This is a genomic window from Nocardia sp. NPDC047654 (assembly GCF_043205035.1).
Lineage (GTDB): Bacteria > Actinomycetota > Actinomycetes > Mycobacteriales > Mycobacteriaceae > Nocardia.
The window spans coordinates 389,942-447,612 of the sequence record NZ_JBIDDF010000003.1 but is presented as its reverse complement, the minus strand read 5'-3'; the positions used below and the strand labels follow the sequence as shown (position 1 = coordinate 447,612).

The window sequence follows — 57,671 nt, the reverse complement described above, 5'->3', positions numbered from 1 at the left end:
GCGCCCACTTGCCCCAGCCGGGTCCGACGATCGAGCGCAGGGCCAGATCCGCGAGCCCCTCGGCCATCAGGCACTGCGGCGTGTTCACCAGGAACAGCGTCTGCTCGGCCTGCCCGGTGGCGACCAACCCGGCCTCCTTGCGGCAGTGCTCCGTGTGGTGCCCCGGGTAGGACTCGTGCGCGATCAGCTGCGGCAGGTGCGCCATGTGCTGCTTCAGGTCGGAATTGATCGCGACCCGGGAGTGGTAGTTGCCCAGGTAGTAGTTGAACCCGGACCACGGCTTGTCCCCGACCACCTCGTAGGTGACGTGCTCGTGGTCGGGCAGCGGGTAGCGGGCGCGGACCAACTCGCGCAGCGCGCCGGAGAACGCCTCGACGCAGACCTGTAGGCGCTCGGGCGGGATCTCATCGGCCTTGCGGTGCGCGGCCACCCGTTCGGCCAGCGGGCCGTCCCCCGCGAGCACCTCGTCCATCTGGCGGTGCGCGTCGCGGTAGTCGTCCACGTCGCCGGGTGCGATATCGACGTCGAAGTAGGCGCTGACCTCCTCGACGAACCCGATGTCGTCCCCGGCGAACTTCCGCCCGGAACACTCCAGCGCGCGCAGGTGCACGTCGAGGAATTCGGCGCGCTGCGGCGCCAGCCCGGCCTCCGGCACCGCGGCACGCAACTCGGCGGCACGACGAGCCAGCTCACGCGGCTGCGGCGCGGGCGCGTTCTGCACCTCGCGGCGCAGTGCGGGGTCGCCGGTATAGGCGTCGACGAACCCTTCCTCCAGCCGGTCGAAGGCGAGGCCGAGCCGCAAGTATTCGGTCACGAGCGGGTGCGCATCCATGCCAGCCGACATTAGCGGTTCACACCTGGGTCATCGAGTCGGTTACCAACGGGTAGTGGTACCCCGCTCATCCCACGATGTTGACGCGGAGCAGAATTCGGCTATGCGGCGACAGCTAGACCGAATCTCACCGGATCCGCACCCGCACTGTGCGTGTTTGCCGAAATGGAGCGTCGGGTAAGTGGCACGAATGAGCGAGCCGAGTCCCTACGTGGAATTCGACCGGAAACAGTGGCGGACCCTGCGTAAATCGACTCCCCTGGTGCTCACCGAGGAAGAACTGATCGGCCTGCGCGGTCTCGGGGAACAGATCGATCTCGAGGAAGTCGCGGAGGTCTATCTTCCGCTCGCTCGTCTCATCCACCTGCAAGTGGCCGCCCGTCAGCGGCTGTTCGCCGCGACCGCGACCTTCCTCGGCGAAACCCATCCCGACCAGCAGGTGCCGTTCGTGATCGGCGTCGCGGGCAGTGTCGCGGTGGGCAAGTCGACCACCGCGCGCGTGTTGCAGGCGCTGCTGGCGCGCTGGGATCACCACCCGCGGGTCGACCTGGTCACCACCGACGGATTTCTCTATCCCACCGCGGAACTCACCCGGCGCGGCATCATGCACCGCAAGGGTTTCCCGGAGAGCTACGACCGCCGCAAGCTGCTGCGATTCGTCACCGAGGTGAAATCCGGTGCGGCCGAAGTCTGCGCACCGGTCTATTCGCACATCTCCTATGACATCGTGTCGGGCAAGCAGCACTGCGTGCGCCAGCCCGACATTCTGATCGTGGAGGGTTTGAACGTGTTGCAGACCGGTCCGCGCCTGATGGTCTCGGATCTGTTCGACTTCTCGATCTACGTCGACGCGCGTATCGAGGACATCGAGAAGTGGTACGTGCAACGGTTTCTCACCCTGCGCAACACCGCTTTCGCCGATCCGAACGCGCATTTCCACCACTACTCCCGATTCACCGACGAACAGGCCACCGCCGCCGCACAGGAGATCTGGAACAACACCAACCGGCCGAATCTGGTGGAGAACATTCTGCCCACCCGTCCGCGCGCCACCCTGGTGCTGCGCAAGGACGCCGATCACAGCATCAACCGGCTGCGGCTACGGAAATTGTGATTCCGCTTACAATTTCCACGCCTCGTCCAGGCGCCGGGCGACATCGATATCGAGGACCGCGGCGATGTGCGGCTTACGGATCTCGGCGGAGATGTAGCGGGCGACGAAACGCTTGATCTCGTGGTCGACGCTGGCGAGGATGCGCAGCAACTGCCCGCGCTTGGTGGCGGCGGCGACATCGACGCGCACGTCGGCCGGCCGCGGTTCGGCGATATCGATCACCACCCGCAGTGGCGCGGCCGTGCGCACCGTCAGGTGCAGGTGCACGGTGCCCTCGACGTGGAAGCGGTGCCGATCGACCGTCAAGTCCAGCAGCAGGTCGACCACGAGCGGGATGATCAGCTCGAACGCGATCGTCTCTTCGCCGTGACGGCGCAGCCGGGACGCGCCGAGCTGAACCTCCGCGGTCACCTTGGCCAGGCGGCCCGGCCCGACGCCGATCGGGCCGAAATCGAAGGCCGTGCCGGTCAACTGTGCGAACGCGCCGGAGATGCGCTCTTCCGAGGCGGCGTACTCCAGGAAGCGCCTACCGAACTCGGCATAGTCGATGAAGTCGCCCGCTTCGTGCCGGACGGCTTCGGCGGGCCGTTGGCCGAACGCGCTCATGAGACCGCACGGTACGCGAGAACGGTGGAGGTGGCGCAGATTCCACCGGGCCGAATTCGACTCAGACGCCGAAACGGCGATGGCGCGCGGCGAAGTCGCGCAGCGCCCGCAGGAAATCCACCCGGCGGAACTCCGGCCAATACGCCTCGGTGAACCATATCTCCGAGTATGCGCTCTGCCACAGCAGGAACCCGGACAGCCGCTGCTCGCCGGAGGTGCGAATGACCAGATCGGGGTCGGGCTGACCGGAGGTGTAGAGGTGCTGGCCGATGGCGTTCACGGTGATCGATTGGACCAGGTCCTCGCCGGTTTCGCCCGCGGCGATCTCCTGGCGGACCAGCGAGCGCACCGCGTCGGTGATCTCCTGCCTGCCGCCGTAGCCGACGGCGACATTGACGTGCACTCCGTCGCGGCCGTCGGTGCGCTCGGCCGCGGTGCGCAGCCGCTTGGCGATCAGCTCGGGGAAGCCGTCGAGCGAGCCGACGATGCGCACGCTCCAGTTCTGTTCCGGCGCCGACAGCTCCTCGACCACGTCGGTGATCACCTCGAACAGCGTCTCCAGTTCGTCGGGGTCGCGCTGCAGGTTCTCGGTGGACAGCAGGTAGACGGTCACCATCTCGATGCCCTCGGCCTCGCACCAGCCGACCAGCTCGGCGATCTTCAGCGCGCCGACCCGGTGGCCGTGACTGACGTCGGTGAAACCGTTCTCCCGCGCCCAGCGGCGATTGCCGTCACACATCACCGCGACGTGCCGGGGATGTTGTTTGCCGGCCAGCTGCCTGGACAGCCGGGCCTCGTAGATGCGATACGGCAGACCCCGCACCTGACTCGGAAGTTCCACGCGGGCAACCCTACGCCTCGGGGGCACGATCACGGCATCGACCGCGATAGGCCGGTAGAGTGGCCGGGAGCGCGCAAGTTACGGTTGCGTAGGTTACTGACGGGTTAGCCGGCTCGTCGATACCAGGTCCGGCGCGCGGCCGCGAACAGACTCGTCCGGCTGCCCCTCGAGGAGGTACTCGTGTCCGAATCGGTCGGCGCCACCCACCCGGCACCGGTCCCGCCGGTCCCCGGCTCGGCGGGCGAAGCCCTCGCCGAGTCGTTGGTCAAGCCGCGCATGCGGGGCTGGATCCATACCTGGGCCGTCGGCGTCGCGGCGATCGCGGCGACCGTGCTGATCGCCACCGCCGCGACGATCTCGGCGACCGCGGGATGGTCGACGCTGGTCTACGGGCTCACCGTGTGCGGGCTGTTCGGCGTCAGCGCCGTCTACCACAGGGTGACCTGGCCGACCGCTCGCGCTCGCATCCGGATGAAGCGAGCCGACCACTCGATGATCTTCCTGTTCATCGCGGGCAGCTACACCCCCTTCGCCCTGCTCGGCCTGCCCGGAGGCACCGGACAGACCCTGCTGGCCGTGGTCTGGGCGGGCGCGCTGGCCGGAGTGGCGCTGAAACTCCTCTGGCCGACCGCGCCCCGCTGGGTGGGCGTTCCGCTGTATCTGCTGCTCGGCTGGGCCATCGTGCCGGTGGCCGGACAGCTGAACAACCAGATCGGCATCGCGCCGTTGATTCTGCTGCTCATCGGTGGCCTTCTCTACAGCGGCGGCGCGATCCTCTACGCCACCAAGTGGCCGAACCCGTGGCCGGACGTCTTCGGCCACCACGAGTTCTTCCACGCGGCCACGGTGCTCGCGGCACTGACCCATTACGCGGCGGTCTGGCTCGTCGTCTTGCGCTGAGCGCATAGAGTCGACGGGGAGGTCGGACGAGGAGGGGCGGATCCCATGATCGCGAAGCTCGTCGTCTGGGCGCTCAAAGCCAGGGGTGGTCTGGCCGCGCTGGTCACCACGGCGAATCTCAGCGGCCTCGCGGTGATCGTCACCCAGCTGTGGCTGAACGGGTTCCTCGGCAGGCTGGGCCCGGATTGGCCGCGGGCGCTGGCCTTCGTCGGCATCTACCCCGCCGTCGGGTTCGTGGCAGGAATCGTGCTGGCGGTGCACGACCGCAAGACGTACTTCGGCTGGCTCGACGCCGCGCGCAAGCCGACCGAGGTGGAGGCGCGGCGCCTGCTGCACCTGCCCGTCGCCATCACCATGCGCGCGCTCGCGCTGTGGATTCCCGGCGTGATCGTGGCGACCGTGATCTTCGCGCAGCTGAGCCCGCACAACGACCCCGGCGTGACGGCGGCGCTGTTCACCATCGGCGCCTTCGAGTCGGCGGCGGTCACCTTCCTGATCGTGGACCGGTTGATCCGCCCGACCATTCCGGTGGTGGCCCGAGTGCTCGGCTGGACCATGCACTGGAGTTCCTCGGTGCTGGTGCGGGTCGTGCTGACCTGGGCCGTGGCGGCGGCGCTTCCGCTGCTCATGCTGATCGTCGTGCTGGCAGACCCGGCGGCGGCCGCATCCGACCGGGTGCGCACCGCCATCTACCTGTCCGGGGTCGGCATCGGCGTCGGCGCGCTGGCCACGGCATTCCTCGCTCGCGCGGTCGCCGCGCCGATGCGCACCCTGCGTCAGGCCCTGGACCGGATCGCCCAGGGTGACTGGGGAGCCCGGGTGCCGATCGGCAGTACCAGCGAGATCGGCAGGTTGGAGCATTCGGTCAACGAGCTGGCGGCGAACCTGCGCGAACGCGAGCGGCTACGGGAGGTGTTCGGCAGGCATGTCGGGACTGAGGTGGCCGAGCGCGCGCTCGCGGGCGGGGCGGACCTCACCGGCGACGTGCGCGAGGTGTCGGCGCTGTTCGTCGACGTGACCGGGTCGGTGGAGCTGTCCACCGGGCTGCCGCCGCAGGAGTTCGTGGCCAAACTCAACCGGCTGCTCGCGATCGTCGTCGCGGCGACCGAGGAGAACAACGGCCTGGTCAACAAGTTCGAGGGCGACGCGGCACTGTGTGTGTTCGGTGCGCCGATCGCGCTGCGGGACAACGCGACCCCGGCCCTGCGGGCGGCGCGGCGCATCCGGGACGAGGTGCTCGCCACCGGCGAACTCGACATCGGGATCGGCGTCGCGCGCGGACCGGTCTTCGCGGGCGACGTCGGCTCCGACACACGGCTCGAGTTCACGGTGATCGGCGACGCGGTCAACGAGGCCGCCCGCCTCACCACGGCGGCCAAAGAGGTGCCGCGGCGGATCCTGGTGAGCCAAGCGGTGATCGAGGCCGGCGCGGAACACGAACGCGCCAAATGGACGTTCTACGACACCATCGTGCTACGCGGCATGAAGGAGCCGACGGTCTGCTGGACCGACATCGACAGCTCCGGCGCGCGGTCCGAGTCCACGAACACCCGCACCGATCAGCCCGAGCTGCCGCCGGACACCAATCCCGTCATCGAAATCCACACCACCGCACCCGAGCCCGAGGGCGCCAAGACACCGGACACCGAACTCGACGCCCCACCTCGTCGCTAGGCACTCACTTCCTCGAAGCGGGAAGTCATCGATCGCCTTATTGCCGCTAGTTCCGCTGGAGCGCCGCGCGGAGCTGGTCCGGAGTGGAGACCGGGAGGTCGCACACGGAGCCTCGGCAGACGTAGGCGGCGGCCGCGTCACGGACCAAGGGCCGGTCGGCGAGGAGCGGCACGGCGTTCGGCGCGGCGGCGAGGACGACCGAGCCACCCGGGGCGGCCGAACGAGCCGCGGCGAGCAATTCGGTGGGCTGGGCAGCTGGTTCGGCGGTCGCGATGGCGACCTGCAAGGGACCGCGCAGGGCCGCCTCGGCGACGGCGAGCCAGTGGCCTGCCGAACGGGGCGCGCGCGCCAGCACGATCGCACCGCGCTCGAGGGTGCGGTCAGCGAGTTCGCGGTAGCGGACGGCTCGTTCAGGGTCGCTCGTGGCCGCGGCGGTGAGCAGCGCTTCGGCCAGCGCGGAGGCGCCCGCGGGAGTGGCGCCGTCGACCGGGTCACGCGGGCGGGCGACGAGGGTTTCGGCGTCGTCGGCGGTGTCGAACCAGCTGCCCGGCTGGTCCGGGTCGGCGAAGTGCTCGATCGCGAGGTCCAGCAAGCGCTGGGCGTCTTCCAGCCAGCCGAGTTCACCGGTGGCCTGGTGCAGCGCGAGCAGGCCGGTGACCAGCCAGGCGTGATCCTCCAGGATGCCGGGCGCGGCGCCGGCGACGCCGCCGAGCGAGGCGCGCCGCAGCCGCCCGTCCACCACGTGCTCGGCCAGCAGGAAGCGCGCGCACCGGACAGCGGCGGCGGTCCATTCCGGCTCGTCCAGGGCGGACGCGGCCTCGGCGAGCGCGGTGATCGCCATTCCGTTCCACGCGGTGACCACTTTGTCGTCCCGGTCCGGCTGTGGGCGGCGGTCGCGGGCCGCGATCAACGCCGCTCGCACGCGTTCCACCCGCGCGGCGTCCTCCGCCGTCGCGGGCTCGACGTACCTGGTCGGCACCGAGGTGCCCTGTTCGAAGTTCCCGGCGGTGGTGACGCCGAAGAATCCGGCCGCCCATGCCCCGTCGATCGGCCCGAGTTCGCCGGCCAGCTCGGCGGGCGTCCACACGTACGTCGCGCCCTCGACGCCCGGCTCGCCGGGCTCCAGGTGGGTGTCGGCGTCCAGCGCGGAGGCGAAGCCGCCCTGTGCGGTCCCCAGGTCGTCCAGCAGGAACCGTACGATCTCCCGGGTCACTCGTCGCGACAACGATTCCGGAGGCGCCGGGGTGCTGCGCCGGGCCAGGTGCGCGTAGGCGCGCAGCAGCTGCGCGTTGTCGTAGAGCATCTTCTCGAAATGCGGCACGACCCATCGGGCGTCCACCGAATACCGTGCGAATCCGCCGCGCAGCTGGTCGTAGATGCCGCCGCGTGCCATCGCCTCGGCGGTGCGGGCCACCACCTCGATCACCGCGCCGTCACCGGTCCGCTCCCAGTGCCGCAGCAGTCCCTCCAGCAGCGCCGACGGCGGGAATTTCGGAGCGCCGCCGAACCCGCCGTGCTCGGCGTCCTCGTCGCGCAGCACGGCGGCGACGGCGTGGGCGAGCAACTCCGGGGTGATCGTCAGGTCCGTGTCGGGCAGTCCCGCCGTCTGGTCGCGCAGGGCCGCCGCCACCTGCGCGGAGGCCTGGTTCACCTCGTCTCGCCGGGTGCGCCAGGTCTCGGTGATCGCGGTGAGCAACTGGGTGAACGACGGCATGCCGCCGCGCGGAAGCTTCGGGTAGTAGGTGCCGCAGTAGAACGGTTCGCCGTCGGGGGTGAGGAAGCAGGTCATCGGCCAGCCGCCCTGACCTGTCATCGCGACCGTGGCGTTCATGTACACCGCGTCCAGATCGGGCCGCTCCTCCCGGTCGACCTTCACGCAGACGAAGTTCTCGTTCATCTGCTCGGCGGTGGCCGTGTCCTCGAACGACTCGTGCGCCATCACGTGGCACCAGTGACAGGACGCGTACCCCACCGAGAGCAGGACGGGCACGTCCCGCTCGCGCGCTTCGGCCAGTGCCTCGGCATCCCATTCCCGCCAGTGCACCGGGTTGTCCGCATGCTGGCGCAGGTACGGGGACGTCGCCTCTCCGAGCCGGTTCATGGCTCCACCGTACGGCGCATCCCGGCGCCGCGCGGGCGGCACGGCACGACTCGTGGTCCTGACATCCACCGCGAACGACTACGTCACCGCTGAGGCAGCCGGGGCGCTCTCGCCGCCGCGGTACGAACCCCACCTGACGGCCTACTGGGCGGAGAGGGCCGCGGGACAGGACTCGCCGTGCTGGAGCTCGAGGGCTTGTGGTGGGCGACTCCGGCGCGCAGGCAACGGTTACTTCCGTGTTCACTGGATGGTCGGGGCTCGAGCCCCCTCCGGATCGATGCGATTCCGGTAGCTCAATCGGTAGAGCGGTCCACGGCGGGATCCTCGGATCCGTCGGCTCGATTCGCTCGGGCCGGTATTTCGTCACCTGGAGATCTCGGGCGTCCAATGTGCCGTGCGGGAGCGGCTGAATTCGGTTCGGCCGCTCCCGCACGAGAAATGCGAATGTCGGTTATCGATAGAATATTCCGGCTCGGAGTCATATCCATTCACGCAGTGGGAACGGGTACCGGTGTCCTTTGGAGAATTCACGGCAACCGGATGGAGTGCGCAAGCCCCCTGCCGCGACGGATGGGCGCGTTCCCGCCGACTAGGCGGTTCGGGCAAGTACTTCTCGACCCACGTACGCCAACAACCGACGGTGCGCCGGTTCGTCGTCGGCGACCGCGACTTCGGGCCCGAAAACGCCGGGCCCGCGGAATGTATCGATGCCTCCCATGGCTTGCATGGTGGCGAGCAGTTCGCCACATAGCTCGTCGTCGGCGAGATCCGGCCGATCGATGGCCACCGCGATATCGACGCCGTGCACGAGGAGCTCGGTGAGATGCACCAGTGCCGCCGCGGGACCGGGCAGTTCCCCGAGCGAGATGGCCACCGTGCCGTCCAGCGCGTCGAGCCGGTGCCAGGCGGCGCGGTCCACCTCGGCCGCCGCGGCGTACGCGCCCTGCGGATCACCGCCGAGCCAGTCGGATTCGTGCTCGGCGCCCGCGTCCGTGCCGCTCAGCGCTGCCGCGAAGATGTGCATGCCGCCCACGGTGTGGTTGAGCACGGCGCGGACATCCCACTCCCGGCACGGCGTCGGCGCTGCCAGACCCGCTCCTCCCACGGCGGCGACGATCGCTCCGGTCGCATCCAGTGCACGGTCGATCTGTCCGATCACGTTGTCCATGAGCATCCTTCGGTCGAGCGGTTTGGCTGAATTGGTAACACAGGACGCCGACAAGTGCGCGGTAATGCGAACACCACCTTGCGCCGGGATAGTTGCCGGGGGTGTGCTTGTCGGGACCGCGAACAATCCGGCTACGATCTCGTCCGGTTCGCTCGAGCGAAGTCGCGGTGCGTTTCCGGTACGCGGGAAACGGCTACTTCGGGTTCGACTTCTGCTGGATACATTTCGGTCGCTCGACACAGCGAGCAGGCCGTCGCCGCCTTTTCTCGGGCACCCCCGAACAAATCGAATGCGACAATCGGCGGCCGCACCGACGCGGTTTCCCGGGCGATCCCGTTCCCCGAGGCGGGCCGCGACGCCGACTGGCCCTTTCGAACAGCAGAGAGCCGAGACCCCGGCCGGTCCCGGCCCCGCCGCCGTCGGTCTATCCGGACACCGGATAGTTGGCCCGGATGACACCGTGCGGGTCCCGGGCGCGCTTGATCTCGCGCAGCCGGGTGAGCGTCTCGGAATCGAAAGCGGCCGAGGCGGTTTCGCCGGGAGTGAGGAAGGTGTACGGCTTGCTGCCGCTGATCTGCCCGCTCACCGCGTCGACGAGGGCGGTGCGCCGCGCGGTCACCGCGTCGACGAGGTGCGGCAGCCCGAGGCCGAGACAGTAGAGCAGGTACGGCTCCGCGATCGGGCCGCGCGCGCCCCGGTCCGGCCGGGCGGTGGCCAGGGCGCCGCCCAGATGCCGGATCTGCACGTTCGCCAGCGGCGCGACCGGCTCATCGATCAGGGTCTCGACCAGGGCGTCGCCGAGATCGGTGAGCTGCTCGGCACGCGACAGCGACGGGCTCGGGTCCGTCGGTTCGCCGGTCACCGCGCCGATATCGGCGGGCCCGAAAACTCCGCGCCGGTCGAGAATCGGGTTCCCGATGGCGTCGAGCCGCGCGAGCAACGCACGCCCGCGATCCGGATCGCCGAGGTACACCGTGTCCAAGCCGACCATGGGCGGTGCGTCCGGGATCTGCAAGCGCTGGAACCACACGCTCAGGTCCTCGGGCGCGGCGGCGGTGATCTCCTGGAAGACGTCGAAGACCTCGCGGATCCGCGCTTCGGGCCACAGCGTGCGGCCGCCGAACAACTCCGGCGCGGGAAACAGGTCGAACTCGAGCGCCGTCACCACGGCGAAGTCGCCACCGCCCCCGCGCAGCGCCCAGCACAGGTCCGGATCGTCCTCGGTCGTGATCCGCCGCCGAGCGCCGTCGGCGTCCACCACCTCGAACGCGCGCACGGCGTCACTGGCCCAGCCGTACTTGCGGCCGAACCAGCCCATACCACCACCGAGGGTGTAGCCGGTGACGCCGACTACCGGATTGCTGCCCGCCAGGCCGGTCAAGCCGTGCCTGGCAGCGGCGGCCTGCACCCGGCCCCACGCCGCCCCGGCGCCGACACGCGCCACCCGCCGCTGGGCATCGATCTCGATGTCGTCCAACTGTCCGGTGCGCACCAGGATCGCGTCGGGCACTCCGCCGGACGCACCGTGACCGGTCGGCTGGGTCACCACCGGCGCGCCGACGCGGGCGGCGTACCGGACCACGGTCGCGATGTCGCCCGCGTCGCCGGCCCGCACCACGGCGGCCACCGGCTGGGTGACCGTCGTCGTCCACGGCCTGGCCGCGGTCTGGAAACCCTCGTCACCGGCCACAAGCACGCGGCCGGGCAGCGCGGCGCGCAGTTCGTCGAATGTCAATGCTCGTCCTGACTCTCAGCGTTCGGAAGCAGACGCGAGCGACGAATGCGTGAGCCGGCCCTCCGGACGGGACGGGCCGTGGTTCGTGCCGCGACTACCTCATCGACGAAAGAGAGTGCGGAAAAGTGACAAAGAGCGGATCGGCGGGCTCAGCGGCCGGTCAACTCGATTCGGCGCGCCCTTCCGGACCCGCGCCTTCGGTCCCGTCGGCACGACGGGTGATGCCGTGCTCGGTCCCCTCGTCGGCCTCCTGGTCCGGTTCGGGGTGCTCGGGCTCGAACGTCGCGGGCAGGCCCTTGATGTGCCGGTTCATCGAGCGGATCAGCAAGAAGGTCCCCGCGAGCAGAAGCAGGACGATGACCAGACCCAGCGGCGACGCCTTACCGAACTCGGGGCCGGTCGGCGTCCCGGGCGTCTGGGCGAGCAGGACCAGCGTCACGACCGCTCGTCCTCGATGCCCGCGAACAGGTCGGTCTCCGGCAGCTCGGTGCTCACCCGGGTCTTGGCCAGCTCGAACTCCTCGGTCGGCCACAACCGCTGCTGCATCTCCAGCGGAACGGCGAAGAACGCGCCGTTCGGGTCGATCTGCGTCGCGTGCGCGCGCAAGGCGTCGTCGCGCTGCGGGAAGTACTTGGCGCACTCGATCTGGGTGGTGATCCGGGCGAACATGTCACCGCGCTCCGCGGCGTACTTACGCATCCGGTCCAGCCATTCCTGCATCGGGAACGGTTCACCGAGACGCTCGTACTCCGCGGCGAAGGCTTCCATCCGCCGCATGCTGAAGCCGTGGTCGTAGTACAGCTTGAGCGGCGTCCACGGCTCCCCCGCCTCGGGGAAGCGCTCGGGATCCCCGGCCGCCTCGAACGCCGCCATCGATACCTCGTGGCAGCGGATGTGATCGGGGTGCGGGTAGCCGCCGGTCTCGTCGTACGTGGTCATCACGTGCGGCTTGAACTCGCGCACCACGCGCACCAGGGCCTCGGTGGCCTCCTCCAGCGGAACCAGCGCGAAACTGCCTTCGGGCAGCGGCGGCATCGGGTCACCCTCGGGCAGCCCCGAGTCGACGAATCCGAGCCAGTGCTGGCGCACGCCGAGCGCGCGCGCCGCGGCGGCCATCTCCTCGCGGCGGATCTCGTGGATCCGCTCCAGGACGCCGGGGGTGTCCATAGCCGGGTTCAGGATGCTTCCGCGCTCTCCGCCGGTCAGCGTCACGACGAGGACGTCGTGTCCTTCGTCTGCGTAGCGGGCGGTCGTCGCGGCACCCTTGCTGGATTCGTCGTCTGGGTGGGCGTGCACCGCCATGAGGCGAAGGCCACTCACGTCTCGTTCTCCGTCGCTCTCGGTCGCGGGTGTCGGGGCTTCGTTACCTATAGTTCCATTCGACCCACATTTGTTCCGACGTACCCCCCGGGAGCGACCACCATGAGCCAGCCCGCGCCGGAGCCCGGCGGTGACGCGAAGGCCGCGGCGGCGTCACCGGGCCTGCCTCCCGCCGACCGGTACGGCACCCGGCCCCCCGAATCGCGCCGCTGGATCGTGCCGGTGCTCGGTGTACTGGTGGTGCTCGCCGGACTCGGCGTGGCCTATCTCGGTTACCAGAAGTACGGGCCGGAGGACATCGAGGCCGAACAGCTCGGCTATGTGGTCGTCGACGACTCGACCATGACCATCCGGCTCAAGGTCACCCGTGCCGACCCGGAGCGGCCGGTGGTGTGTTTCGTCCGCGCGATGGCGCGCGACGGCTCCGAACTCGGCCGACGCGAAGTGCTGGTCGAACCGTCGAGCAGCGGGACGGTGGAGCTGACCACCGTCGTGCGCTCGTCCGCGCGGCCCGCCTCGGGCAGTGTGTACGCGTGCAGCGATCGGGTACCCGGCTACCTGCGAGCTGGCTGATTTCCGCGCATACACCGGCGACCTGCCTACGAAATCAACTCCGACCTGCACATTTGTGAATCATGCTAAAATGGCGTGATACACGGTTCCGGGGCTCGGAGCCGTGTTTGCTGCATTGGCGGCCAGCGCTGACGGTTCGGGCTTGCGAGCTTGCCCGCGACCAGGGCCTGTCGGGGTTCGATGAACTTCCCAGGATCGCTCTAGCCGTCGACTGGTGCATGCCCGCCTCCGGGTGGGTACACGCCAGTGCTCAGGGAATCCCGGCCTGCCGGGAACAACTACTAGGGAGTGATCGAGATGACTGAGACGCAAGTGACCTGGCTGACCCCGGAGTCGCACGACAGGCTCAAGAGCGAACTCGACGCGCTCATCGCCAACCGTCCGGTCATCGCCGCCGAGATCAACGAACGCCGGGAAGAGGGCGACCTCAAGGAGAACGGCGGGTACCACGCCGCCCGCGAGGAGCAGGGTCAGCAGGAGGCGCGCATTCGCCAGCTTCAGGAACTGCTGAACAATGCCAAGGTCGGCGTCGCACCGACCAAGTCCGGCGTCGCGCTTCCCGGGTCGGTCGTCAAGGTCTACTACGACGGCGACGAGACGGATACCGAAACCTTCCTGATCGCCACCCGCGAGGAGGGTCTCAGCGATTCGAAGCTGGAGACCTACTCGCCGAACTCCCCGCTCGGTGGCGCGCTCATCGACGCAAAGGTGGGCGAGACCAGGGAATACACGCTGCCCAATGGCAACACGATGAAGGTCACCCTGATCAGCGCCGAGCCCTACCACAGCTGATGCACTCGGCCGTGGCCCCGCGCCCGGCCGACACCCCCGCGGACACGAGCGGCCGCGCCCGATCATCGGGTGCGGCCGCTTCCTCATATCCGTGAACCTAGCTCAATGCCTGCTCGATGTCCGCGAGCAGGTCGCTGACATCCTCGATACCGACCGAGAGCCGCACCAGATCGGCGGGCACCTCCAGCTCGGACCCCTCGGTGGAGGCGTGCGTCATCGCGGCCGGATGCTCGATCAACGACTCGATGCCGCCGAGTGACTCGGCGAGGGTGAACACCTCGGTCCGCGAGCAGAATTTGCGCGCGGCCTCCACGTCGCCGTGCAATCGCACCGAGATCATCCCGCCGAACCGGCGCATCTGCTTGCCCGCGACGGCGTGGCCCGGGTGCTCCGGCAGACCGGGGTAGATCACCTGCGAGATCGACGGATGCCGGGACAGGAACTCGGCAACGGTTTCGGCGTTGTCGCAGTGCCGGTCCATCCGCAGCGCGAGGGTCTTGATACCGCGCAGTGTGAGGAAAGCGTCGAACGGGCCGGGGACGGCGCCCGCGCCGTTCTGCAGGAACGCGAACGCCGCGTCGAGTTCCGGATCGTCGGTGATCAGCGCGCCGCCGATGACGTCGGAGTGGCCGCCGAGGTACTTGGTGGTGGAGTGCACCACGATGTCGGCGCCGAGCAGCAGGGGCTGCTGGAGATAGGGGGTCGCGAAGGTGTTGTCGACGACCAGCTTCGCGCCCGCCGCGTGCGCGACCTCGGCCAGTGCCGGGATGTCGCCGATGCTCAGCAGCGGGTTGGTCGGGGTCTCGATCCACACCAGCTTGGTGTTCGGGCGGATCGCGGCACGCATCTCGTCGACGTTGAACACGTGCGCGGGCGAATGCTCGATCCCCCACTGGCTGAAGACCTTGTCGATCAGCCGGAAGGTGCCGCCGTAGGCGTCGTCGGGGATCACGATGTGATCGCCCGGACGCAGCGTGGCGCGCAGCGCGCAGTCGGTCGCGGCCATGCCGGAGGCGAACGCCCGGCCGTAGCGGCCCGATTCCAGCGCGGCGAGGTTCGCCTCCAGCACGGAGCGCGTCGGGTTGCCGGTGCGGGCGTACTCGAAACCGCCGCGCAGACCGCCCACGCCGTCCTGGGCGAACGTCGAACTCGCGTAGATGGGCACATTCACCGCGCCGGTCTGCGGATCGGGTTCATACCCGGCGTGCACGGCCCGTGTGGAGAATCCCAGCTCGCTCATGAGGGTCAGCCTAATCGGGGCGATCCCTGGGCTACTTCCAGGTGTGCGCATATCTCGGCCGTGCCCGCAGGAGAATCGGGCAAATCTCCACAATGGCGTCGACGCAGCGGGATCCCGCCCCGCCGGTCCGGTCGATTTCCGCGACTGACGGAGTTGCGTCGGAAATCTTTCGACCGAGAGCAGGGGACGTGAGTTCGGTCTCACCGGACCGGCCCCCATTTAGGCTGACTTTATGGTCACTGTGGAAGAACTGTTCGCTACCGACGCACTGCTGTCCGAGGACGAGCGCGAGATCCGGGACACCGTCGCGGCCTTCGCGGCCCGGCGGCTGCGACCGCACATCGCGGACTGGTTCGAGGCGGGCACCTTCCCTGCCCGCGAGCTGGCCCCGGAGCTGGGCGAGCTGGGACTACTCGGCATGCATCTGGAGGGATACGGCTGCGCGGGCATGTCGGCGACCACCTACGGCCTGGCCTGCCAGGAGCTGGAGGCGGTCGACTCGGGTATCCGCAGCATGGTCTCCGTCCAGGGTTCGCTGGCGATGACCGCGATCCACCAATTCGGCTCGGAGGAACAGAAGCAGCAGTGGCTGCCGGAACTGGCCGCGGGCCGGACGATCGGCTGCTTCGGGCTCACCGAACCCGACTTCGGCTCGAACCCGGGCGGCATGCGCACCCGGGCGAAGCGTGACGGCGCGGACTGGGTGTTGAACGGTGCGAAGATGTGGATCACCAACGGCTCGGTGAGCGACGTCGCGGTGGTCTGGGCGCAGACCGAGGACGAGGGCAAGCAGGTGATCCGCGGGTTCCTGGTGCCCGCGGGGACGCCCGGGTTCACGGCGCGGGAGATGCACCGGAAATTGTCGCTGCGCGCGTCGGTCACCGCGGAACTGGACTTCGACGACGTGCGCCTGCCCGCCGACGCGGTGCTGCCGGGATCCCGAGGGCTGTCCTCGCCGCTGGCCTGCCTGAGCGAGGCGCGCTTCGGCATCGTCTTCGGCGCGCTCGGCGCGGCACGCGAGTGCCTGGCGTCCACCATCGAGTACGCCAGGACCCGCGAGGTGTTCGACAAGCCGCTGGCCGCCTACCAGCTCACCCAGGCCAAGCTGGCCGACATGGCGCTGGAGTTCGGCAAGGGGCAGCTGCTCGCGCTGCACATCGGACGGCTGAAGGACCGCGGCGTGGTGACACCGGAGCAGGTGAGCGCGGGCAAGCTGAACAGCACGCGCGAGGCCATCGCCATCGCCCGGGAATGCCGCACCATCCTCGGCGCCAACGGCATCACGCTCGACTACCCCGTGCTCCGCCATGCGAACAATCTGGAGTCGGTGCTCACCTACGAGGGCACCGCCGAGGTGCATCAGCTGGTGCTCGGCCGGGCGCTGACCGACGCGAATGCCTTCCGCTGACAAGCGGTTTCGGATGAATATTTGCTGAATCGCGTTTGAACAACGGCGCTGCCGAGAGATGAGTTCGGAACCGAAGAAAACTGAAAAATTGCTGATCTAGCGGAAATCGTCCTCGTCGGGGAAGTCGAAGTATTCGCGTGCCGGCGGGTGGGCGCCGCCGGACCTCGTCCCATCGCCCCGGTGCTGTCCCCGAGTTCGCGCACCGTGCTGGTGCCGTTGCCGCCCCGGACCGTCCTGCCACGGCACGCCCTCCCCGCGGTCGACCCGCCGGTCCCACTGCCATTCCGCACCGGGGTCCGGCCGGTCTTCCCACTGCTGCCCCCGCGCCGCCTGCTGATCCATCCACAGCTGCTCACGAGCCGCGTCCGAGCGGCCGCGCTGGTAAGCCGCGGCATGTCCGCGAACCGCGGGCATCTCCTCCTCCAGTTCACTGAGCCAGTTCTCCCAGCGTTGCTGCATCGGGCGGACCATCCCGCCGCCGAGGCCGACCACCAGGATGCCGCCGATGGTGGCGAGCACCGTGATGAGGATCGGCAGCGTGACCGAGGTGGCCACGCCGATCTGGTTCAGCGCCGCCACGATGCCGATACCCCACACGAACACCGCCGCGATCCGGCCGAGCATCGCGCCGTAGGACAGACCGCCGAGCAGGCTGCCGACCATCTCGCGCGTCGCGTGGGCGACCGCGCCCGCGACGACCAGGATGACGATCGCGACGCCCGCCTTGGGCAGCCAGGCGACGATGCCGTCGATCGTGTCGCTCACCGGATTGGACCCGAAGACCCCGAAGCCCAGTTGCAGCGCGAGCAGCAGGATCGCGTAGTACGCCAGTTTCGCCAGCAGATCGCGGGCGTCGTAGCGACTGCGCGACAGCAACTGCCGGATCCCGCCGCGCTCGGCGAGGCGATCGAAACCGACCCGCTCCAGCACCTTCCCCACGATCGTGGCGACCGCTTTCGCGGCCAGCCAGCCGATGAGCAGGATGAGCAGGAACCCGGCGAGTTGCGGCACGAACCTCGCCACGGAACTCCACGCGTCGGACAATCCCTGCTGGTAATCGATAGCCGAACTGGAGGTGCGCATTACCTGCCCTTCGCTATCCGTCGACAACATGACGTTTGCCACGATGGCATATTGCCCGGTTATACCTCTGGACTCCGCTCGGCAACGCGATTCGCGAATAAGTTGCCAAAATCTGATGGACGAGACACGACACCGAAATAGGCCCCTCCGGGCCGAACGGCCGTCCAGCGGGCGATCCGGCGCGGGCTCGGTCCCGTCATGTGATCCGGACGCGGATTACGGTCCGGGAGAACCGAATTGGTCCTGCGCGCGCCTCGAACGGCCACTACTGTCGGTGCATGTCGTCGATCCGCGCCGCCGAGGTCCTCGCGGCACTGTCGCTGACCACCGATCTCGCCACCGGGATGCCGTTGGAAAAGGGGCTGGCCACCTGCCTGATAGCCACCCACCTCGCCGAGCGGATCGGGCTGCCGGACGCCGAGCGTCGCGCCGTCTTCCTCGCCGCGCTGCTGGCCGCCCTCGGGTGTACCGGCCGCGCCTCGGAGAACGCGGAGTCCTATGCCGACGACATCGCCTTCCAGCGCGCGTCCCATGTGCTCGATCCCGGTGATTCCACCGTCTTCACCGCGCAGCTGCGCCGATTCGGCAACTGGTCGCCCGCCGCCCAATCCGCGCTGCGCAATCGTTTCGTCGCGCAGGTGCGGGCCGGTGCCCCGCGGGCCCTGCGCTCGTCGAGCGAGATGGTTCGGGCGCTCGGAGCGCGACTGGGCCTGCCGGATGCCGCCGTTCGCGCGCTGACCGAGGTGGAGGAACGCTGGGACGGACTCGGTGCGCCGGACCGGCTGCGCGGGGAGGCCATCTCGCTCGCCGGACGGATCCTGCACGTGGCCGAACAGGCAGTGCTCGCGCTGGAGGGGGTCGGCGAGGAACCCGCGGCCGTCCTGCCGGTGGGGGTCGGCTTCCCGCGCGAAGAAATCGAGCATCGGGCGGATGGGTCCGGGCACGACCCGGCGCGTCCCGCGCTGAGCGCCGTGGCGAGCCGGCAGGGTGTCGTCCTCGGCGAGTTGCGGCGACGGGCCGGTGGCCACCTCGACCCCGACCTGGTCGCCGTCTGTGACGCCGATGCACTCCGCGCGGTGCTCGACGTCCCAGACCTGCTCGCCGCCGTCCTCGCCGCGGAACCGGGAGCGCAGGCCACGCTTCCGTCCGCCGAACTCGACCGGCCCGGCCTCGCGCTGGCCATGGTCGTCGACCTGAAAGGCCGTTACCTGCTGGGGCATTCGGCGCACGTGGCCGACCTGGCCGATGCCGCGGCCGGCCGGATGGGCGTGCCCGCCGAGGACCGGGCGGCACTGCGCGCCGCCGCCCTGCTGCACGAGCTGGGCCGGGCCGCGGTGTCCAGCACGGTATGGGACCGCGGCGGCCCGCTCGGACCGCGGGACTGGAAACGCGTACGGCTGCGCGGTTATTGGACCGAACGCATCCTGCGCCGCTGCCCCGGGCTGGCGGGTCTGGCCGAGCTCGCCGCAGGACACCACGAGCGGCTCGACCCCAGCGGCTATCCCCCGGGGCAGCGGGAGGCTTCGCCGGGGGCCCGATTACTCGCGGCCGCGAACATTTTCGCGGCCTGCACCGAAGCGCGACCCTATCGTCCGGCCGCTCGTCCCGAGGAAGCCGCGGCCCACCTCGGGGCCGAAGTCGCCGCGGGCCGCCTCGACGGTGACGCCTGCACCGCCGTGATCGCCGCCGCCGCGGACCGCCCCGGCCCCGGCGGCCACGGCCTCTCCACCACCGAGATCGACGTCCTGCGCCTGTCGGCTCGCGGCCGCTGCGGCCGGGAGATCGCCGCCGAACTGCTCCTTCCCGAACGCACCGTCACCCACCACCTCACCGAATTGCGCGCCAAGACCGGCCACAGCACCCGGGCGGGCGCCGCCGTCTTCGCCATGTCCCACCATCTCTTGCCCGGCTGACCCGGCTCGCCCCGCCGAAAAGCGTTCGCGCACAATGCCCGAAACGCGAGCGGACGCGAGGCCGGCCTCACACGAGTCACAGGCGGGATGGGTAGAGGATTGTTACCTCTTGTCATTCAGGTGCCATATGGGTGTCACCGTCAGGCCAAGGGAAATGCGGATGATAGTGGGGGACCAGGGCATTGGGGCGATGCCTCCACCGCCACACCATCGGAGGTGCGAAGATGCACACGTTGACGATCGACCCTCGCACACGGTGGTCGGTTCCGAATGCACTGGGAGCCTGCCATGTTCGTGCGTGACCATCTGCCCCGGCGCTCCCACGGCGTCGCGCGCCGGTTACCGGATCAGCGCGAACTGGTGGCCGCCTTCGGCGGTCATCCGAGTGATCCGGTGGACGACCACCCCCTGCTCGGCTGGGCCGCGACGCTCGCCGCGCTGCACCGCAGGCGCCATTGCGATCCGCTGGCCGCAGCGGGAATAGATTGCCGCCGAGCGGAATTGGTCGCCACCATCGACACGTGGGTGATCGACCAGCTGCCCAGGAAGCGGTCGACCGATCATCTGCGCGCCGAATCCGTCGGCGCCACGGTCGACCGCATGGCCGCCGCGCACGTCCACGCCAGCCACCTGTTGCACACCGCCGAGAAGGTGTCCGACGCGCGGGTGCACGCCGCCTGGTACCGGCTGGCCCTGCTGGCCGACGAATGGACCGACCTGATCACCGGCGGCGTGCGCGAAACGGTGCGCGGCAGGAGGCCGGCGTAGGCCGGACAGCCAGAAGGCGCCCTACTCGCCGCGCCGCGCTGTGTGGTACGGCGAGTCGGCGCCGAAGCGTCGTTGTCCGCGGCGGTCGGTGTCCGCCTACTTGCCCAGGCTGCCCGTGCTGAGGAAGCCGAGCAGGTCGTGGCGGGTGATCACGCCGACGGGCTTGCCCTCCTCGACGACCATGAGCGCGTCGGTGTCCGAGAGCGCCTTCGTCGCGGCGGAGATGGGCTCGCCCGAACCGATCAGCGGGAACGAGGGGCTCATGTGCTGGGCCACCGAATCGGTCAGGTGCGCCCGGCCCTCGAAGACCGCCGACAGCAGATCGCGTTCGGACACGCTGCCCGCGACCTCGCCCGCCATGACCGGCGGCTCGGCGCCGACCACGGGCATCTGGGACACGCCGTACTCGCGCAGGATCTCGATCGCGTCGCGCAGCGTTTCCGACGGGTGGGTGTGCACCAGGTCCGGCAGCGCGCCGGACTTGCCCCGCAGCACGTCACCCACGAGTGGTTCGGCGGTGCCGTCCAGCCGCTCGCGGAGGAAGCCGTAGGAGCTCATCCACTCGTCGTTGAAGATCTTCGACAGGTAGCCGCGACCGCCGTCCGGCAGCAGCACCACGACCACCGCGTCCGGATCGCGTCGAGCCACCTCGACGGCCGCGACGACCGCCATGCCGCAGGAACCGCCGACCAGCAGCCCCTCCTCGCGGGCCAGCCTGCGAGTCATGTCGAAGGAGTCCCCGTCGGAGACCGCGATGATCTCGTCCGGCACGGCGGGGTCGTAGGCCGACGGCCAGAAGTCCTCGCCGACGCCCTCGACGAGGTAGGGCCGCCCGGTGCCGCCGGAGTAGACCGAGCCCTCCGGGTCGGCGCCGATGATCTGGACCTTCCCGCCGGAGACCTCCTTCAGGTATCGGCCGGTGCCGGTGATGGTGCCGCCGGTGCCGACACCCGCGACGAAGTGGGTGACCTTGCCGTCGGTGTCGCGCCAGATCTCCGGGCCGGTGGTCTCGTAGTGGCTGGCCGGACCGCCGGGGTTGGAGTACTGGTCGGGCTTCCACGCGCCGTCGATCTCGCGGACCAGGCGGTCGGAGACGCTGTAGTAGCTGTTCGGGTGGTCCGGCGGCACCGCGGTCGGGCAGACCACGACCTCGGCGCCGTACGCGCGCAGCACGTTGCGCTTGTCCTCGCTCACCTTGTCGGGGCAGACGAACACGCAGTTGTAGCCACGCTGCTGCGCGACCAGGGCGAGGCCGACGCCGGTGTTGCCGGAGGTGGGCTCGACGATGGTGCCGCCCGGCCGCAGCTTCCCGGACTGCTCGGCGGCGTCGATCATCTTCACCGCGATCCGGTCTTTCGAACTGCCGCCCGGGTTCAGGTATTCGATCTTGGCCGCGACCAGCCCCGCGTTCGGTCCGACGACCGAGTTCAACCGGACCAGCGGCGTGTTGCCGATGAGATCCACGACATGATCCGCGATGCGCATGGCCCCCATAGTTGCAGACGCACTAACTGTGAGTTCGCGCACGCCGCGCGCAGCGGCCTCGGAGTGCGCGCGAACCGGCGCCCGCAGCCTTAGGATCGCTGCCATGAGGCAGCCGAACATCGCCCGCGCCGCAACGCTTCTGGCCGGATCGGCGCTGGCTCTAATGGTCGGGTCCGGCGCGCAGGCGGAGGCGGCGACCGTCGAATTCCCGCAGGTGCCGACGCTCGCGCGCGGCGGTCTGTGCTGGACCAGCATCCGCACCTGGGCCGACACCGGTCCCGAATGGCCGGGGCGCGCCATCCTCAATGTCCGCGCGCTCCCCGTGAACGGTATCGGGCCCGGTATCTACCCGCTGGCGCCGCTGTGCGAGGTCCGCACCACCGTCGCGTGGCGCAATGTGACCACCGGGGCGACGGGCAGCTACGACAACGTCGTGGTCACCGGCATCTACGGCAGCATCCAGTACGCGTTGTTCCAGGACACCGGCCCCGGCCTCGTCGAGGTCACCGTCTCCACCGACGCGGCGAGCATCCCCGCTCGCGGCAGCTTCGTCGTACCGGGCTGATCCTCGTTTTCGTAAAATTCCCGGCGTGAGCGCACCTCAGTTCCGCTGGCGCACCGCGGCGATGACCGGGGCCGCGGCCGTGCTCGCCGGCTCCGGTGCGGGAACGGCGTGGTGGGCGACCTATCGCCTGCTCATGGCGCAGGCGGGCGTCGCGCGCGGCATGATCGGCCGGGACACCTCCAAGCCGCCGGAAGCCGACGGCATCTATACCGCGGGTTGCGCGGAGCCCGAGCCGTGGCGGGCGGGTAAGCACGCCGACCTGCATCTGATGATCTTCGGCGACTCCACCGCGGCGGGACTCGGCTGCACGGTGGCCGACGAGGTGCCTGGCGTTCGCCTGGCCCGCGGACTCGCCGAGGCGACCGGGCGGCGGATCCGCCTGAGCACCAAAGCGATCTCCGGGGCCACCTCCAAGGGCTTGGCCGGTCAGGTGGACGCGATGTTCGTCGCGGGCCCGCCGCCGGATGCCGCGGTCATCCTCGTCGGCGCCAACGACGTGACCAAGAAGCACTCGATCCGGGCCTCCGCGCGCAGACTCGCCGCGGCGGTCGCCCGGTTGCGCCGCGCCGACGCGGTGGTGGTGGTCGGCACCTGCCCGAACTTGGGCATCGTGACCGCCATCCCGCAGCCGCTGCGCACCGTCGTGCAGAACTGGAGCACGCGACTGGCCAAGGCGCAGCACGTGGCGGCGACGGTGGCGGGCGGGCGCCCGGTGCGGATGGGCTACCTGCTCGCTCCCGAGTTCCGCGCCGCGCCCGAGCTCCTGTTCGCCGCCGACGGATTCCACCCGTCGGCCGCGGGGTACGAACTGGCCGCGGCGAAATTGCTGCCTGTGCTGCTGGACGCACTGGGCGGGACACCCGCTTCCGGTACTCGGCGACGGGACGTAGATTCGGTAAGAACCCACGAGTAACAAACGGGTTCGCCAGAACCGTCCGACCCAAGGAGTCCTCATGCCCGAGGCCGTCATCGTTTCGACCGCACGCTCCCCGATCGGCCGTGCCCGCAAGGGTTCGCTGGTCGACCTGCGGCCCGACGATCTGACCACGCAGATTGTGCGGGCAGCGCTCGACAAGGTGCCTGCCCTGGACCCCGCCCAGATCGACGACCTGATCCTGGGCTGCGGCTCGCCGGGCGGTGAGCAGGGCTTCAACATCGCCCGCGTCGTCGCCGTGCAGCTCGGCTACGACTTCGTGCCCGGCACCACGGTGCACCGCTACTGCGCTTCATCGCTGCAGTCCACCCGGATGGCGTTCCACGCGATCAAGGCGGGCGAGGGCGACGTGTTCATCTCCGCCGGTGTGGAGACCGTGTCGCGGTATGTGAACGGTTCCTCCGACAGCTGGCCGAACACGCAGAACCCGCTGTTCGCCGAAGCTCAGGCGCGCACCGCGAAGACCGCGGAGGGCGGCGCGGGCATCTGGCACGATCCGCGCGAGGACGGCCTGATCCCCGACGTCTACATCGCGATGGGGCAGACCGCGGAGAACGTCGCGACCTCCACCGGCATCACCCGCGAGGACCAGGACCGCTGGGGCGTGCGCTCGCAGAACCGCGCCGAGGAGGCCATCAAGAACGGCTTCTTCGAGCGGGAGATCACGCCGGTGACGCTGCCGGACGGAACCGTGGTCAGCAAGGACGACGGCCCGCGCGCGGGCGTCACCTACGAGGCGGTCTCCGCGCTGAAGCCGGTGTTCCGTCCGGACGGAACCATCACCGCGGGCAACTGCTGCCCGCTCAACGACGGCGCCGCCGCGCTGGTCGTCATGAGCGACACCAAGGCCAAAGAGCTGGGCCTGACGCCGCTGGCGCGGATCGTGTCCACCGGCGTGTCGGGTCTGTCGCCGGAGATCATGGGCCTGGGCCCGATCGAGGCCTGTAAGCGCGCGCTGGCGCTGGCGGGCAAGACCATCGACGACATCGACCTGGTCGAGATCAACGAGGCGTTCGCGGTGCAGGTGCTCGGCTCGGCCCGGGAGCTGAAGATCGACGAGGACAAGCTGAACGTCTCCGGCGGCGCGATCGCGCTGGGCCACCCGTTCGGCATGACCGGCGCCCGGATCACCACCACGCTGATCAACAACCTGCAGACCCACGACAAGCAGTTCGGTCTGGAGACCATGTGCGTCGGCGGCGGTCAGGGCATGGCGATGGTCATCGAGCGCCTGAGCTGACCCGGATACGAGAAGGGCGGTCACCGGAACTCCGGTGACCGCCCTTCTGCTGGATGGCTAGTCGTTCTGGAAGTAGCTCAGCAGTCGCAGGATCTCGACGTACAGCCAGACCAGGGTGACGGTGAGGCCGAGGGCCACGCCCCAGGCCGCCCGCTCCGGAGCCTGCGCGCGGATCAGCTGATCGGCGGCGTCGAAGTCGAGCAGGAAGCTGAACGCGGCGATGGCGATGACCACCAGGCTGAACACGATGGCCAGCGGGCCGCCGTCGCGCAGGCCGAGGCCGCCGTCGATGAAGAAGCTCGCGACCAGGTTGCCCAGCATCAGCACCAGGATGCCGATCATGGCGCCGACGATGATCCTGGTGAAGCGCGGCGTCACCCGGATGGCGCCGGTCTTGTAGACCACCAGCATGCCCGCGAAGACACCGAACGTGCCGAGCACCGCCTGACCGATCAACGCGCTACCGCCGACCCCGCCGAACTCGACATTGGTGAACATGAACGACAGCGCACCGAGGAACAGGCCCTCGGCGACGGCGTAGGACAACACGAGCACCGGGTTGTCCATCTTGTTCGCGAAAGTCGCCACCAGCACCAGCACCAGGCCGACCAGGCCGCCGACGATCACGAACAACGGCGCGAGCGAGGTGTTCGCGTTGGTGAATCCGTAGGAGACGATGGCGGACAGGGCCAGCACCGCGAGGGTGATGCCCGTCTTCGTCACCACGTCGTCGATGGTCATCGACCGGGTGGTGGCAGGAGCCTGCTGATAGGGCTGCGGTTGCTCGCCGTACTGCTGCGGATACCGGCCGTACTGGTTGCCGAACTGTCCCGCGGAGGTCACGCCCGAACCGAAGCTGGCGTATCCACCGCCCTCCTGCCTGGGCAGGTTCCTGAAAACCGGATTGCTCGTGGTACGCATGTGAACGGCGTCCCTTTCTGGAGTCGTTGCCGCTGTTCATCGAGTTCGTTCACTCGATATCCAACTGCCCTGTCCAACGTTTGTCATCCGGCGCGAGTTCCCGGAGAGTCCCGCCGAGACGGACAATTCGGACTCTACCGCTGCCGCGAGTCGTGCAGGCCACGCACCGAGCGAGTCACGGTGAACTTCCGGTTGCGGCCGACCACTTCGGTCCGGCCCACCATCCGTTCGACCACGGCCCGGTAGTTCAGATGCGAGTTGTACACCGTCCACAGCTCCCCGCCCGGGCGCAGCACCCGCCCGGTCTCGGCGAACATCTTGATCGCCGATCCGGTGTGCACGGCCGCGCCGACATGGAACGGCGGATTGCACAGCACGAGGTCGGCGCTGTTGTCCGCGGCGGAGGACATGGCGTCGTCACGCACGGCGCATACCCGGTCGGCGACGCCGTTCGCCTCGGCGGTCGCCCGCGCCGAGGCGACGGCGGCCGCGGATTGATCCGTGGCGGTCACTTTGATGCCCGGCCGCGCCGTGGCCAGCGCGACGGCCAGGATGCCGGTGCCGCAGCCGAGATCGATGGCGTCGCGGGCGTCCGGCTTCATCAGTTTCAGGTGCTCGAGCAGGAATCTGGTGCCGATGTCCAAGCGCGCCCCGGAGAAGGCCGCGCCGTGCGCGACCACATCGAGACCGAGTTCGTCCAGCCGATCGCGCACCGGAAACGGCCTATCCGCCACGGGTTTGGGTCCGGCCACCAGCAGCGTTCGCGACTTCTGCCTGCCACGGCTGGCGCGCACCTCGGAGAATGATTGCGCCAGAACGTCGTTCATCGACTTGGTCAGATACTTGTCCCGCCCGCCCGCGAACACCTCGACCGCCGGATCCGCGTAACGCGCGATGGCGTCGGCGACCTCGGCCAGCCCGGCCAGCACCCGGGGCAGGCGAAGCAGCACCACCCGGGCATCACGCAGCAACCCGGGGCCGAGCGGGTGCGCCGTGTAGCGATCCGACAGACCCGCCGCGCGGGCGTTGTTGGCAAGGGCGAGTTCACCGGTGAGCAGATCCTGATGCACCCGGACGTCGCGCAGATCGTGCCCCGCGATGGCGCCGAGAGTCAGCGCACCGTAGGCGTCGCCGATAACGGCTACCTTCCCGCTATCCACAGTCGCCAGGGCGTCGGCCGCGACGTCGAGGATCAGCCGATCGGCGGCGTCCACGGCGTAGAGGTTCAGTGCCTCCACGTCCGGATACCGCCGCAGCCGGCTCAGTACGTCCTCGACATCTCGCACGCCTCAAGTGTGCTAGATCGTTGCCGAACGGTCGCGCCCACCCCGCCCAATCGTTCTCGCCGCCTTCTCCGCAGCGCGGCTCGCGCACTGAACCGCTGCGGGACAAGCGGTTCGGCGGACACTGCGCTCCCGATCGCCGCCACGCCGTGGCCGACCACAGGCGAATCAGCCGCAACGCCCTCCGGTTACGCCATCCGGCGCGTTTCGCTGAGTAACATCGGGCCATGCGCAACAGGATGGTGCTCATGGTCGCGGTCGCGACGGCACTGCTCGCGGGCTGCGGTGACGGCGACTCGCACCCGGGCCTCCCGGTCGCCTCCAGCACCGCGACGCCTGCCGCGGTCGCGCAGGCCCCTGTGCCGGGGGACACCGCACCGAAGCAGGGCAAGCCCTCCGGCGACGCCGCACTCACGGTGACCGACATTCGCCTGGGGCGCCAGCCCGGCTTCGATCGCGTGGTCTACGACCTCGGCGGGGTCGGTACGCCCGGCTGGCTCGTCCGGTACACCGACCGTGCCGTGCAGGACGGCAGCGGCAATCCGGTGGAGGTGGCGGGCCGGTCGATCCTGGAAGTGCGCATTCTCGGGTCGGCCTACCCGTTCGACAGCGGCGTGACGCCGTACGAGGGCCCCGACCCCGCCGTGAACGCGGAGGTCCCCGGCATCGCGGGCGTTTACCGGACGACCGTGTTCGAGGGCGTGACCCAGTCGTTCATCGGCATACAGGCCGACCGGCCGCCGTTCACCGTCACCGCGCTCTCCAACCCGACCCGGCTCGTCGTGGACATCGCGCACTCCTAGATACGGGTACCACCAACGGGTATACGAGCAGGAGTAGACTGGGCGCTCGTGGTCGAACGCCGCATACTCGACGCCACCGGGCCTGCCCGGCTGCTGGGGATGCTCGCGCTGCTCGCCGGGGTGGTCGTTATGCATTCGGCGGTCTTCGGGTCCTCGGGCCACGTCCACGCCGCCGGTGCTCACGCCGCGGCAGCGCTCACTTCCGGAGCATCGGCCGACGGCCCCGGACGGGATACCGCGATCCATGCCACCTCCGGTCACGAGGTAGCCCGGTCGAGCCATGCGACATCCGACAGCCGCGAACCGGCGACCACTCCTCCACGCACCTCCCCTCACGACGCGACCCGCCCGCACCACACGACACCCGACAGCCGCGAACAGGCCACCACAGGCGCTCCTGCATGGGCTGGAAACGCGCGAGGCATCGCGGCCAGCACAGACACCGCGCCAGGGATCGTGACCACACGAGCCATCGGCGCGGCGACGCTCCCGCACTGCGCGGGCGGCGGGTGCGACGGCACGCACAGCGCGCTGCACAGCTGCGTGTTCATCCTGACCGGCCTGATCGCGCTGGCCGCGTTGGTGCTGCTCTACCGGATGGCTGTCGATCGTCCCGGCGGCGGCGCGGCGCGGCCGCGGCACTGGCGGGCGCGGCGGGAACGACCGCCGCCATGGACGGTGCTCACCTTGGCCGAACTGGCGATTCTGCGGATCTGACAGGTCCGCCGCGGCCGTGTGTCCGAACCACGGTCGCGGCGTTGTCCACTCCGTCCCGCAGACTTCGCACCTCGCAAGGAGCAACCCATGTCCATCACTCGCACCCGCTCGATCCTCGCCCTCGCCGCGATCGCAGCGGTGAGCCTCGCCGGATGCGGCGACGCCGACACCGGGCACACCACCGAGCACGGCACCTCGGCAACCATCTCGGCCGTCACGAGTGCACCCGCACGCGCGGAGTACGACGACGCCGACGTGATGTTTCTGCAGATGATGTATCCGCATCACGCCCAAGCCGTGGAGATGGCACGGCTGGTGCCGAGCCACACCGACAACCCGCAGTTGCGGACGCTCGCCACGCAGGTCGAGCAAGCTCAAGCGCCGGAGATGCAGCAGATCACCGCCCTCCTGCAAAGCTTCGGCAAGCCGGCTCCCACCGCGAACGAAGGGCACGGCGGCCACGGGATGCCCGGCATGATGTCCGCCGAGCAGATGACCGCGCTGCAGGCGGCCTCCGGTCCGGACTTCGACCGCCAGTGGCTGACCATGATGATCGAGCACCACGCGGGCGCGATCACCATGTCCGAAACGGAACTGGCCGAAGGCCGCAATGCCGACGCGAAGGCGCTCGCCGAGGCGATCATCGCCGCTCAGCGGACCGAGATCGAGCAGATGCGCACCATGCTCGGCCAGCGCTGAACCCCACCCCGCGCCGATATCGGTTGGCCATCGATATCGGCGCGGACGGGCGTGTCTCGTCCACGCGACGTACGGTCGGAATGTCCGGCGCTCCTGCTGTCCCGGCCGGACTTTCGAGGGGAGTGAGGGGACCGACCATGCGACGACTCGAACGCGCGGGCCTGCTGGCCGCCGCCGTGGCCACCACGGCAGGCGTGCTGCTCATCGGCGCCTGCGCACAGCAAGTTTCCGGCACGGCGGAGGTCAACCGGACCGACCTGGCCGCGTACGCCTCGGAGGTCACTTCCTCCTCGGCCGCCGCCTCCTCGTCCAAAGCCGCGGCCGTCGAACGCGCGACCGGATCGGCGTGCGACGCCTTCCTGGCCGCGAACGGCAGCTCGGTACGGGCATTCAACGATTACATCGATGCCAGCAACGCCAAAGGCCGCGGCGATCCCGATACGAACAGCAAAGCCGACACCGCGGTGTCGACGCTGCGCAACAACGCGCGCTCGGTCGATCAGAACGTGACCAGAGAGGTGCCGTCCGGGGTCGCCGACCCGCTGCGCGCCTACCGCGACGACACGAACGCCCTGGCCGACACGTTGGCCCGTCGCGCCGACACCGACACTCTGAACGCGGTGATCGACCGGTTCAACGCCACCAAGAACACCGCGCTGACCGCCTGTCAGGGGCACGGCACCCGCTGACGGGCAGCGGTTCCGGCCGACACCGGACTCAGCGCCCGGTCAGCGCGCCGACCGGAGCCCCCGTCCGCGCGCGGGCCACCATGCGAGCAACCTGGTCCGGACGTCGAGGTCGTAGCGAGCGGCGCGCATCCGGAGTTCACCCGGCGGGCGGTGACGCGGAGGACCATGCTGGACGAGGTTGCGGCACACGCCACCGGATGGCCCGAGCGGCGTCCGAAGCCGGTGCGGACGCCTTCTCATCGGTGAGGAATCCCGCCGCGCGGCTATAGCATCTGGCGCGTTACTGCCACGCGGAACGGGACGAAGATATGACCAGCGGTATCCGGAATCCTCGTCCACCCGCTCGGAACAGCCGTCGCCGCAGATCAGCCGACTCCGCCACGCCGACGTTCGCCGCGCTGCTGGCCGCCGCCGCCGAGCACAATCCCGACGGCGTCGCGGTTCTGGATGGCGACACCACGATCACCTACCGCGACCTCGACGCCCGCTCGTCGCAGCTGGCCCGCACGTTGATCGCCGCGGGCGCGGGCCCCGAAACAGCTGTGGCGGTGGCGCTTTCGCGATCCATCGAATCGGTGCTCGCGGTGTGGGCGATCGCCAAGACCGGCGCCGCCTTCGTCCCGATCGATCCGGCGCTTCCGTTGTCGCGCATCACGTTCCAAGTGACCGACAGCGGCGCCGCGCTGGGACTGACCCGAACCGGGCTCGCGACGACGCTGCCCACCGAGGTGCACTGGCTCGCGCTGGACGACGCGGAAGTGATCGCGCGGGTAGCGGCGAACCCCGCGAACCCGATCGCGTACTTCGAACGGACGGCGCGAGTTCGAGCCACCCACGCGGCCTACCTGATCTACACCTCGGGATCTACCGGACGCCCGAAAGGCGTCGCCGTCACCCATGCCGGGCTCGCCCCGCTGTGCACCGAATTGGCCGCGCGGCACGGGCTGGACAAAGACTCGCGGGTGCTGCACTTCGCGTCACCGAGCTTCGACGCCTCGATTCTGGAGTTGCTGCTCGCGATCTGCTCCGCGGCGACTCTCGTGATCGCCCCGCCCGGCCTCTACGGCGGCACCGCCTTGGTGGAACTGCTCGCGCGGCACGCGATCACCCATGCCTTCCTCACCCCGTCCGCGCTGGCCACGATCGAGCCGGCCGGACTGCCGGCCCTGCGGTCGGTCCTGGTCGGCGGTGAGCCCTGTCCCCCGATGTTGCCGCAGCATTGGGCCACCGACGGCCGCCTGTTCCACAATGCGTACGGCCCTACCGAATCCACCATCGTGGCGACACTCAGCCCGGCGCTGTCGCCGGACACACCGGTCACCATCGGATCGGCCGTGCCGGGCACGCGCTGCCAGGTGCTCGATCACCGGCTGCGGCCGGTCGGCATCGGCGTCGTCGGCGAGCTGTACGTGGCCGGACCCGGCGTGGCGCGGGGATATCACGGACGCCCCGATCTGACCGCGCAACGGTTCCTCGCCGATCCGTTCGGACCGCCCGGTTCCCGGATGTACCGCACCGGCGATCTGGTCCGGCGCACCACCACCGGTGATCTGGACTATTTCGGTAGGGCCGACGACCAGGTCAAAGTCCGTGGCTTCCGCATCGAACTCGGCGAGATCGACGCGATCCTGTCGACGCAGCCCGGCGTCCGGCTGGCGGTGACCGTCGACCGCAAGACCGCCGTAGGCGACACCACGCTCGCCGCGTTCGTCCAGCCCGAACCGGGACACGCGCCGGACCCCACCGCTCTGGCCGACGCGCTCGCCGCGCTGCTGCCGAAGTACATGGTGCCCAACACGATCACCGTCGTCGAGCGGATCCCACGCACTCCCACGGGCAAGGCCGATCGGCCCGCACTGCGCCTGCGCGGCCTCGACGAGGCGGACTATCGGCCCGCCGCCGACCTCGGCGAGGAAACGGTCGCCGAGGTCCTCGCCCGCGTGCTGGGCCGGGAGCGGTTCGGCGCCGACGCCGATTTCTTCGCGGCGGGCGGAAATTCGCTGCTGGCGACGCAGGTCGCCGCGCGGTTGAGCGAAATCTGGCGGCTGCGCATTCCGCCGCGACTGGTGTTCGACCATCCCACCGTCGCGGGCTTGTCGAAGGCGATCCGCTCACAGCAATTCGATTCCGCGCGCCCGGTTCTGCGTGCGCGAACCAGGCCGGAACGCATCCCTCTGTCCCCCGCCCAGCTGCGTTTCTGGCTGCGCAACCAGTTCGACACGACGTCCTCGGTGGACAACATCGGCTTCGCGCTGCGGCTGTCGGAGCTGGACGTGCCCGCCTTGCGCGCGGCGTTCGCCGATACGGTCGAACGGCACGAGTCGTTGCGTACCAAATACCCCGCCGACGAGGCCGGACCGCGGCAGTTGATCCTCGACACCGAACGGGTGGTCGAGGATTTCGCGGTCGAGGAACTGTCCGACAACGCGGTGCCCGGCCGGGTACGCGCGATCCTGCGGCACGGGTTCGACGTAGCGGCCGAAGTGCCGCTGCGTGTCCGGCTGCTGCGCACCCCCACCGAGTACGTGCTGGTCTGCGCCTTGCACCACATCTGCGCCGACGGGTCCTCGCTGGCGCCGCTGGCCCGCGACGTGGCCCTGGCCTACGCCGCACGGAGCGCGGGCGCCGCTCCGGCCTGGCAGCCACCGGACGTCCAGTACGCCGACTACGCCCTGTGGCAACGGGATCTGCTCGGTTCCCGCGACGACCCGGATTCGCCGCTGTCGCGGCAACTGGCGTACTGGACCGGCGAGCTGGCAGGCCTGCCCGACGAACTCGACCTGCCCGCCGACCGGCCGCGCCCGCCGGTGGCCACGCTGCGCGGCTCGGCCACCCAGCGGTCGGTGCCCGCGACCCTGCACCGCGACCTGCTCACCGTCGCGCGCGCACACCGGGCGACGCTGTTCATGGTGATGCGCTCGGCGCTCGCCGTGCTGCTGTCCCGCCTGTCCGGCAGCACCGACATCGCGATCGGCGTGCCGATGACGAACCGGGCCGAGCCCGCGCTCGCCGACGTCGTCGGCATGTTCGTCAACACCACCGTCTCCCGGACCGGGATCGAGCCCGCGGAGAGTTTCACCGCCCTGCTGCGGCGCACCAGGGAGCGGGATCTGGTCAACTTCGCGCACTCCGAGGTGCCCTTCGAGCACGTGGTCGACGCGGTCGATCCGACCCGATCGCCCGGGCGTCACCCGCTCTACCAGGTCGGCTTCGCGTTCCAGAATTTCACGCAGGCCACCCTCGAGCTGTCGGGGCCCAGCGTGTCGTTCCTCGATGTGGACGCCGACACGGCGAAGACCGACCTGCACATCGGTGTGGTCGACACCCGCGACGCCGACGGCGAGCCGGGCGAGATCATCATCCGATTCGGTTACAGCACCGACCTGTTCGACGAACACACCGTGCAACGTTTCCTCGACGGTTACATCCGCATCCTGCTCCAGGTCGCGGCCGACCCCGGTGCCGTCGTCGGTGACATCGACATCATGGACCCGGTCGAGCACAAGCGCATCCGTTCCTGGGGCGCCGGAGCCGAGCACGAGGTCCCGGCCGAGCCGCTCACCGCCGCGACGGCGCGGCAGGCCGCGGCGACCCCGGACGCGATCGCCGTGGTCTGTGGAACCGAGACCCTCACCTACGCGCGACTGCGCGAGCGGACCGCCCGCCTGGCACGCTGGCTGATCGAACGTGGCGTGGGTCCGGAGACCGTCGTGGCGGTGGCGATGCGGCGGTCGATCCAACAGGTGGTCGCGCTGAACGCGATCGTGGAGGCGGGCGCGGCCTGGGTGCCGATCGATCCGGGCCATCCCGCCGAACGCATCCGCTACGTGCTCGAATCGGCGGCGCCGCGATGCGTGCTCACCACCGCCGCCGACGGCTTCACGGCCGCCGAGGCGTACGACATCGACACCTTGGACCTCGACCGCTTCGGTCCGCAGCCCGTGGCCGACGCCGAGCGCCGAGCGCCATGGCGCGCCGATCAGCCCGCCTACCTCATCTACACCTCCGGCTCGACCGGCCGACCCAAAGGCGTGGTGGTCGGCCATCGGGCGATCGCGCACCAACTCGCCTGGATGCAGGCCGAATACGACGTCGACGCCACCGACGTCTATCTGCACAAGACCCCCGCCACCTTCGACGTGTCCCTGTGGGGCTACTTCCTGCCGCTGCGCGCGGGCGCGCGGCTGGTCCTGGCCGGGCCGGACGAGCATCGCGATCCGGCGGCGCTGGTCCGGCTGATCGCCGAGCACCGCGTGACGCTCACCGATTTCGTTCCCGCGATGCTCACCGTTTTCGCCCAGCACGCGACCGAGGACGAACTGTCCTCGCTGCGCGCCGTCTTCGTCATCGGTGAAGCGCTGCCTCCGGAGACCGCACGGGCTTTCGCAGGTGTGGCCCGGGCCGACTTGCACAACCTGTACGGACCGACCGAGGCGGCGGTGAGCATCACCCGGCATGCCGTCTCGGCTGCCGACCGCACCGCTCCCGGCGTCTCCATCGGTGTGCCGGAATGGAATTCGCGATGCCACGTCCTGGACGACCGTTTGCGGCCGGTTCCGGTGGGCGTGGCGGGGGAACTCTACCTGGGTGGAGTTCAGCTGGCCCGCGGCTACCACGGCGCGCCCGGGCTGACCGCGGGCCGGTTCGTCGCCGATCCGCTGCACCCCGGCGAGCGGATGTACCGGACCGGCGACCTGGTGCGGTGGAACCGCGGCGGCACCCTGGACTATCTGGGCCGCACCGACTTCCAGGTCAAGGTCCGCGGCCATCGCATCGAACTCGGCGAGATCGAAGCGGCCTTGCTGGCCGATCCGGCGGTCGGCCGGGCCGCGGTGGCGGTCAAATGCTCCGATGCCGGAGATCGGCTGGTCGGCTATGTGGTGGCCGCGCCGGGGGCCATGGTCGATCCGGATGCGGTGCGTCACTCGGTGGCCCGGGTGCTGCCCGGTTACATGGTGCCGTCGGCGGTGCTGGCGCTGGACACGTTCCCGGTGAACACCAGCGGGAAACTCGACCGCGCCGCGCTGCCTCAGCCGGTGTTCACCGCCCGCGCCGGCGCGCGCCCCGGCACCCCGCTGGAGCGCACGATCGCGGAGGTCTTCGCCGATGTGCTCGCCGTGTCCCCGATCGGGGTGGGCGACGACTTCTTCGAACTCGGCGGGTCGTCACTGCTCGCGTTCACCTTGCACCAGCGGCTGTCGGACCGGCTGCGGCGCGACGTGCCCATGTCGGCGATTCTCGCGGCACCGACCGTCGGCGGCCTGGCGGCGCGGCTGACCGGCGAGTGCGCGCCCGCCGCGCCGACGCCGGAACGCGACGCCGTCCTCGAGCCGGAAATCGGCATCGGGGGCTGCGCACCCGCGCACAGCGGGCCGCCGCAGGAGGTCCTGCTCACCGGCGCGACCGGTTTTCTCGGCGCGCACCTGCTGCAAGAACTGCTGGATCGCACCGAGGCGCGCGTGTGGTGCGTGGTCCGCGCCGACGACGCCGAAGAGGGCATCGACCGGATCCTGAGTGCGCTGAACCACTACCGGCTCTCCGGGACGACCGCGGCGGAGCGGATCGTCGTCGTCGCGGGCGATCTCACCGCACCGCGCCTCGGCTTGGATCCTGCCGACTACGACTGCCTGGCCGACAGTATCGACGCGATCTACCACAACGGCGCGCGCGTCAATCACGTCGATCCCTACGCCCGGCTACGGCAGGCCAACGTGGAGGGCACCCGGGAGTTGTTGCGGCTGGCGACCACTCGCCGGGTGAAACCGTTCCATCTGATCTCCACGATGGGCGCGGCCGTCGGCGCCGCACCGGAATCTCCGGTGGTCGCCGAGGGCGTCCGCTTGCGTGCCGACCAAGTGCCCGGGAACGGCTATCTGGCGTCCAAATGGGTTGCCGAGGAACTGGTCCGCCAGGCGGGTGAGCGCGGGCTGCCGATCGCCATCTACCGGCCGGGCACCATCTGCGGCTGCCCGGAGGTCGGGGTGAACAGCCCGGACGATTCGCTGTGGAACATGGTCCGCGCCGCCGTGATGCTCGGTATGGCGCCCGACGTGGGCGACGCCACCGTCTCGCTGGTTCCGGTGAGCTATGTGGCGGGCGCGGTGGTGGAGATTTCGGCCCGCCCGCGCCCGGAAACCGTATTTCACCTGGTCAATCGGGCCCCCGTCGCGGTCGGCGACATTCTCGCCAGTCTGCGCGCCCACGGGCTGCCGGTGGCGACGATGCCGGAGGACGCCGTGCGCGCGGGTCTGGTCAGGGAAGCGCGCCGCCGGGACGCGCTCGGCGACGATTCGCTGGTGCGCGCGGCGCTGCTGAGTCACGATTTCGCCGAACTCGCCGGTCACCTCGACTGGGCCGACGAGCACACCCGCGCGGCGCTGGCGGGCACCGGCGTGGACTGCCCGAAGGTGGACCGCACGGTGGTGGACACCTTCGTCCGCGAGTTCATCGCGTCCGGTTTCCTGCCCCGGGATTGAGGAAGCTCAGTACCCCGGCGGGACGGTGGCCCGCTCGGCGGGCTGTTCGGTGTGCTCGCGGGCCCGCGCTCGTGCGCGCACCTGCTCCAGCACGATCAGGCCCACCCCGATCACCAGGAAGACGGCCGCGATGATCGCGGCTACGGTCGATAGCTGGGCGAACCCCCAGCCCGCCAGTACCGCGGCGGCTATCGCGACCGCCGCCGCGACCAGCAGCAACCCGTATCCCGGCCAGTTCCTGGTGTCGGCCATCGTCGCTCCGGGCGCGGGCGCTGGGTCGCGCGCGATGTCCGGAGCGTTATCGATCGGAGGGATCTCCCATGGCCCGTCGTCCGCTGTCACCGGTGTTTCCTCCCGCCGCGATACCGGCCGTTTCTTCCGGTACCTGATGCGAAGAGGATGCCCGCATCATCTTCACCGAAACCGCGCCCCCGGCTTCAGTTGTAGGTCTTGGTGACTCCGTCGAGCAGGTGCTCGAGCGTGTCGTAGGTCGGGGTGGCGACGACGTCCAGCAGGTCCGCGGCCACCGGAGCGTTGCGTTCGGCGGCGACCTTCGCGAACTGGGCGCCGTCGTTGGTGCGGAAGCCGTGCTCGGCGGCCAGCCGCTGCAACTCCGGGTCGGTGGACAACAGGCGACCGAGCCGGTCACCCGTCTCGCCGAACGGCACCAGCGTGTGCCGGGACAGCACCGTCGGGGAGGGGTACACCAGCGTCATCTCGGGTTTGATCTGGCCGCGCACCAACGCCTCGACGTACTGCGCCTCGTAGATCCACGCCATCGGCGTCGGGCCCATCCCCGTGGCGAGGTAGTTGTTGAACGGGCCCTCGGTGGTGTTCTCGGTGTAGCCCTGACCCACGAACAGCCGCGACACCGCGGGCAGGACGGCCTGCTCGGCGGTCTGTCCCTGCACGATCGTGTTGTTGTTCGCGGCATAGCTCGCCGCGGCCAGATACATGGCGGCGGAATTCGAGCTACGCGGGTCGGTGGTGGAGATCAAGATGTTCTTGCGCACCGGGTAGGCGGTGTTGTCGGGCAGCTCGTCCCAGCGCGTGCCGTTGCGAACGAGCTCGAGGTAGCGGCGCAGGTCCAGCGTCGGCACCGGGCCTGGGCGCACCGCGCCCGCCCGGGTGAGCAGATCGGTGATCGGCGCGAACGTCGCGACGGCCATCGGCGAGGAGAACGGCGTGTACTTGGCGGTCATATTGCGCTGCCGCTGGATTCGCTCGGCCGCCTGCTCACTGGATGGGAAGGCGAAGTCGAATTTCGCGAGATCGATGGACGTGGCGATCTGGCGCGACCCGGCGGGCTCGACCTCCACGCGCACGCCGCGCCGCGCCAGCGCGTCGATCACCTTCGGGTCCTGGAAGAACGGCATCTTCTCCGACCCGACCACGCCGCGCACAACCGTGAGCGGCGCGACGGGAGCCGGAGCGGCCGCGGGCGCTTCGGGACCGGGTTGCCGCACGGCGAGAACGACGGCGATCACCGTCAGGATGACGACGGCGCCCACCGCATAGGGTGCGAAACGCTTCTTCGACGACCACAAGTCACGCAGCTGCGACAGTTTCCCCGCAGGGCTCGCGGCGGGCTCGGGCGCCTTGTCCATCGGGACCGTAGCGGGTTGGACTTCCGCTTCGGGAGACTTCTCCAACTCCCGTCGCACCACGCGCTCGATCAGGATCGGAACGAATTGCCGCACCGGATGGCCCGCGAACTTCTGCCGGGCCGCGCCCACGGTGCTCTCGATATGCTCGGGAGAATAGGTCTCGGTGTAGTTTTCGACCAGCCGCTCCGTCATCTGACGGATCGCCTGTTCCTCGCGGACGGTATCGACAACCACCACAGTCTCCTCGGCGTCGGGGGTAACGCGGCAGCGTCTCCGGCCTGCACCGCGCCGGCCAACACTAGCCCCATCACGCGACCGCCGACATCCGCGCAGACTTCCCTCCGGTGAACGATTTCGGCTGCGCCGGTGCGCATCTCACGACGATGCGCGGGTCCGTCTGCCCAGCTCACAGGCTCGCGATCGACCCGGGCAGAGCGCACGCGGCCGCACCGTGCCACCGCGGGCGGCGCCGAACCCGCCATGGAGAATTCAATGGGCAATCCCCGACCCGCCACCACACGTTGTATTCCCGTTTTCCCGCCGCCGCGCGGACGGGACGTGCCCATCGACGCCACACTCGTGCCCCACCCCGCACGGGCGCCCTCGTCAGCGGCAGAAAGTTACTTCCGGGTAGCGCGAACCAAGTAGTTGACGATATCGTCAGTATAAAGCCGTCGAAAGGAACCCTATGTCTCGCGTCGCCGTGGTCACCGGTGCGTCGTCCGGAATCGGAAAGGCCACGGCCGCCGCTCTGGCCGGGCGGGGATATCGCGTGATCGGAACCAGCCGCAACCCCGACACCATCGGCTCCGAGGCCATTGTGCCCGGCGTCGAGTACCGGGCGCTCGACCTCACCGACCCGTCGTCGATCGCTGCCTTCGCCGCCGGTCTGGACCAGGTCGACGTACTGGTGAACAACGCGGGCGAAAGCCAGGCGGGCCCACTCGCAGAACTACCCACCGACGCCGTCGAACGGCTGTTCCAGCTGAATGTGCTCGGACCTGTCACCCTGACCGGTGCGGTGCTGCCCGGCATGCGGGAACGCCGGTACGGCCGCGTCGTCATGGTCGGATCGATGCTCGCCAGCTTCCCGATGCCCTACCGCTCGTCCTACGTCGCCACCAAGGCGGCACTGCGCGGCTTCGCGGTGGCCGCCCGCTTCGAGGAATCCCCCTTCGGCGTCTGGATCACCGCCGTCGAGCCCGGCCAGATCGACACCGGCCTGCGCGAGCGCCGCACCAAGTACCTCGCCGAAAATTCCCCCCACACCGCCGATTTCACGACTTTCATGGCGAAACTGGACGACAAGCAGGGCAAGGGCATCACCCCGGAGAAGGTCGCCACCACGATCGTCAAGGCAATCGAAGCCGACCGCCCCCAACCCCTCTACGCCATAGGCAGCAACGCCCCCGCCCTCTTCACTCTCCGCCGCCTCCTCCCCCGCACGGTCATGGAACGCATCATCGCCCGCGCCCACGGCCTTTCACGCTGAGCACCCGATGGCGCTGTACGCGGAGATCCGAAAGACAGCGGAAGACCAGCGACAGGTCCGCTACGCCTACACCACCGTGTCGGGAGTCGAGCGAACCCTTCTCCTCGACAAGGTCGCCGAGACGATACGCCCCGAGATCGGCACCGAGGACATATTGTTCCGCGCGGTCGCACGCAAGATCGCCTCGGCGTGGTTGAACGACAAGAGCGCACCGGATCGTTTACTCGTGCAGTCGTAGCCCGCGCCGAAGCGCATCGGTCGGCTAGTACTGGTTGCGAGCCGACCGAGGCCGCGCCGTCGCGAACTCGAGGTGGTCGCAGTGCCCCCAGTCGGACTCGAACCGACACTGGGCGGATTTTAAGTCCGCTGCCTCTGCCAATTGGGCTATAGGGGCGTCCGGGACAGCGTACCGAGTCGTACGGCTGTACCGGAATTCCGAGTGTTCCTCGGGGTGGCGGGGCGTCGGCCGTGGGCGGATGCCGGAAGGCGCGGTCGGGTGACCGGCGCCGGTGGCGGTTGTTTCGAGCCCGGGGCGGCAGGCGTCCCAGAGAACTAGATCGGTCTGAGCGGGCTGGTGTTAACGTTCGCCGGTCGGCTCGGCGTGTCGGGCGTCAGCGCCGGGGCGGCACCGGGATTCGGGCGAGGTCGGTGGCGATGTGGATCTCGCCGGTGAAGTACTTCGCCGCTTCGGCCAGGTGCTCGTCGAGGTCGCGGTAGCGCTGGGAGAAGTGGGTGAGGACCAGGGTGCGGACGCCCGCGTCGGCGGCGGCCCGCGCGGCTTGGCCGGCGGTGAGATGGCCGTATTCGACGGCGAGGTGTTCGTCGGCGTCCAGGAAGGTGGCTTCGATGACGAGCATGTCGGCGTCGGCCGCGAGTTCGCCGACACCGGCGCACAGCCGGGTGTCCATCACGAAGGCGAAGCTCTGACCGGCTCGGGGCTCGCTGATCTCCGCCAGAGTGATGGTGCGACCGTCGAACTCGACTTCGCCGCGCTGTTGCAGTTCGGCGATGATCGGCCCGCGCAACCCCAAGGCGCGCAACCGATCCGGCAGGATGCGCCTGCCGGGCGGCTCGCTGAGCCGATAGCCGAAGGTGTCCACCGGATGCGAGAGCCGTACCGCCGTCACCGTGAACGGCGCCCCCGGCAAGTCCACGGCGCCGGGGCCTGCGATCGGGCGCGGTCGCAGTTCGGCGCGGTGATAGTAGGACGTCGCGTTGACCAAGCGGTCGTAGTACACGGCGCCCGACGCCGGGAAGCAGACGTCGACCGGATGCGGCACCCGATCGAGGTTGATCCGCTGCACCACTCCGGCCAGCCCGAGGCTGTGGTCGCCGTGGAAATGGGTGATGGCGATCCGGGTGATCCCGGTGACGGACACACCGGCGTAGGTCATCTGCCGCTGCGTCCCCTCACCGGGGTCGAACAGGATCGCCTCGTCGTCCCACCGGAGCAGGTACCCGTTGTGGTTTCGCTGTTTCGTCGGCACCTGACTCGCGGTTCCGAGAACAACCAACTCACGCTGCGACACCGCGTCAGGCTATCCGCCGGCCTCCGGCACGCCGAACACGGCCGCGCTACCGGGTGGCCGCGGCCTTCCGGACCAGGGAGTGGCGCCGGGAGTAGGCGAAGTAGACGACGAAGCCGATCAGCATCCACACCAGGAACCGCAGCCAGGTCTCCACCGACAGGTTCAGCATCAGCCACAGGCACGACAGCACCGCCAGGATGGGGATCAGCGGCACCAGCGGCACCCGGAATCCGCGCGGCAGGTCCGGACGCGTGCGTCGCAGGATGAGCACGCCGATCGACACCAGCACGAACGCGAACAGCGTCCCGATGTTGACCATCTCCTCCAGCGTGCCGAAATCCACGAACCCGGCCAGTAGCGCGCACGCCACGCCGACGATGACGGTGACCCGCACCGGCGTGCCGTTGGTGCCGGTGTGCGCGAGCCTGCGCGGCATCAGTCCGTCGCGGGCCATCGCGAACAGCACCCGGGTCTGTCCGAGGTACATCACCATGACCACCGTGGTGAGACCGGCGAGGGCGCCGATCGAGATGATGTTCTTCGCCCAGGTCACCCCGTGGATGGCGAACGCCGTCGCCAGCGTCGCGTCGCCGCCGGACAGTTCGGTGTAGGGCACCATGCCGGTGAGCACGAGCGACACCGCGACGTACAGGACGGTGACGATCAGCAGCGAGCCGAAGATGCCGCGCGGCACCGCCTTCTGCGGGTTGCGGGTCTCCTCCGCCGTCGTGGCGACCACGTCGAAGCCGATGAACGCGAAGAACACCAGGCTGGCCGCGGCGAGCAGGCCGTACCAGCCGAAGTTGCTGTCCCCGGCGCCGGTCATATAGGAGAACAGCGACTGCCGCAGGCCCTCGCCCCGCTCACCGGGCTGCGACGGCGGAATATAGGGCGAGAGGTTCGAGGACTTGAAATAGGTGAAGCCGACGACCAGCACCAGCGCGATCACACCGAGCTTGATGGCGACCGCCACCGCCGACACCCGCGAGGACACCTTGGTGCCGGTCGCGAGCAGCACGCCGAGCACGGCGATCAGCAGCACCGCGCCCCAGTCGAAGGTCACCGGGCCGAGGTGCGCGATCGGCGAGATGTCCCCGAGCACCTCGCCGAGGTACTGCGACCAGCCCTTGGCCACCACCGCCGCGGCGAGGGCGAACTCCAGGATCAGGTCCCAGCCGATGATCCAGGCGACGAGCTCGCCGAAGGTGGCGTAGGAGTAGGTGTAGGCGCTGCCCGCCACCGGCACGGTGGACGCGAACTCGGCGTAGCACAGCGCGGTCAGCCCGCAGGCGATCGCGGCGAACACGAAGGCCAGCGAGACCGACGGTCCGGCGACGTTGCCCGCGGTCCGCGCGGTGAGAGTGAAGATGCCCGCCCCGACCACGACGGCCACGCCGAAGACGGTGAGGTCCCAGGCGGTCAGGTCCTTGCGGAGTTTCGAGTCGGGTTCGTCGGTGTCGCGGATCGACTGTTCGATGGATTTGGTGCGGAACAAACCGCCCCACCGAGACGAGACATCACCCGCCGGATCGGCTTGTGGCCCGGGGTTAGTCACGCGTTCTCCTTAGATCGTGCTGCTGTGCTTGGTGTTCTGTACCCATCCGGCGAGGTGATGCACGCCGACCAGGAATTTGCTGAACCATGGTGCGATGGCGGCGACGATCAGCCCCCGCACAAACCATGACCGTCCCGGCGGTACCGGAAATCGGCGAACTCGTGACCTGGGTCATAGAACCGAGCCAAACTACCCGACATCGACATTCCGAGACCAACCGAGCCGTGGCATTGCCGCTTCAACCATCCTTCGAAGATCGCAGCTCGGACAGCGTTGTGGAGGATTCGTATGTTCTGTTCACGCCCCTGGGGCAACCGGGTCGCGGCAGGTGGTTTGCCCGCCGCACCACCGGGCACCCCGCAATCGACAGGCAAACCCGCAACGGCCTACCCCCAGAAAGCGTTGAGCTGATGGTCCACGTGGAAATCACCGTGCCGACGACACCGGAACAGGTCTTCGACGTCCTCGCCGACGGATGGCTGTTCTGCGCCTGGGTGGTCGGCGCCACGCACATCCGCGACGTCGACGGCGAATGGCCGGGCGTCGGCTCCCAACTGCACTACAGCGCGGGCGTATGGCCGTTCACCGTGAACGACACCACGCAGGTCGTGTCGGTGGATCCGCCGCACATGCTCGAACTCGAGGCCAAACTCTCGCCGCTCGGCGCCGCGTGGATTCGTCTGGAACTCGTGGAGACCGCACCCGGCGAGACCCAGATCCGGATGTACGAGCACGCCGAGCGAGGGCTGGGCAACCTGGTGCCCAACATTGTGCAAGAACTGCTCCTGGTGCCGCGGAACAAGGAATCGCTGTCCCGGCTCGCCGATATCGCGGTCGGCAAAGCCCGTCTCGCGGGCCGCACGCAAGCTCGCCCGGGAGCGGAGACACACGCCGAGGCACGGCTCGACGGCCACGTGCCGCAGAACTGACCGGCCCGGTCAGGCGATCGACAGGGCGATGCCGTCGAGGATGTCGTGCTCGCTGACGACCAGCTCGGCGATGCCCGCGCGCCGGGACAGTTCCTCCGCGAGCACCTCGGTGATGACCGCGCCGCCGCCGATCACGTCGACCCGGCCGGGGTGCATCGGCCCCAGCGCGGCGCGCTGATCGTGGTCCATGGCGATCAGCCGGTCGCAGACCCGGCGGACCTGGTCCATGGTCAATCGGGTGAGATGCACCCGCTCCGAGTCGTATTCGGGAAGATCGAGCGCGACCGCGGCCAAGGTGGTCATCGTGCCCGCCACGCCGACCCAGGTGTGCGCGCCCTCCACGGGGACGTGCGTGAACGCTTCGGTCAACCGCTCGGTGGCGAAGGAGCGGGCTGCGGCGATCTCTTCGGCGGTGGGCGGGTTGCCCGCGAGGCAGCGCTCGGTGATCCGGACGCAGCCGATGTCGGCGGAGAACGCCGAGCGCACCCCCGCGCTGTCCCCGAACACCAGCTCGGTCGATCCGCCGCCCAGATCCACCACGACGAAGGGACCCGAGGCGCTGGACAGTTCGCCGATCGCGCCCGCGAACGACAGGCGTGCCTCCTCGTCGCCGGTGATCACCTCGGCTTCCGCACCCGCGACCACGGTGCCGAGTTCGGCCCTGGCCATCGCGAAGAAGTCCTCGCGGTTGGCGGCGTCTCTGGTGGCGGAGGTGGCCACCATCCGCACCCGGCCGACGCCCGCCTCACGCATCAGCGCGGCGTAGTCGGCCAGGGCAGCGCGGGTGCGTTCGATCGCCTCGGGCGCCAGCGAACCGGTCGCGTCGACCCCTTGGCCCAGGCGGACGATGCGCATCTCGCGGTGGACGTCGGCCAGGCGCCCGTCACCGAGCACGTCGGCGATCAGCAGCCGGATGGAGTTCGTGCCGCAATCCACGGCGGCTACGCGGTCACTCATCACTATGCTCCAGTCTCTCGCGGGCCGGTCGGGCGCGGCGCGGGCCAGTCGGCCGGAACGGCGGTGCCACGCAGGCCGTGCTCGGCGGCCAGCGCCACCGCCTCGTCGCCGAGCGGATTCACCCCCGGCCCCTTGGCCAGTGCGTGCGCGATCAGGACGTGCAGGCACTTGACCCGCTCGGGCATCCCGCCGCCGGTGAAATCCGTACCGAGCGATTCGATTTCGTCCCGTTCGGCCAGATAGCTCTCGTGTGCGGCGCGATAGGCGGCGGACAGCTCCGCGTCGGCGGCCAGCCGCTCGGTCATCTCGCGCATCACACCGGCGGATTCCTGCCTGCTCGCCTCCGCGGTGAGCCGGGGATCGGTCAGATAGTAGAGCGTCGGGAAGGGGGTGCCGTCGGGCAACCGGGGCGCGGTCTTCACCACGGCCGGGATCCCGTCCGGGGTGCGATAGGCGATGGCGAGCACGCCGCGCGGCGCACGGCCGAGCTGCTCGGCGATGATCGCGAGATCCTGGTCGTTCGGGGCGGTCACCTAAATCCTTCCGGTGCTTGCGTTGCGGCGGGCGGCGCCGGAGCGGCCGCGGGCGTCGGCTGTGGCTCGGCGATGCTGCGCCACAGTTCGGTGTACCAGGGATCGGGTTCCCTGGCTCTGGTGGGCGCCGGGGGCGGGGCGGGCGCCTCGATGCCGGGCACCTGCACGATGTACGGCGTCTCGCCGGGCAGCACCAGGCGAAGGCGGTCGCGCGCCTCGGTCCGGATGTAGGCCGGATCCTGTTGCTGCGCACGGCGATCCCGCAGCCGGGCCAGATCCGCCTCGAGTTCCTCGCGCTGCTGCGCGAGCTGCGCGGCCTCCGCGCGCTGGGTGAAGTACGTGCGCATCGGCACGGCGAGGGTGAGCGCGAGCCCGCACACCACCATCGCGAGGATCACCGCCTTGCCGGTGGAGAGCCCCAGGAACGTGTGGTCGTGCCTGCCGACGGCCGAACCCCGCGCGCTCTTGCGCGGGTTCGGCTTCTCCGCGGTCTCCGATCGCCTGCGGCCACGCTTGGCCGCGGCATCGGCCGGGCGCGATCCGTCGGCACGCGACGTGCGGCGGTCCCCACGTCCGGCCGGACTGGTCCCACGCGCACGTCGCTCCGTCATCTCACGCCTCGGTCTCTGCTTCGCGGCACTCCCGGGGCCCTGGATGGTCACGCACCGCTACCTCCTCAGGGCCCGTCGCTCGTATCGCAGATCAGCCTTCGAACGCGAAGCGAGGAAACGCCACGTCGCCGGCGTAACGAGCCGAATCGCCGAGCGCGTCCTCGATGCGCAGCAGCTGGTTGTACTTGGCGACCCGCTCGCTGCGAGCAGGGGCGCCGGTCTTGATCTGGCCGCTGCCCACCGCGACGGCGAGGTCGGCGATGGTGGTGTCCTCGGTCTCGCCGGACCGGTGCGACATCATCGTCTTGTAGCCGTTGCGGTGCGCCAGCTCCACCGCGTCCAGGGTCTCGGTGAGCGTGCCGATCTGGTTGACCTTCACCAGCAGCGCGTTGGCGGCGCCCTTGGCGATGCCCTCTTCCAGGCGCTCCGGGTTGGTGACGAACAGGTCGTCGCCGACGAGCTGGATCTTCTCGCCGATCTGGTCGGTCAGGGTCACCCAGCCGTCCCAGTCGTCCTCCGACAGCGGGTCCTCGATGGACACCAGCGGGTAGGCGCCGATCAGGTCGGCGTAGAACTGGGCCATCTCCTCGGCCGAGCGCACGACGCCCTCGAACTTGTAGCCGCTGCCGGTGCTGTAGAACTCGGTGGCCGCGACGTCCAGCGCGAGTGCCACGTCGCTGCCCAGCTTCAGGCCGGTCTTGGCGATGGCCTCGCTGATCAGGTCGAGCGCGGCCTTGGTGCCCGCGACGTCGGGTGCGAAACCGCCTTCGTCACCGAGGCCGGTGGACAGGCCCTTGGCCTTCAGCACCGACTTCAGCGCGTGGTAGACCTCCGCGCCCCAGCGCAGCGACTCCTTGAAGGTGGGCGCGCCGATCGGGGCGACCATGAATTCCTGCACGTCGACGCCGGTGTCGGCGTGCGCGCCGCCGTTGAGGATGTTCATCATCGGGACGGGCAGCACGTGCGCGTTCGGACCGCCGAGGTAGCGGAACAGCTCAAGCCCCGAGGACTCGGCGGCGGCGCGGGCCACGGCCAGCGACACACCGAGCAGGGCGTTTGCGCCGAGCCGGGACTTGTCCTGGGTGCCGTCCAGGTCCAGCAGCACCTGATCGACGGTGCGCTGCTCCACGGCATCCAGGCCGATGACGGCGGGCGCGATCTCGTCGAGCACACCATCGACCGCCTTGCGCACGCCCTTGCCGCCGTAGCGTTCGCCACCGTCGCGCAGTTCGACGGCCTCGTGCTCGCCGGTGGACGCGCCGGAGGGCACGGCCGCCCGGGTCAGGGTGCCGTCGTCGAGAGCGATCTCGACCTCGACGGTGGGGTTACCGCGGGAATCCAGGATCTCGCGAGCTCCGACCTGTTCGATGATGGCCACGAAAACGACACTCCTTCGGCTGCTGACACGGTTGGTCTCACGGGATGGGCCGTGCGTTGCGAGCCTATCGTCCCGGCAGCGAGGCGGGTAACCGGCACTCCGGGGACCGGGGGATCACACCCGGCGGCCGACGCTGTAGCTCGCGGCTCGATCGCGCACCGTCAGCAGGTAGCTGTGCGACTGGTTGTAGGTGAGCAACGCGCGCTGCCAACCGTGCTCGGAGGTGAGATCACCGCCGCTGTCGCACAGGTACCTGGCGGCGGTGAGCGCGGCATCGTCGATGTTCTGCGGATCCGCGGTCGCGTCCCCGTTGGCGTCGACGCCCCAGCGCTTCCAGGTCTCCGGGATGAACTGCAGCGGGCCGACGGCGCGGTCGTGCACCGGATCGCCGTCGAGTGCGCCGCGATCGGTGTCCTCGACCAGCGCGACGCCGGGTGAGCCGTCCAGCGGGATGCCGATGATCGGCGGGCGGATCGAGCCGTCATCGCCGAGCCGCGCACCGCGATGGGTGCCGTGCCCGCTCTCCACGCTCGCGATGCCGGCCAGTGTCGTCCACGCGATGCCGCAGTCGGGGCGGGCCCTGGTCATCACGGCCGCCGCGTAGCCGTACGCCTCCAGGGCGACCGGCGGGATGCCGAGCCGCCCGGCCTGCTCGCCTGCCCAGCCGCGCAACTGGACGGCCGTGCGGCCGGGAGCGTCCAGGTCGATCACGGGCAGCGGCACCCCGGGTCCGGGCGGAATGCCTTCCGGGATCGGGGTGCGGTCGATCCCGCAACCGACGAGCCCGAGAATCACCACGACGGCGGCCGAGACGCCGGTCTTTCGCAACACCCCTTCCATGATCCAGATGACGGCTCGTGCGCGCGGCAAGCCGGTGACGGAGTCCACGGCGTGTCGGCCGTGCGCATGACCCCGCGGCGGTTCAGACGAGCAACTCGTTGGTCGCGTTGTGCGTCGGCGCGGCGAGAACGGTTCCGGTGTGACCCGATTCGGCGATCCGCCCCTGATCGAGGACCAGCAGGCCGGGACAGTATTCGGCGACCAAGGCCATGTCGTGGGTGATGATCAGCAGGGCGGTGTCGCGTTCGGCCCGGATCCGGTCCAGCAGCGCCATGATCGCGGATGCCGTGGTGTGGTCCAGTGCCGAGGTGATCTCGTCACACAGGAGCACGGCGGGTTCGGCGGCGAGGGCGCGCGCCAGGGCCACGCGCTGGCGTTGTCCGCCGGACAGCTCGTGCGGGTAGCGGGCGGCGAGGTCGGCGGACAGTTCGACCGCGGCGAGCAGTTCGGTGATCCGCAGCGCGAGGTCCCGGCGCGCGACGCGCCCGATCCGCCGCAGCGGACGGCCGAGCGTCTGCGCCACGGTGCGGCGCGGGTTGAGCGCGGAGCGAGGGTTCTGGGTGACCAACTGAATGCCGCCCGCGCCGTATCGGATTCGCCTGTTCGCACCCACGACGATCGGGTTCCCACGCAACTCCAGTGATCCGGTCGCCGAACGGTGCAACCCCGCGATGACGCGCGCCAGAGTGGTCTTGCCCGCGCCCGACGCGCCGACCACCGCGAGCGCCGAACCCGCTTCGAGCGCGAAATCGATGTCGGCGAGCACCTGGTGTCCGTCGATCGAGGCGTTGATCCCCTCGGCGCGCAGCGCGAGGTCCGGCGGTCGATCGTCCGTCGCGACGACAACGGAGGACGGGTGACCGTTGCTGGTCGAGCCGCCGGGCCGCAACCATCCACCGTCGGGCACCGGCGCGAGCTCGGCCCGGCCGCCGACCGCCATGGCGTCGACCGGATCAGCGGACGTGGCGGTCGGCGGGCCCAGTGCGGACCCGGTCACCACACCGGATGTTCTCGCTGCTGTAGCGGTTGCCCGAACCGGAGGCGCGGATACCTGAGGCACCACACCGAGTTCGACGATGTCGTCGGCGATCGAGTGCACGAGTGCGGTGTCGTGACCGGACAGCAGGATCGCCGTCGACCGCTCACGGGCGAGCGCCGCGAGTTGTCCGGCGATGTCGGTGCGCAGCGCGCCGTGCAGCCCGGCGAGCGGCTCGTCGAGCACCAGCACGCCGGTGCGGCGGATCAGCGCCCTGGCGAGGGCGACGCGGCGCTGCTGGCCGCCGGAGAGTTCACCGGGACGGCGGCGCAGGTAGTCCGGCGACAGGCCGACCAGTGCCAGCGTGTCGGTCAGGGTGGACTCGGGCGCGTCCGGAGCGACCTCGCGCAGCAGGGCGCGCACGCGCAGCAGCGGATTCAGCGCCGAACCCGGGTCCTGCCCGACGAAGGCGATGTGCCGACGCCGAAACCTGTGCAGGGCGGAACGATCGAGCGTCAGCACGTCATGTCCGGCGACCGACGCCGATCCCGTCGCGCGCGCCTGAGCGGATGGCAACTGCCCGAGCAGGGCGCGCATCACCGTCGTCTTACCCGACCCGGACGGGCCGGTCAGCGCCGTCACCGTGCCCGCCGGTATCCGGAAACTCGCGGGACCCGCCAATTCCCGGCCGTTCGGTCCCAGCACGGTCAGACAGTCGACCGAGACGAGATCGGTCGCCGTACCCTCCGCCTCCACCGCAGCCGCCGGGCAACCGCGTTTCGTCACGTTCATTCCCGCTCCCCTCGCCCGAACGCCGAGACCGCCAGGTTCACGCTCACCGCGACGATCGCGATGGCGAGGCTCGGGGCCAGCACGGCCCACGGATTGAGCAGCATGCCGGAGGTGTTCTCGCGCACCATGACCGCCCAGTTGGTCGCGCCGAGCGTCGTGGGCAGTTGCAGGAAGGACGCCGTGCTCACGAGATAGACCCCAGCCACGAAACGCAGCCCGAGCTGGGTCGTCGACACTTCGCGCAGATTCGGGATCACTTCCCGGAACACCAGGTGCGTCAGCGGCTCACCGGCGGCCCGGGCGCTCTCGACATATCCGGATGCCGCGACCCCGGCGGCGGCGGCGGTGAAGATCCGCGCGCAATAGGGGACGCCGAACAGCAGCGCCAGAACGATCAGGCCCCAGGTGCCGGCGTCGGGCCACGAGGTGAGCACGAGCAGGATCCCCAGCACCGCGGGCAGCAGAATGAACAGGTCGGTGCCCAGTTCGATCCACTCGCCGATCCGCGGGCGCAGTGCCGCGACCGCGCCGAGGACACACGACACCCCGGTCACCGTCACCGCGATGATCGCGGCCACCAGCAGCAATCCCCAACCGCCGTACAGCAGTTGGCTGAGCACGTCGCGGCCCAGCCGGTCGGTGCCCAGCGGCGCGCCCGCGCCGGGATCGCCGAACGGGATGCCGATCGCTTGCTCCGCCGGGTGCGGCGCCAGCGTCGGGCCCAGCACCGCCAGCAGGGTGACCAGCAGCGCGGGCGCTACCGTCAGCCGGCCGAGCCGTCGACGCGCCGCACTCGCGCCCTCGGAGGAGGGCTTCATCGCCGCCCCCGCAACGACCAGCTGCGGATGCCGTCGGCGGCGGCCAGCATGATCATGATGATCACCCCGGACAGCGCGACCACCGCGGCGACCACCGAGGTGTCCCGATCGGCCACCGAGCCGGCCAGGACCGCACCGAGACCGGGGTAGTTGAAGACGGTCTCCACCACCAGTGCCCCGCCGAGCAGCATCCCCACCGTGGTGGCGAAGCTGGCGACGATGGTCGGCAGCGCGAACGGCAGCACGTGCCGAACCAGCACCGTCCGGCTCGAAATCCCGTCCAGCACCGCGCTTTCCACATGGGGCGCCAGCGCGGCGTCGGCCAGGGCGGCACGCACCACCCTGGTGTTCCAGCCGGCCTGAGGCAGTGCGAGCGCAAGCACCGGCAGCACCAGCATCTCGGGGCCGGCGGGCATCCCGGAACGGCCGGTGATGGTGACCGCGGGCAGCCACCCGAGCGCCAGCGCGAACACCAGGATCAGCAGCGTGGAGATCACGAACTCGGGAACCGCCACGGCGGTGGTCGTCGTCGGCTGCAACACGCGCGCGGCCACGCCGCCCGGACGCGTCGCCCACCACGCGCCGAGCGCGAGCGACGCGAGCACGGTCACCGCGAGGGCGAGCCCACCGAGCAGCAGCGTCGGCGGGAACTTGTCGACGAGCAGGTCGTTGACCGGCCGTCCGCGCGCGGTTCGCCCGAAATCACCGGTCGTGACGCCCGATATCCAGTGCCAGAACCGCACCGTCAGGGGGCGGTCCAGTCCGAGTTCGTGTTCTTTGGCCGCGATCTGCTCCGGCGTGGCCTCCCGGCCGAGGACGGCGCGGGCGGTGTTGCCCGGCAGTAGGTCCACGGCGACGAAGACGCAGGCCAGCAGCGTCACCAGCAGGATGACGCGCCGGAGCAGGAGTCGCGCGAAGGAGATCACCCGGCCAGCCAAGCCCTTTCCAATTGGACGCGGGCGAAGCCGCCGAGCGTCGGCAGGTCGCGCACCCGCGACGCGGCGATGTCGATACCGTCGGCCATGCCCCAGACCAGGTATCCGCCGCGCTCGTACTGGATGCGCTGTAGTTCCTTGGCGGCCAGCTGATATTCCTCGTCGCTGTGCGCGCCGAGCGCTTTCGCCGTGGCCGCGTCGAACGCCGCGTCCTTGAAGGCGGTCTCGTTGCGATTCGATCCGCCCGCCAGCAATTTGCTCGCGAAGAAGAGCGTGGAATCGTTCGTGCCCCAGGAGATCGTGTACAGCGGCGCCTTCAGCCAGGTCTGGTCGTAGAAGGCGTTCGGCTCCTGGGTGACCACGTCCAGCCGCACACCGATCTCGGCGAGCTGGGTGGCGATCACCTTCGCCGACTCGACCTCACCGGGCGCCTCGGCCTTGGTGACGAACGGATAGCCACGCCCGGTGTCGAAATTCGCCTCGCGCAGCAGCGCCTTCGCGCGGTCCATGTCGCGGGTGCGCTGGGCGAGGGAGGTGTCGTAGAGCGGGTCACCGGTGCCGAGGACGTCGTTGGCCACTGTTCCGTATCCGGAGTGCACCTGGTTGACCAGAGCTGCGCGGTCGACGCCGAGCCGCAGGGCGGCGCGCACCCGCGGGTCGGCGAACGGCCCGTCGGAGGTGCGCATGGCGACGCCGACCACCGTGTCGTTCGAGCGGCGCACGACTGTCAGGTCACCGCGGCCCTCGGCGGTGCGTCCCGCGATGGCGCCGACGTTCGATGCGAGGTCGATCTGCCCGCCGAGCACCGCGTTGCCCAGCGCGGTCACGCTTTCGAACATGGTGACCTCGATGGCGTCCAACGGCGGCGGACCACCGTGCCACTGCTCGTTGCGCACCAGTCGGGCGTTGCCGCCCTGATAGGACTCCAACCGGAACGGTCCGCTGCCGACCGCCTTGGTGAAATCGGTGCTGTCCTTCTTCATCGTGAAGGTCATCAACCGGACCAGCAGCGGCAGTTGGTTGTTCGGCTCGGGCACCGTGAGGATCACACGGTTCGGCCCGTCGGCGGTGATGTCCTCCACGGCCACCGGCATTTTCGAGGCGCCGCCGACCGTGCGCAGCCTGCGCAGCGACCACACGACATCCTCGGACGTCACCGGTGATCCGTCGTGGAAGATCGCGTTCTCGGCGAGGGTGAAACTCCAGCGCCGCCGATCGGCGTCCGGCTCCCAGCGAGTGGCCAAGCGCGGCACGACATTCGGGTTACCGCCCGGCACGGTGAGGGCGTCGTACACCAGGGAGGCGATCAGGAAGTCGCTGTCGTTGCTGAGGTTGGCGTGTGGGTCGCGTTCGATGCGAGCCGCGGTGCCGAGCGCGCCCACCCGCAGCGTGCCGCCGCGCCGCGCGGGGCCGGACGAGTCCGCGCCGTCGGAACAGGCGGCTACCAGCAACACCGCCCCCGCCCCGAGACTCGACCGCAGCAGTTGCCGTCGATTCAAAACCATTGCGCTGCCCTCATTCCTGAACCGAACCCACCTCGGTACCGCCCACCCAGTGTATTGATCAGGACAGGCTACCCTAATGGATTGCGCGACTCGCCGGTTCCGGCACCGAAACGGCAGCGCAAGGGCGTACCGCCCGCAAACTCCCGAATCGAGCGCGAGCGCACCCGCCGACCACCGGCCCGGGCCGAAGCGTGGTTATGCGATCCGGCTATTTTTCGCCGACTCGCTTAGGTAAGCCTTGCTTCACTAAGACGGAAGGGATACCTTCGCATACAGAACGTGACCCCTGCTTTTCGAACCGATGCGAAGAAGGGACTCTTGGTGAAAAGCGTTCTCTCCGAACGTAAGACGCTTCACCCACAAGACCTCGAACGACGTGAGATGTCCGTGGAGGCGGGCCGGGCGGTGCGGGAGCTCGCCAGAGCGATATCCGCCACACTCGATCACGCGCTCACCGATCCGGCCACCGCCGCGCGCACCCTCACGGACCCGGCGATCATCGAACGGATCGATGCGGGCGCCGCGGAACTCCCGACCGAGGTGCGCGATGCCATGCGCCCGCCGGCCACCGCGGCAGGCGCCGCGATTGTAGGACGTCTTCCGCTGGCGGACAACGAGTTCGGGCCCACTCCGCCGAGCTGGCGCGAGGCGGCGAGCTGGAGCGGCGATCCGGTGCGCCGCGCGCGTTCGTTCGAGCTCGACCTGGTCATGCTCTTGCTCGCGCGCAGTACGGGTGAGCCGTTCGGCTGGCAGGGGCAGCAGGGCGGACGGTTGGTCAACAACATCGTTCCCGCGGCCGGTCACGAATACGAACAGTCCGGCGCCAGTAGCGAAGTACTACTGAGCCCGCACACCGAGGACGCCTTCCACCCGCAACGCGCCCACATACTGATGCTCGGTTGCCTGCGCAACCCGGACCTGGTGGGCACCACCGTGTCGTCGGTGCGCCGGATCGAACTCACCACCGAGCAGCGCGCATTGCTCAGCACTCCCGCCCTGCCGATCCTGCCCGACGTCTCCTACGGCGACGGACACGAAACATACTCTGCCGCAGCCATTCCGACGCTGTGGAGCGCTGCCGGGCCCGACCGGCAGACACTGCGCTACGACCCCGCATACACTCCGCTCGCCGAGGCGGACGCCGAATTCCGCACAGCCTACGAACAACTCGCCGCCGAACTCGAACGTGTCTGCGTGACCGCCACGCTGTCCCCCGGTGAGTTGTTGTTGGTGGACAACGACGTCGCCGTGCACGGCCGGGTACCGTTCACCGCGCGATACGACGGCACCGACCGATGGCTCAAGCGAGTGAACATCCGGCTTCCGGAACGACAGCGGCGGGCCGAGGAAGCCGACGAGAATGGCTACGGGCAACAAATCGTGGCCCCGTTCCGGACGGCGGACACCCCGCCGGTCGCGAACGGCACTCATGAGCGGGATGCAGTACGACATGATCGAGGACCCCTTGAGCACGCGTGACCGAAGCACACCTTTGCGGGTGTTGAGCCGCAGCGACCTCGCCGACGTGCCGATCACACCGGCCGCGGTGGTGCGCGCGGTGGAGGAGGCGTATCTCGCCTTCGCGGCGGGCGATTCGGACAACCCGCGCAAACTCAGCGTCGCGAACCCGGACGGCTGGTCGGTCGCCTACGCCATGCTCGGCCGGGACGGCCGCAGGCGCGTGGTGGCGATGAAGACCTCCTACAAGTTCGACCCCGGCCACGATCGCAGCACCAAGCGGTACTACACGACCATCACGCTCTACGACGACAGCACCGGTGCGCCGATCGCGATGATGGACTGCGCACGGGTCGGCGCGTTGCGCACGCCCGCGGTGTCGGCGCTGCTGGTGCGCGAGACGATCCGGCGCGGCGCGGAGAGCGTGCTGCTGATCGGTACCGGCACCCAGGGCCGCAACGCCCTGCCCCATCTGCTCGCCGCCAACCCCCAACTGCGCAAACTGATGGTCTACGGCACCCACCCGGAGGGGCTGGAAGCCGTGCACCGCGGGCTCGCCGAGCACCATCCGCACGCCCTGCTCGAGACCGTGACCGATCCCCGCGCCGCGGCGGCCACGGCCGATGTCGTTCTGGCCACCGCGGGCCCGGCCACCGAGGTGGCGCTCGAATCCGAGGATCTGGCACCCGGTTCGGTGGCGGTGCTGGTCGGCTACGGACTCGCGCCATCGACGCTGGCGGATGCCGATCGCGTGATCGCGACCAGCGCCGAGCAGATGGCGCTGACCGGCACCGACATGGCAGGGCCGGACGGCACGCTGCGCGCGGTGGACGCCGAGCTGCCGCAGATCCTGAATCGCCGTGCGGTGGCCCGACGCTCGGACGACGAACGCCTCTTCGTCTACAACAGCGGACTGGTGCTGACCGACATCGCGGTGGCCCACGCGCTGGCCGAGCGGGCGATCGCGGAGGGCCGGGGTACGGAGGTGCCGCTGTGGGACTAGCGCACGGAGGTACGCGGTGGGACTAGAACAGTCGAGTATCGCCGTGGAGCCGGGGGCCGACGCGAACGCGCACGAGTCGATCAGCGCGTCACCGATGCCCGCGCATCTGGACCCGTGGGAGCGCCGCCTGCTCGCCGATCCGAACCTGCTCGGTGACCTGTCTTTCGCGATGGGCGGCCCGTTCCATGTGATGTATCCGGCACGGGTCGGCCACAACATCCGGGCCTTCCGCGCCGCTTTCACCCGCGCCGGGGTGCACGGCACGATCTACTACGGCAAGAAGGCGAACAAGGCCGCTTGCGTGGCGCGGACGTGCGCGGAACACAGCGCCGGCGTCGACGTCGCCAGTGTCGGCGAGCTGACCGCCGCGCTGGCGCAGGGCGTGCGCGGGCCCGAACTCATGGTGACCGGCCCGGCCAAGGCGGACGATCTGCTGTGGCTGGCCGCCCGGCACGGTTCGCTGATCGCAGTGGACGACCTCGGCGAACTCGAGCGGCTCGCCGCGCTCTCGTCTGACGGGGAGCCCGCGCGCGTGCTGCTTCGCGTGCTGCCCGCCGCCTCGGCCAGCCGATTCGGCATGACATCCGGCGAAATCGAGGACGCGCTGGCGCTGTGCGGCGCTCGCGCATCGATCCGGCTGGAAGGTTTCAGTTTTCACCTGTCCGGCTACGACGCGGTCGCGCGCGCGGAATTGGCGGGCGAGCTGATCGCCCGGTGCCTGCACGCGCGCACACTCGGGCATCCGGCCACCACCGTGTCGATCGGCGGGGGCTTCGGCGTCGACTATGTTCCGGCGGACGCCGCCCTGGAGTTCACCGCGGGGATGGGCAGGCAGTGGTTCCACTCCGGGAAGTCCTTCGATTCGTACTATCCGTACCACTTTCCGGTGCCCGGCGCGGCCATGCTCACACAGATCCTGGACCACGACGATCTCGCCGGGCGATTGCGCGACAACGCCGTGCGCTTGGCGATCGAACCGGGCCGCGCGCTGCTCGCGCACGCGGGCTGCACCGTCTTCCGCGTCCAGGGCGGCAAGACCAGGCACGCGCACGGCAAGCCCTACCGGTTGCTCACCGTCGATGGCACGAGCCTCAGCCTCTCGGAGCAATGGTTCGACAGCGAGTACCTGCCCGATCCGGTGCTGTGGCCCGCGCGCCCCGGCCCCGTGACGCCGACGTGCGTCGGTGCGGCCAGCTGTCTGGATTCCGACATGCTGAGCTGGCGCCGGGTGCCGCTGCCGCGCCCCGCCGAGGTCGGCGACCTGCTGATCTACCCGAATACCGCGGGCTATCAGATGGATTCGAACGAGTCCGCCTTCCACGAACTGCCCATCCCACCGAAAGTCGTGCTGCACGACGCACCCGGCGAGCGCTTCCGCTGGACCCGCGACGGTAGCTGACCCGACTTCCCGACCCGAACCAGGAGACATCAATGCCGCTCGTCACGCGCGTGACGGATCTGATCGGTCGCACGCCGCTGTTCGAGCTCGCGGCCACCGCGACGGGCACCCGCCTGCTGCTCAAACTCGAGCAGTTCAACCCGACCGGCGCGGCCAAGATCAGAATGGCGCGCGAAATGGTGCTCGATGCCGAGCGTCGCGGTTTACTGCGCAGTGGTGGACATATCATCGAGTCCACGTCCGGCAACACCGGGCTCGGCCTGGCGGTAGTCGCCGCCGAACGTGGGTATCGCTTCACCGCAGTGGTCGACCATCACGCATGTAAGGACAAACTGCGCGCGATGCGGGCAATGGGTGCGGAACTCGTGTACGTCGCCGACGAGGGCGACGACAATCTCGCCACCTCGGCACGGGAGGACCTGGCCGAGGCGATGGCGGCCGAGCGCGCCGACGCGTTCTTCACCGAGCAGCACAACAACGACGCCAACGCGGTGGGCTACTACCCGGTGGCGGAGGAATTGCTCGAGGACGTCGAGCGGGTCGACATCCTGCTGTCCGCGGTGGGAACCGGAGGTTCGCTGTTCGGCACCGCGACCCGGCTGCGCCAGCTCGGCTGCCCGCCCTACGTGATCGGCGTCGAGCCGGTCGGTTCGATCGCCTTCGGCGGGCCCGGCGGCCCGTACTGGCAGTCGGGCACCGGCACCCCGCCGGGCGCCACCATCGGCACCGCCGTCGACTATTCGCTGCTGGACGAGGGCGTGAAGGTCTCCGACGTGGCGGCCTTCGCGACCGCAAGGGCGGTGGCGGCCGAGCTCGGCCTGATGATCGGCGGGTCGGCGGGCGGTTCGGTGCACGCCGGGCTGACCCGGCTCGAGGAGTTCCCGCCGGGCTCGACCGTGGTCACCATCGTCTGCGACGGCGGGGAGAAGTACCTGGACACGGTGTTCGACGACGACTGGATGAACGAGCGCGACCTGCTCGACGCCGACGCCGAACGCGAGGTCGCGGAACTGCTGCGGCGCTACACGCCCGCTGCCAGGAACACGCTGGTGCAAGCGCGGTGAGCCCCGGTCGCTCGTACCGCATGACGTTGCGCCCGCGCGGGACCGCGCTCCCGCCTTCTGCGAAGGAGAACCGGTGATCGTGACGAGTTTCCGCGGCGACGGCGGGCGGCTCACCGCGCTCGCGACGCCGATCGCGCTGACCCAGCTGGCCCAGATCGCGGTGTCCACCACCAACATCGCGCTGATGGGCACGCTCGGCGTGCGGCAGGTGGCCGCCGGCGGCCTGGCGATCGTGCTGTTCAACCAGATCCGCACCATGTGCGTCGGTTTGATCACCGGCAGCGGCAACCAGATCGCCACCGCCGTGAGCGCGGCAGGCAAGCGCGGCGACTCGCCGGATCCGGAGATCCGCGACCTGCTGCGCTCGAGCTTCGCGATCGCCACGGTCGCGGGCCTGCTCGGCGGCGCGG

General features: G+C 69.7%; 50 protein-coding genes and 1 tRNA gene (2 of these 51 running past the window's edge). 24 read left to right on the top strand and 27 right to left on the bottom strand.

The features are described from left to right. Positions 1-832 carry the 5' portion of a DUF885 domain-containing protein gene (locus ACGF7Y_RS15315; RefSeq protein WP_393233852.1) on the bottom strand. Its footprint begins 368 nt before the window's first position, so only the first 832 of its 1,200 coding nucleotides appear in the window; its start codon is at positions 830-832; its stop codon lies beyond the left edge, outside the window. 181 nt (positions 833-1,013) lie between these two features. On the opposite strand from ACGF7Y_RS15315, the gene coaA reads away from it, so the two are divergent. After that, on the top strand, positions 1,014-1,946 hold the full coding sequence (gene coaA / locus ACGF7Y_RS15310; protein WP_393233850.1) for a type I pantothenate kinase: 933 nt from the start codon (positions 1,014-1,016) through the stop codon (positions 1,944-1,946). A 6-nt stretch (positions 1,947-1,952) separates the two neighbouring features. On the opposite strand, the gene ACGF7Y_RS15305 is transcribed toward coaA, so the two are convergent. Both ACGF7Y_RS15305 and ACGF7Y_RS15300 read right to left on the bottom strand, forming a co-directional pair. After that, on the bottom strand, positions 1,953-2,552 hold the full coding sequence (locus ACGF7Y_RS15305) for a hypothetical protein (RefSeq protein ID WP_393233848.1): 600 nt from the start codon (positions 2,550-2,552) through the stop codon (positions 1,953-1,955). Positions 2,553-2,613: 61 nt separating this feature from the next. Continuing rightward, positions 2,614-3,393 (bottom strand): isoprenyl transferase, encoded by a 780-nt coding sequence (locus ACGF7Y_RS15300; RefSeq protein WP_062972490.1) that lies wholly within the window; start codon positions 3,391-3,393, stop codon positions 2,614-2,616. A gap of 261 nt (positions 3,394-3,654) precedes the next feature. Here ACGF7Y_RS15300 and ACGF7Y_RS15295 point away from each other — a divergent pair, with 261 nt between their 5' ends. Together ACGF7Y_RS15295 and ACGF7Y_RS15290 are read left to right on the top strand one after the other, a co-directional pair. Next, on the top strand, positions 3,655-4,293 hold the full coding sequence (locus tag ACGF7Y_RS15295; RefSeq protein ID WP_393234015.1) for a hemolysin III family protein: 639 nt from the start codon (positions 3,655-3,657) through the stop codon (positions 4,291-4,293). 45 nt (positions 4,294-4,338) lie between these two features. Then, on the top strand, positions 4,339-5,967 hold the full coding sequence (locus ACGF7Y_RS15290; protein WP_393233845.1) for an adenylate/guanylate cyclase domain-containing protein: 1,629 nt from the start codon (positions 4,339-4,341) through the stop codon (positions 5,965-5,967). Positions 5,968-6,013: 46 nt separating this feature from the next. Here the strand turns inward: ACGF7Y_RS15290 and ACGF7Y_RS15285 are convergent, their stop codons facing one another. The 5 genes from ACGF7Y_RS15285 to mca all read right to left on the bottom strand — a co-directional run bounded on the left by ACGF7Y_RS15285 (position 6,014) and on the right by mca (position 12,291). Beyond that, positions 6,014-8,068 (bottom strand): thioredoxin domain-containing protein, encoded by a 2,055-nt coding sequence (locus tag ACGF7Y_RS15285; protein WP_393233843.1) that lies wholly within the window; start codon positions 8,066-8,068, stop codon positions 6,014-6,016. A gap of 589 nt (positions 8,069-8,657) precedes the next feature. After that, positions 8,658-9,236, bottom strand: a complete 579-nt coding sequence (locus ACGF7Y_RS15280) for a TIGR03086 family metal-binding protein (RefSeq protein ID WP_393233841.1) — start codon at positions 9,234-9,236, stop codon at positions 8,658-8,660. 424 nt (positions 9,237-9,660) lie between these two features. Next, positions 9,661-10,971, bottom strand: coding sequence for an FAD-binding oxidoreductase (locus ACGF7Y_RS15275; RefSeq protein WP_393233839.1), 1,311 nt, complete (start codon positions 10,969-10,971; stop codon positions 9,661-9,663). 160 nt (positions 10,972-11,131) lie between these two features. Next, positions 11,132-11,410, bottom strand: coding sequence for a hypothetical protein (locus ACGF7Y_RS15270; protein ID WP_393233837.1), 279 nt, complete (start codon positions 11,408-11,410; stop codon positions 11,132-11,134). Then, the gene (gene mca, locus ACGF7Y_RS15265; protein WP_393233835.1) at positions 11,407-12,291 is read right to left on the bottom strand and encodes a mycothiol conjugate amidase Mca; all 885 of its coding nucleotides are present in this window, start codon (positions 12,289-12,291) and stop codon (positions 11,407-11,409) included. Before mca ends, ACGF7Y_RS15270 begins: the two co-directional genes overlap by 4 nt. 102 nt (positions 12,292-12,393) lie before the next feature. Here mca and ACGF7Y_RS15260 point away from each other — a divergent pair, with 102 nt between their 5' ends. Continuing rightward, complete coding sequence (locus ACGF7Y_RS15260) at positions 12,394-12,864, top strand: DUF4307 domain-containing protein (RefSeq protein ID WP_393233833.1); 471 nt, start codon at positions 12,394-12,396, stop codon at positions 12,862-12,864. A 297-nt stretch (positions 12,865-13,161) separates the two neighbouring features. After that, entirely contained in the window at positions 13,162-13,656 is a 495-nt protein-coding gene (gene greA / locus ACGF7Y_RS15255; RefSeq protein ID WP_040869622.1) for a transcription elongation factor GreA, read from the top strand. 97 nt (positions 13,657-13,753) lie between these two features. Here the strand turns inward: greA and ACGF7Y_RS15250 are convergent, their stop codons facing one another. Next, the gene (locus ACGF7Y_RS15250) at positions 13,754-14,896 is read right to left on the bottom strand and encodes a cystathionine gamma-synthase (RefSeq protein ID WP_040869624.1); all 1,143 of its coding nucleotides are present in this window, start codon (positions 14,894-14,896) and stop codon (positions 13,754-13,756) included. 232 nt (positions 14,897-15,128) lie between these two features. Between ACGF7Y_RS15250 and ACGF7Y_RS15245 the strand changes: the two genes are divergently transcribed. Further along, positions 15,129-16,304: an acyl-CoA dehydrogenase family protein gene (locus tag ACGF7Y_RS15245; protein WP_393233830.1), complete on the top strand. Its 1,176-nt coding sequence runs from the start codon at positions 15,129-15,131 to the stop codon at positions 16,302-16,304. 96 nt (positions 16,305-16,400) lie between these two features. Here the strand turns inward: ACGF7Y_RS15245 and ACGF7Y_RS15240 are convergent, their stop codons facing one another. After that, the gene (locus ACGF7Y_RS15240; RefSeq protein WP_393233828.1) at positions 16,401-17,387 is read right to left on the bottom strand and encodes a hypothetical protein; all 987 of its coding nucleotides are present in this window, start codon (positions 17,385-17,387) and stop codon (positions 16,401-16,403) included. Positions 17,388-17,665: 278 nt separating this feature from the next. Here ACGF7Y_RS15240 and ACGF7Y_RS15235 point away from each other — a divergent pair, with 278 nt between their 5' ends. Both ACGF7Y_RS15235 and ACGF7Y_RS15230 read left to right on the top strand, forming a co-directional pair. After that, positions 17,666-19,300 carry an HD domain-containing phosphohydrolase gene (locus ACGF7Y_RS15235; RefSeq protein WP_393233825.1) on the top strand — a complete coding sequence of 545 codons (1,635 nt, stop codon included), beginning with the start codon at positions 17,666-17,668 and terminating at the stop codon, positions 19,298-19,300. A 288-nt stretch (positions 19,301-19,588) separates the two neighbouring features. Next, positions 19,589-20,068, top strand: a complete 480-nt coding sequence (locus ACGF7Y_RS15230) for a DUF4254 domain-containing protein (RefSeq protein WP_393233823.1) — start codon at positions 19,589-19,591, stop codon at positions 20,066-20,068. A gap of 96 nt (positions 20,069-20,164) precedes the next feature. Here the strand turns inward: ACGF7Y_RS15230 and ACGF7Y_RS15225 are convergent, their stop codons facing one another. Beyond that, entirely contained in the window at positions 20,165-21,553 is a 1,389-nt protein-coding gene (locus ACGF7Y_RS15225) for a cystathionine beta-synthase (RefSeq protein ID WP_393233821.1), read from the bottom strand. A gap of 103 nt (positions 21,554-21,656) precedes the next feature. On the opposite strand from ACGF7Y_RS15225, the gene ACGF7Y_RS15220 reads away from it, so the two are divergent. From ACGF7Y_RS15220 to ACGF7Y_RS15210, 3 genes are all read left to right on the top strand, one after another. After that, positions 21,657-22,118 carry a hypothetical protein gene (locus tag ACGF7Y_RS15220; RefSeq protein WP_393233819.1) on the top strand — a complete coding sequence of 154 codons (462 nt, stop codon included), beginning with the start codon at positions 21,657-21,659 and terminating at the stop codon, positions 22,116-22,118. 61 nt (positions 22,119-22,179) lie between these two features. After that, complete coding sequence (locus ACGF7Y_RS15215) at positions 22,180-23,031, top strand: SGNH/GDSL hydrolase family protein (protein ID WP_393234013.1); 852 nt, start codon at positions 22,180-22,182, stop codon at positions 23,029-23,031. Positions 23,032-23,071: 40 nt separating this feature from the next. Further along, entirely contained in the window at positions 23,072-24,292 is a 1,221-nt protein-coding gene (locus tag ACGF7Y_RS15210) for an acetyl-CoA C-acetyltransferase (RefSeq protein WP_393233816.1), read from the top strand. A gap of 57 nt (positions 24,293-24,349) precedes the next feature. Here the strand turns inward: ACGF7Y_RS15210 and ACGF7Y_RS15205 are convergent, their stop codons facing one another. Both ACGF7Y_RS15205 and ACGF7Y_RS15200 read right to left on the bottom strand, forming a co-directional pair. Continuing rightward, positions 24,350-25,213, bottom strand: a complete 864-nt coding sequence (locus tag ACGF7Y_RS15205; RefSeq protein ID WP_393233813.1) for a Bax inhibitor-1/YccA family protein — start codon at positions 25,211-25,213, stop codon at positions 24,350-24,352. Between the two features lie 134 nt (positions 25,214-25,347). Beyond that, on the bottom strand, positions 25,348-26,499 hold the full coding sequence (locus ACGF7Y_RS15200; RefSeq protein WP_393233810.1) for a class I SAM-dependent methyltransferase: 1,152 nt from the start codon (positions 26,497-26,499) through the stop codon (positions 25,348-25,350). A gap of 224 nt (positions 26,500-26,723) precedes the next feature. Here ACGF7Y_RS15200 and ACGF7Y_RS15195 point away from each other — a divergent pair, with 224 nt between their 5' ends. The 5 genes from ACGF7Y_RS15195 (at position 26,724) to ACGF7Y_RS15175 (ending at position 35,880) form a co-directional block, all read left to right on the top strand. Continuing rightward, complete coding sequence (locus tag ACGF7Y_RS15195; protein WP_393233807.1) at positions 26,724-27,299, top strand: hypothetical protein; 576 nt, start codon at positions 26,724-26,726, stop codon at positions 27,297-27,299. Between the two features lie 48 nt (positions 27,300-27,347). Then, on the top strand, positions 27,348-28,016 hold the full coding sequence (locus tag ACGF7Y_RS15190; protein ID WP_393233804.1) for a hypothetical protein: 669 nt from the start codon (positions 27,348-27,350) through the stop codon (positions 28,014-28,016). Between the two features lie 87 nt (positions 28,017-28,103). Further along, positions 28,104-28,715, top strand: coding sequence for a DUF305 domain-containing protein (locus tag ACGF7Y_RS15185; RefSeq protein ID WP_393233802.1), 612 nt, complete (start codon positions 28,104-28,106; stop codon positions 28,713-28,715). 137 nt (positions 28,716-28,852) lie between these two features. Beyond that, positions 28,853-29,404 (top strand): hypothetical protein, encoded by a 552-nt coding sequence (locus ACGF7Y_RS15180; protein ID WP_393233799.1) that lies wholly within the window; start codon positions 28,853-28,855, stop codon positions 29,402-29,404. A gap of 308 nt (positions 29,405-29,712) precedes the next feature. After that, positions 29,713-35,880: an amino acid adenylation domain-containing protein gene (locus ACGF7Y_RS15175; protein WP_393233796.1), complete on the top strand. Its 6,168-nt coding sequence runs from the start codon at positions 29,713-29,715 to the stop codon at positions 35,878-35,880. 6 nt (positions 35,881-35,886) lie between these two features. Here the strand turns inward: ACGF7Y_RS15175 and ACGF7Y_RS15170 are convergent, their stop codons facing one another. Continuing rightward, positions 35,887-36,222: a UsfY protein gene (locus tag ACGF7Y_RS15170; RefSeq protein WP_393233795.1), complete on the bottom strand. Its 336-nt coding sequence runs from the start codon at positions 36,220-36,222 to the stop codon at positions 35,887-35,889. Between the two features lie 95 nt (positions 36,223-36,317). After that, positions 36,318-37,721 carry a three-helix bundle dimerization domain-containing protein gene (locus ACGF7Y_RS15165; protein WP_393233792.1) on the bottom strand — a complete coding sequence of 468 codons (1,404 nt, stop codon included), beginning with the start codon at positions 37,719-37,721 and terminating at the stop codon, positions 36,318-36,320. Positions 37,722-38,175: 454 nt separating this feature from the next. Here ACGF7Y_RS15165 and ACGF7Y_RS15160 point away from each other — a divergent pair, with 454 nt between their 5' ends. Both ACGF7Y_RS15160 and ACGF7Y_RS15155 read left to right on the top strand, forming a co-directional pair. Further along, positions 38,176-38,979, top strand: coding sequence for an SDR family oxidoreductase (locus ACGF7Y_RS15160; RefSeq protein WP_393233789.1), 804 nt, complete (start codon positions 38,176-38,178; stop codon positions 38,977-38,979). Between the two features lie 7 nt (positions 38,980-38,986). Then, on the top strand, positions 38,987-39,217 hold the full coding sequence (locus ACGF7Y_RS15155) for a hypothetical protein (protein WP_393233786.1): 231 nt from the start codon (positions 38,987-38,989) through the stop codon (positions 39,215-39,217). Between the two features lie 82 nt (positions 39,218-39,299). Here ACGF7Y_RS15155 and ACGF7Y_RS15150 read toward each other — a convergent pair. The 3 genes from ACGF7Y_RS15150 to ACGF7Y_RS15140 all read right to left on the bottom strand — a co-directional run bounded on the left by ACGF7Y_RS15150 (position 39,300) and on the right by ACGF7Y_RS15140 (position 42,063). Next, positions 39,300-39,373, bottom strand: a tRNA-Leu gene (locus ACGF7Y_RS15150). A gap of 217 nt (positions 39,374-39,590) precedes the next feature. Next, a complete protein-coding gene (locus tag ACGF7Y_RS15145; RefSeq protein ID WP_393233783.1) occupies positions 39,591-40,508 on the bottom strand; it encodes a ribonuclease Z in 918 nt (305 codons plus the stop codon). A 46-nt stretch (positions 40,509-40,554) separates the two neighbouring features. After that, entirely contained in the window at positions 40,555-42,063 is a 1,509-nt protein-coding gene (locus tag ACGF7Y_RS15140; RefSeq protein ID WP_393233781.1) for an amino acid permease, read from the bottom strand. A gap of 410 nt (positions 42,064-42,473) precedes the next feature. Here ACGF7Y_RS15140 and ACGF7Y_RS15135 point away from each other — a divergent pair, with 410 nt between their 5' ends. Continuing rightward, a complete protein-coding gene (locus ACGF7Y_RS15135; RefSeq protein WP_393233779.1) occupies positions 42,474-42,992 on the top strand; it encodes an SRPBCC family protein in 519 nt (172 codons plus the stop codon). A 9-nt stretch (positions 42,993-43,001) separates the two neighbouring features. Here the strand turns inward: ACGF7Y_RS15135 and ACGF7Y_RS15130 are convergent, their stop codons facing one another. The 9 genes from ACGF7Y_RS15130 to ACGF7Y_RS15090 all read right to left on the bottom strand — a co-directional run bounded on the left by ACGF7Y_RS15130 (position 43,002) and on the right by ACGF7Y_RS15090 (position 52,337). Beyond that, positions 43,002-43,949: an exopolyphosphatase gene (locus tag ACGF7Y_RS15130; protein ID WP_393233777.1), complete on the bottom strand. Its 948-nt coding sequence runs from the start codon at positions 43,947-43,949 to the stop codon at positions 43,002-43,004. Between the two features lie 2 nt (positions 43,950-43,951). Next, positions 43,952-44,482, bottom strand: coding sequence for a DUF501 domain-containing protein (locus ACGF7Y_RS15125; protein WP_393233775.1), 531 nt, complete (start codon positions 44,480-44,482; stop codon positions 43,952-43,954). Continuing rightward, a complete protein-coding gene (locus ACGF7Y_RS15120) occupies positions 44,479-45,093 on the bottom strand; it encodes a septum formation initiator family protein (RefSeq protein ID WP_393233772.1) in 615 nt (204 codons plus the stop codon). Before ACGF7Y_RS15120 ends, ACGF7Y_RS15125 begins: the two co-directional genes overlap by 4 nt. A gap of 91 nt (positions 45,094-45,184) precedes the next feature. Further along, entirely contained in the window at positions 45,185-46,471 is a 1,287-nt protein-coding gene (eno, locus tag ACGF7Y_RS15115; RefSeq protein ID WP_040869660.1) for a phosphopyruvate hydratase, read from the bottom strand. A 114-nt stretch (positions 46,472-46,585) separates the two neighbouring features. Then, the gene (locus ACGF7Y_RS15110) at positions 46,586-47,311 is read right to left on the bottom strand and encodes a lytic transglycosylase domain-containing protein (protein WP_393234010.1); all 726 of its coding nucleotides are present in this window, start codon (positions 47,309-47,311) and stop codon (positions 46,586-46,588) included. Positions 47,312-47,393: 82 nt separating this feature from the next. After that, complete coding sequence (locus ACGF7Y_RS15105; protein ID WP_393233770.1) at positions 47,394-49,079, bottom strand: ABC transporter ATP-binding protein; 1,686 nt, start codon at positions 49,077-49,079, stop codon at positions 47,394-47,396. Then, the gene (locus tag ACGF7Y_RS15100; protein WP_393233769.1) at positions 49,076-49,897 is read right to left on the bottom strand and encodes an ABC transporter permease; all 822 of its coding nucleotides are present in this window, start codon (positions 49,895-49,897) and stop codon (positions 49,076-49,078) included. The genes ACGF7Y_RS15105 and ACGF7Y_RS15100 overlap by 4 nt, the downstream gene beginning before the upstream one ends. After that, positions 49,894-50,835 (bottom strand): ABC transporter permease, encoded by a 942-nt coding sequence (locus ACGF7Y_RS15095; RefSeq protein ID WP_393233766.1) that lies wholly within the window; start codon positions 50,833-50,835, stop codon positions 49,894-49,896. Before ACGF7Y_RS15095 ends, ACGF7Y_RS15100 begins: the two co-directional genes overlap by 4 nt. Continuing rightward, a complete protein-coding gene (locus tag ACGF7Y_RS15090; protein WP_393233763.1) occupies positions 50,820-52,337 on the bottom strand; it encodes an ABC transporter substrate-binding protein in 1,518 nt (505 codons plus the stop codon). Before ACGF7Y_RS15090 ends, ACGF7Y_RS15095 begins: the two co-directional genes overlap by 16 nt. A gap of 381 nt (positions 52,338-52,718) precedes the next feature. On the opposite strand from ACGF7Y_RS15090, the gene ACGF7Y_RS15085 reads away from it, so the two are divergent. From ACGF7Y_RS15085 to ACGF7Y_RS15065, 5 genes are all read left to right on the top strand, one after another. Further along, positions 52,719-53,816, top strand: coding sequence for a TauD/TfdA family dioxygenase (locus tag ACGF7Y_RS15085; protein WP_393233762.1), 1,098 nt, complete (start codon positions 52,719-52,721; stop codon positions 53,814-53,816). A gap of 19 nt (positions 53,817-53,835) precedes the next feature. Continuing rightward, positions 53,836-54,798, top strand: coding sequence for an ornithine cyclodeaminase family protein (locus ACGF7Y_RS15080; RefSeq protein ID WP_393233760.1), 963 nt, complete (start codon positions 53,836-53,838; stop codon positions 54,796-54,798). Positions 54,799-54,892: 94 nt separating this feature from the next. Further along, positions 54,893-56,197: an alanine racemase gene (locus ACGF7Y_RS15075; RefSeq protein ID WP_393234009.1), complete on the top strand. Its 1,305-nt coding sequence runs from the start codon at positions 54,893-54,895 to the stop codon at positions 56,195-56,197. A 32-nt stretch (positions 56,198-56,229) separates the two neighbouring features. Next, on the top strand, positions 56,230-57,261 hold the full coding sequence (locus ACGF7Y_RS15070; protein WP_062972567.1) for a PLP-dependent cysteine synthase family protein: 1,032 nt from the start codon (positions 56,230-56,232) through the stop codon (positions 57,259-57,261). A 73-nt stretch (positions 57,262-57,334) separates the two neighbouring features. Next, on the top strand, positions 57,335-57,671 hold the 5' end (the start) of the coding sequence (locus tag ACGF7Y_RS15065) for an MATE family efflux transporter (RefSeq protein WP_393233757.1). Its footprint extends 1,067 nt past the window's final position; 337 of the gene's 1,404 nt are visible here — the first part of the coding sequence; the start codon lies at positions 57,335-57,337; the stop codon falls past the right edge of the window.

Excerpts from the sequence above, each read along its gene's own strand:
- ACGF7Y_RS15305 (WP_393233848.1), bottom strand. The coding sequence starts at position 2,552 with ATGAGCGCGTTCGGCCAACGGCCCGCCGAAGCCGTCCGGCACGAAGCG.
- ACGF7Y_RS15290 (WP_393233845.1), top strand. The coding sequence starts at position 4,339 with ATGATCGCGAAGCTCGTCGTCTGGGCGCTCAAAGCCAGGGGTGGTCTG.
- ACGF7Y_RS15285 (WP_393233843.1), bottom strand. The coding sequence starts at position 8,068 with ATGAACCGGCTCGGAGAGGCGACGTCCCCGTACCTGCGCCAGCATGCG.
- ACGF7Y_RS15280 (WP_393233841.1), bottom strand. The coding sequence starts at position 9,236 with ATGGACAACGTGATCGGACAGATCGACCGTGCACTGGATGCGACCGGA.
- ACGF7Y_RS15260 (WP_393233833.1), top strand. The coding sequence starts at position 12,394 with ATGAGCCAGCCCGCGCCGGAGCCCGGCGGTGACGCGAAGGCCGCGGCG.
- greA (WP_040869622.1), top strand. The coding sequence starts at position 13,162 with ATGACTGAGACGCAAGTGACCTGGCTGACCCCGGAGTCGCACGACAGG.
- ACGF7Y_RS15250 (WP_040869624.1), bottom strand. The coding sequence starts at position 14,896 with ATGAGCGAGCTGGGATTCTCCACACGGGCCGTGCACGCCGGGTATGAA.
- ACGF7Y_RS15245 (WP_393233830.1), top strand. The coding sequence starts at position 15,129 with ATGGTCACTGTGGAAGAACTGTTCGCTACCGACGCACTGCTGTCCGAG.
- ACGF7Y_RS15240 (WP_393233828.1), bottom strand. The coding sequence starts at position 17,387 with ATGCGCACCTCCAGTTCGGCTATCGATTACCAGCAGGGATTGTCCGAC.
- ACGF7Y_RS15235 (WP_393233825.1), top strand. The coding sequence starts at position 17,666 with ATGTCGTCGATCCGCGCCGCCGAGGTCCTCGCGGCACTGTCGCTGACC.
- ACGF7Y_RS15230 (WP_393233823.1), top strand. The coding sequence starts at position 19,589 with ATGTTCGTGCGTGACCATCTGCCCCGGCGCTCCCACGGCGTCGCGCGC.
- ACGF7Y_RS15225 (WP_393233821.1), bottom strand. The coding sequence starts at position 21,553 with ATGCGCATCGCGGATCATGTCGTGGATCTCATCGGCAACACGCCGCTG.
- ACGF7Y_RS15220 (WP_393233819.1), top strand. The coding sequence starts at position 21,657 with ATGAGGCAGCCGAACATCGCCCGCGCCGCAACGCTTCTGGCCGGATCG.
- ACGF7Y_RS15215 (WP_393234013.1), top strand. The coding sequence starts at position 22,180 with ATGACCGGGGCCGCGGCCGTGCTCGCCGGCTCCGGTGCGGGAACGGCG.
- ACGF7Y_RS15210 (WP_393233816.1), top strand. The coding sequence starts at position 23,072 with ATGCCCGAGGCCGTCATCGTTTCGACCGCACGCTCCCCGATCGGCCGT.
- ACGF7Y_RS15205 (WP_393233813.1), bottom strand. The coding sequence starts at position 25,213 with ATGCGTACCACGAGCAATCCGGTTTTCAGGAACCTGCCCAGGCAGGAG.
- ACGF7Y_RS15195 (WP_393233807.1), top strand. The coding sequence starts at position 26,724 with ATGCGCAACAGGATGGTGCTCATGGTCGCGGTCGCGACGGCACTGCTC.
- ACGF7Y_RS15185 (WP_393233802.1), top strand. The coding sequence starts at position 28,104 with ATGTCCATCACTCGCACCCGCTCGATCCTCGCCCTCGCCGCGATCGCA.
- ACGF7Y_RS15180 (WP_393233799.1), top strand. The coding sequence starts at position 28,853 with ATGCGACGACTCGAACGCGCGGGCCTGCTGGCCGCCGCCGTGGCCACC.
- ACGF7Y_RS15175 (WP_393233796.1), top strand. The coding sequence starts at position 29,713 with ATGACCAGCGGTATCCGGAATCCTCGTCCACCCGCTCGGAACAGCCGT.
- ACGF7Y_RS15160 (WP_393233789.1), top strand. The coding sequence starts at position 38,176 with ATGTCTCGCGTCGCCGTGGTCACCGGTGCGTCGTCCGGAATCGGAAAG.
- ACGF7Y_RS15155 (WP_393233786.1), top strand. The coding sequence starts at position 38,987 with ATGGCGCTGTACGCGGAGATCCGAAAGACAGCGGAAGACCAGCGACAG.
- ACGF7Y_RS15135 (WP_393233779.1), top strand. The coding sequence starts at position 42,474 with ATGGTCCACGTGGAAATCACCGTGCCGACGACACCGGAACAGGTCTTC.
- ACGF7Y_RS15130 (WP_393233777.1), bottom strand. The coding sequence starts at position 43,949 with ATGAGTGACCGCGTAGCCGCCGTGGATTGCGGCACGAACTCCATCCGG.
- ACGF7Y_RS15120 (WP_393233772.1), bottom strand. The coding sequence starts at position 45,093 with ATGACGGAGCGACGTGCGCGTGGGACCAGTCCGGCCGGACGTGGGGAC.
- ACGF7Y_RS15110 (WP_393234010.1), bottom strand. The coding sequence starts at position 47,311 with ATGGAAGGGGTGTTGCGAAAGACCGGCGTCTCGGCCGCCGTCGTGGTG.
- ACGF7Y_RS15105 (WP_393233770.1), bottom strand. The coding sequence starts at position 49,079 with ATGAACGTGACGAAACGCGGTTGCCCGGCGGCTGCGGTGGAGGCGGAG.
- ACGF7Y_RS15100 (WP_393233769.1), bottom strand. The coding sequence starts at position 49,897 with ATGAAGCCCTCCTCCGAGGGCGCGAGTGCGGCGCGTCGACGGCTCGGC.
- ACGF7Y_RS15090 (WP_393233763.1), bottom strand. The coding sequence starts at position 52,337 with ATGGTTTTGAATCGACGGCAACTGCTGCGGTCGAGTCTCGGGGCGGGG.
- ACGF7Y_RS15085 (WP_393233762.1), top strand. The coding sequence starts at position 52,719 with ATGTCCGTGGAGGCGGGCCGGGCGGTGCGGGAGCTCGCCAGAGCGATA.
- ACGF7Y_RS15075 (WP_393234009.1), top strand. The coding sequence starts at position 54,893 with ATGCCCGCGCATCTGGACCCGTGGGAGCGCCGCCTGCTCGCCGATCCG.
- ACGF7Y_RS15070 (WP_062972567.1), top strand. The coding sequence starts at position 56,230 with ATGCCGCTCGTCACGCGCGTGACGGATCTGATCGGTCGCACGCCGCTG.